The following is a 55,874-nucleotide window of genomic DNA, read 5'->3' as shown; positions in this document are numbered from 1 at the left end:
GGAGGCGCTGAAGCTCCGGCTGCGCCCGAAGGCGCGCAAGGCCCTCTCGCAGGCCGCCGCGGCCACCGCGGAGCGCAGCGGCGGCGAGTCCCTGGAGCGCTCCGGGCTGACGGACTGGACGATCGGCACGCTGACCCGGGTCTTCGAGACCCGCCGGGCCGGTCAGCCGGTGAAGGCGTATCCGGCGCTGGTGGACGACGGGCCCGAGGCGAACACCGTCTCCGTCCGCCTCTTCGACACCGAGGCCGAGCAGGCGCAGGCGATGTGGAAGGGCACCCGTCGGCTGATCCTGCGCAACATCCCGGTCAACCCCGCGAAGTTCGCGTCCGAAAAGCTGACCAACCAGCAGAAGCTGGGCCTGTCCGCGAATCCGCACGGTTCGATCCAGGCGCTGTTCGACGACTGCGCCATGGCGGCGGCGGACAAGCTGATCGCGGACTTCGGCGGCCCGGCGTGGGACGAGGAGTCGTACCGGAAGCTCTACGACAAGGTCCGCGCGGAGATCGTCGACACGACCGTCCGCACGGTGGGCCAGGTGCAGCAGGTGCTGGCGGCCTGGCAGGCCTGCGAGCGCCGCCTGAAGGCCGTGCGCAGCCCCGCCCTGCTGGCGAACCTCCAGGACGTACGGGGGCAGCTGGACGCGCTGGTCAAGCCGGGCTTCGTCACGGAGGCCGGGATCAAGCGACTGCCGGACCTGATGCGCTACCTGGTCGCCGCGGACCGCCGGCTGCAGCAGATGCCGACGGGCGTGCAGCGGGACACGTCCCGCATGGAGAAGGTCCACGAGATGCGGGACGAGTACGCGTGGCTCCTGGAGCAGATGCCGCAGGGCCGCCCGGTGCCGCAGCAGGTCCTGGACATCCGCTGGATGATCGAGGAGTTGCGGGTCAGCTATTTCGCCCACGCGCTGGGCACCGCGTACCCCGTTTCCGACAAGCGGATCGTGAAGGCCATCGACGCCCTCGCGCCATGACGGATACGTGACGACGCTTGCACGGAGGGTGAGTTCGACCAGGCGGCCCACCCTCCTGTAGAGTCTCTTCTCGCAGCGCAACGCACAAGAAGCGCCGCGAAACCTGGTCCTGTGGAGCAGTTTGGAGTGCTCGCCACCCTGTCAAGGTGGAGGCCGCGGGTTCAAATCCCGTCAGGACCGCAGTGAAGAAGCCCCGTACCGAGCGATCGGTGCGGGGCTTCTTCGTTGCCCCGGGCCGGTGTCCGGAACCGCCGGACTCGCCCAGTGGCTCCCAGTGGCCCTCAGCGGCCCTCTCGCGGCCTTGACGGCGTCACTTTCGCTCGGTACTCCAAAGACAGGGCACATCCCCCGTGGGGCCCCTGGAGGTGGCACATGGCGACATCGGTCAGGCACGAGACCGGGGCCCTGCTCCGCGCGCACCTGTCGGCCGCGTCGTCGTACCGTCATGTGACGCGCCACTGTCCGATCTGCCACCGGCTCCTGCGGCTCGCGATGGACTCGCCGGCCCCACAGTCTCCGACGGGCCGTCAAGAGGGCGTCGAGAGCGAGAGCGCGCCCACGGCGTGAACCCCGCGAGCCCCAACGCCCTTGCCCCGCAGACCTCATGGAGGCCAGCCCTCCAATAGCGCACCGACGCCCGGCCCAACAACCACCACGCGGTGTGACGGGAGTCACCGCACGAGTTTTTGAGAACGTGGCACTTACGCCTCTCCTACAACTAATCAATTTAATATGTGCAATTGCACTGCCTCGACGGTGCTCGCACAGCTCATCCGACACCCGTCCCCAGACTTCCACAAGCCCGCTCACAGAACCGTCCACCGGCCCGCCCACCTGACACAGGACCGGACACACGGGCGCGGCAGGGGACCCCGCGGCGCACGCCCGGCCGGGCACAAAAAAATCGCGCTGGACCCGGCGGAGTCCAGCGCGATCAACGACGCACCTCTGTTGGGGCAGGGACGGCGTCGCTTGGAGCTGTGGTCCAGGCGCCGCGACAGGTTGGGGGACCTGCCGTTCTGCCCGGTTATTCAGTTGTTCAGGCCTCGCTGCGCTGCTGCGGAATGCCCGCGAGCAGGGCGCGGACCTCGGCTTCGCGGTAGCGGCGATGCCCGCCGAGCGTGCGGATCGACGTGAGCTTGCCGGCCTTCGCCCAGCGCGTGACCGTCTTCGGGTCGACGCGGAACATGGTGGCGACCTCAGCCGGGGTCAGCAGCGGCTCGGCATCAGGGGTGCGAGCGGTCATGAGCGGCCTCCTCGGGAGAACCGAACCTTCTCGGTTCATTCCTCTAAATTCTGCACCTTGACCCGCGTTGCCCGAAATGGCGGACGCGAGTCGAGTCGGTTATAGGACGAACGGCTTGTCCTCGGCACTACAACTACACCATCTGTCCAGCCGCGTCGGCCAAACCGATGGAATTGCCCTCCCAGGTGTTCATCAGCGACGGAAGCCGATGGACCATGTCATAGCGGACAGTCACGCCACTGTGACGATCAGTCACAGGGGCGATCAGGAGTCACCAGACCCCCCAAAGCGTGCAATGCTGAGATTCCACCCACAGTGCATCACGGCAGGACGGAAGGAGCCCTCCCCGGGCTCCTTGTCCTATTTTGGCATGAGGAGGGGGAAGCGGCGCAAGAGTGATGTACGTGCGGTCCGTCACGCTTGACGCATACGCCCGGATCGGGACCTACGTCCCTTGTCACCAAGAGGTCAGTCCATCCCGAACGGGTGTCGGAGCGGAAGACGAAACCCCACATCGGGCGGTACGTCAAACGTCAGTTCGCGGAGCGCCGGTCCCGGACCGCCCGCCAGCGCTCCACCAGCCGCCCGTACGCCGCCCCAGCGGTCACCCCGTCGCCGTGGCGCAGCGCCTCGATCCCCTCGGCCACGTCCGCCGCGGAGTGGTCCGCCTCCAACTCACCGGCCGGCAGGGTGTGCACCAGTCCGCCGTAGTCCAACTCGACCAGGGAACGCGGGTGGAACTCCTCCAGCCAGCGCCCCACGTCCACCAGACCGTCGATCAGCGGCCCCTCGTCCACGGCCTCCCGCAGCGCCCGCAGCCCCCGGGCCACCCGCCGGCGGGCCTGCACCATCGGGGTGCGGTAGCGCAGCACCGGCGCCGCCGCCCGCTCGCCGTCGCCCCCGTCGTACTCCCGCTCCGCGTCGGAGACCAGCACGAACCAGTTGATCGGCACCTGCCAGGTGGCTGTGCGGATCCACGGACGGGCGTCCGGGTTGCGCTCCAGCCAGCGCTCGTAGTCCTGCGCGCTCTGGCGGCGCACGACCGGTGGGATCAGGGCGTCCAGGACCGGCTCCGGGAAGTCCTCGGCCAGGTCGTCCAGGGCCTGCCAGCCGCGCAGCCGGGTCCGCCAGGGGCAGACGCAGACCACGCCGTCCACCTCGGCCACGAAGGCGTCCGCGCTCTCGTGCACCGGCACCGCGACGGGCGGGGTGGGCAGCAGGTCGGCCAGGGAGCGGCGCAGCTCGTCCTGGTAGGAGGGCCGGTCGGGACGGCGGGCGTAACGGGTCCAGTGGTCGCGTTCCTCGTCGGGGAAAGCCGCCAGCGGCTCGTACACGCGCAGGTACGCCGCGTACGGGACGATCACCGAGGACACCTTGGGCACGCCTGCTCCCTCCCCCGCGCACCGACGCGAAAACCTGCGGAAACCCGTGGAAACGGATCACAAACGCGCGGGAATCTCTGCAAATCGTCGCACGCCCGTACTCCGTGCGGAGGTGATCCTGAGCACTGTGCGGCGGGCCGGTACCCCCAGGCTCTAATCTCGTGCCACAGTCCCCGCCACCTTCACGGGGCCTGCCACCCATCGCCGCACCTACACAGGAGTCACCACCGTGACCGACGTAAACGGCGCACCTGCTGATGTACTGCACACCCTGTTCCACTCGGACCAGGGGGGTCATGAGCAAGTCGTGCTCTGCCAGGACCGTGCCAGCGGTCTCAAGGCCGTCATCGCCCTCCACTCCACCGCGCTGGGCCCCGCGCTCGGCGGTACGCGCTTCTACCCGTACGTGAACGAGGCGGAGGCCGTCGCCGACGCGCTGAACCTCGCGCGCGGGATGTCGTACAAGAACGCCATGGCCGGTCTCGACCACGGCGGCGGCAAGGCCGTGATCATCGGTGATCCGGAGCAGATCAAGAGCGAGGAACTGCTCCTCGCCTACGGCCGGTTCGTCGCCTCGCTCGGCGGCCGCTACGTCACCGCGTGCGACGTCGGCACCTACGTCGCCGACATGGACGTCGTGGCCCGCGAGTGCCGCTGGACGACCGGGCGCTCCCCGGAGCACGGCGGTGCGGGCGACTCCTCCGTGCTCACCTCCTTCGGCGTCTACCAGGGCATGCGGGCCGCCGCCCAGCACCTGTGGGGCGACCCGACGCTGCGCGACCGCACCGTCGGCATCGCGGGCGTCGGCAAGGTCGGCCACCACCTGGTCGAGCACCTGCTCGCCGAGGGCGCGCACGTGGTGGTGACCGACGTGCGCAAGGACGTGGTGCGGGGCATCACCGAGCGGCACCCGTCGGTGGTCGCCGTCGCCGACACGGACGCGCTGATCCGGGTGGAGAACCTGGACATCTACGCGCCCTGCGCGCTCGGCGGCGCGCTCGACGACGACACCGTGCCGGTGCTGACCGCCAAGGTGGTGTGCGGCGCGGCCAACAACCAGCTCGCCCACCCGGGCGTCGAGAAGGACCTCGCCGACCGCGGGATCCTCTACGCGCCGGACTACGTGGTGAACGCCGGCGGCGTCATCCAGGTCGCCGACGAGCTGCACGGCTTCGACTTCGACCGGTGCAAGGCGAAGGCCGCGAAGATCTACGACACCACGCTGGCCATATTCGCACGTGCGAAGGAGGACGGTATTCCGCCGGCCGCGGCGGCCGACCGGATCGCCGAGCAGCGCATGGCGGAGGCCCGTTCCCGGCGATGATCCGACCGTCGTACAGCGGTGGTCCGGCGGGGCCATCGCGGGTTTGACCGGTACCCGTCGGGGGGCAGTTGGAGAGAACTCTCACTTATCCCGGCGGGTCGACCGTCGAAAGGTGGTTAAAATCGCCTTTGACCAGCGAGGACGGGGCGCCTCGAGGGTCCTGGGCAAGGCCACGTGCTGCGGGCGACGTACCGTATGGGCGTGGGCTCAGGTACCGTGGAAGCCCTACGGACCGGTCTCTTCACGGAGAGCCCGTTCCGGACCATGAACGCGTGTCAAGACTCTGGGGCCGTCGAGCCCCGTCGTTGAGGGGGTCGAGCCATGGGGCGCGGCCGGGCCAAGGCCAAGCAGACGAAGGTCGCCCGCCAGCTGAAGTACAACAGCGGTGGGACTGATCTCTCCCGCCTGGCCGAGGAGCTGGGCGCATCGCCGTCGAATGCACAACCGCCTAACGGCGGGCCATTCGAGGACGATGAGCAGGACGACGACGTGTACGCAAAGTACGCCGACCTCTATGAGGACGACGACGAGGACGAGGACGGCCAGTCCCCTTCCCAACAGCGACGCGGCGCTTGACCTTGCACTGAACACCTTCCCGGTCGGTGACCTCTGTCACCGACCGGGTTCTGTGCTACCCGCGGCGCCTGTGGCGTCCGCGGCGGCTCAGACGGCGTAGTCGCCCACCAGCGCCGCGCCCGTCCCGTGCGCGCCGCGGTCGGTGATCTCGCCGGCCACCCAGGCGTCCACGCCGCGGTCGGCGAGGGCCGTCAGGGCGACGTCCGTCGACTCCTCGGGCACGATCGCGATCATGCCCACGCCCATGTTCAGGGTCTTCTCCAGCTCCAGGCGCTCGACCCGGCCGGTCCGGCCGACGAGGTCGAAGATCGCGCCCGGGGTCCAGGTGGAGCGGTCCACCACGGCGTGCAGGCCGTCGGGGATCACACGGGCCAGGTTGGCCGCGAGACCGCCACCGGTGACGTGGCTGAAGGCGTGGACCTCGGCGGTGCGCACGAGGGCCAGGCAGTCCAGGGAGTAGATCTTGGTCGGCTCCAGCAGCTCCTCGCCGAGGGTGCGGCCGAGGCCGTCCAGGTGGGCGTCGAGCGCCAGGCCGCCCTCGTTCAGCAGGACGTGGCGGACCAGCGAGTACCCGTTCGAGTGAAGCCCGGAGGACGCCATGGCGATCACCGCGTCACCCGTTCGGATGCGATCCGGGCCGAGCAGCCGGTCGGCCTCGACGACGCCCGTACCGGCGCCGGCGACGTCGAAGTCGTCCGGGCCCAGCAGACCGGGGTGTTCGGCCGTCTCGCCGCCCACCAGGGCGCACCCGGCCAGCACGCAGCCCTCGGCGATGCCCTTGACGATCGCGGCGACCCGCTCGGGGTGGACCTTGCCGACGCAGATGTAGTCCGTCATGAACAGCGGCTCGGCGCCGCACACGACGATGTCGTCCATGACCATGGCGACCAGGTCGTGGCCGATGGTGTCGTAGACGCCGAGCTGCCGGGCGATGTCGACCTTGGTGCCGACGCCGTCGGTGGCGGAGGCGAGCAGGGGACGCTCGTAGTTCTTGAGGGCGGAGGCGTCGAAGAGGCCGGCGAAGCCGCCCAGGCCGCCGAGGACCTCGGGGCGCCGCGTCTTCTTGACCCATTCCTTCATGAGCTCGACGGCGCGGTCGCCCGCCTCGATGTCGACACCTGCTGATTTGTAAGACGCTGACGCGTTGCTGGCACCAGTTGTGTCAGGCATGACGATGAGAACCTTCGTGTCGTACGGCAGGGAGGCCGGAAAGCCAGGGACCAGGGAAACGGGCGGCTACGGACGACGGATGGCGTCGGCGGCGGCCGTACCGGCGGGCCCGGCGGCCAGCTCGGTCTCCAGGAGCTGCTTGCCGAGCAGCTCGGGGTCGGGGAGTTCCATCGGGTACTCGCCGTCGAAGCAGGCGCGGCACAGGTTCGGCTTGGCGATGGTGGTCGCCTCGATCATGCCGTCGATGGAGATGTACGCCAGGGAGTCGGCGCCCATCGAGGTGCCGATCTCCTCGACGCTCATGCCGTTGGCGATCAGCTCGGCGCGGGTGGCGAAGTCGATGCCGAAGAAGCAGGGCCACTTCACGGGCGGGGACGAGATCCGGATGTGGACCTCGGCGGCGCCGGCCTCGCGGAGCATGCGGACCAGGGCCCGCTGGGTGTTGCCGCGGACGATGGAGTCGTCCACGACGACCAGCCGCTTGCCCTTGATGACTTCCTTGAGGGGGTTCAGCTTCAGGCGGATGCCGAGCTGGCGAATGGTCTGTGAGGGCTGGATGAAGGTCCGGCCGACATAGGCGTTCTTGACCAGGCCGTTGCCGAAGGGGATGCCGGAGGCCTCGGCGTAGCCGATCGCGGCGGGGGTGCCGGATTCCGGGGTCGCTATGACGAGGTCGGCCTCCGCGGGGGCCTCCTTCGCCAGCCGGCGGCCCATCTCGACGCGCGAGAGGTAGACGTTGCGGCCGGCGATGTCGGTGTCCGGGCGGGCCAGGTACACGTACTCGAAGACACAGCCCTTGGGCTTCGCTTCTGCGAATCGCGAGGTGCGCAGGCCGTTCTCGTCGATGGCGACGAACTCGCCCGGCTCGATCTCGCGGACGTAGGAGGCGCCGCAGATGTCGAGGGCGGCGGACTCGGAGGCGACCACCCAGCCGCGCTCCAGGCGGCCGAGGACCAGCGGGCGGATGCCCTGGGGGTCACGGGCCGCGTAGAGGGTGTGCTCGTCCATGAAGACGAGGGAGAAGGCGCCGCGCACCTGGGGCAGCACCTTGCCGGCCGCCTCCTCGACGGTCAGCGGCTTGCCGTCGTCGTCGACCTGGCCCGCGAGCAGGGCCGTGATCAGGTCGGTGTCGTTGGTCGCCGCGACCCGGGTGGAGCGGCCGTCCTGCTTGGGCAGGTCGGCGACCATCCCGGCGAGCTGGGCGGTGTTGACGAGGTTGCCGTTGTGCCCGAGCGCGATGGAGCCCTGCGCGGTGGCACGGAACGTCGGCTGGGCGTTCTCCCACACGGAGGCACCGGTGGTCGAGTAGCGGGCGTGACCGACCGCGATGTGACCCTGGAGCGAACCGAGCGAGGTCTCGTCGAAGACCTGGGACACCAGGCCCATGTCCTTGAAGACGAGGATCTGGGAGCCGTTGCTGACCGCGATTCCCGCGGATTCCTGGCCTCGATGCTGGAGGGCGTAGAGCCCGAAGTAGGAGAGCTTTGCGACCTCTTCGCCCGGAGCCCAGACACCGAAGACGCCGCAGGCGTCCTGGGGGCCCTTCTCACCGGGAAGCAGATCGTGATTGAGTCGACCGTCACCACGTGGCACGCCTTCGAGTGTAGGCGAGATCGACCACTGGTCCGAATTGGGGATACGGGCTCACCAGCGCCTCACCGGTCGGCGACGGCCCGGACCGTGGCACCGTCGTCGCTGGTCAGCGTGAGGGTTTCATGATCGATCCGATAGTCGACCTTGCCGTCGAAGAAGCCCAGCAGCCGCTTCTCGGCGTCCATGAGTGAGCCTTCGCACATCATTCGGGTGGTGGACGGGGTGCCCAGGGTGATACGCCCGTCGCTGACGGTGGCCCCGGCGTTGACGTGGTTGCAGGGAAGCCGTCCGGAGACGGTCTTCGCCTCCTGGTCGAAGGTGAGGCGGGCGCGGCCCTTCCCGTCCTTGTGGCCCGGGACGTCCACGGCCCACTCCGTGCCGTACAGGGACGCGTCCTCGGACCTGCTGAGCCGGACGGTGTCGCCGTCGGCGGTGGTGAGGGTGAGCCGCTCGCCCTCGTTCTTGGTGGTGAGCGAGCCGGTGGTGAGGGCGCGGCCGAGGGACTTCTCGAAGCCGGCGGGGGTCTGGGCGCAGGCCTTCTCGGTGAACATCGCGTCGCTGAGCCGGACGCGTTCGCCGTCGACGTCGGCGCGGGCGCTGAAGCTGTTGCAGCCGGTGCTGCCCGCGGCCTCGCCGCCGTCGTCGATCCGTACGTGTGCCGTGTCCGGCGCGCGATGGGTGGCGCCGTCGACGGTGACGCTGTCGATGCTCCACCGGACGCCGGTGATGCGCTCGCCTCCCGCTCCCACGGAGGCGCTGCCGCCGTCGTCGGCCTTCTCACTGCCGCAGGCCGCGGCGAGCGGGGCCAGCGCGGCGACGGCCGCCACGGTCAGGGTCATGCTGCGCTGCTGCTTCTGCCTGTACATGCCGATTCGACGGAGACCGGGAAGATCCGGTTCCCGCTCCGTCCCCCCGGCTTCCCGTCTCAGCCCAGCAGCGGCAGCAGGGCTGAGAGGTCGGCCCGCTCCCCGCTCGCGCTCACCTTCGCCCCGTCCAGGGCGTCCTTCCAGGTCAGCCGCCCGGTGGCGAGCCGGACCCAGGTCAGCGGTTCGGTCTCGACGACGTTGGGCGGGGTGCCACGGGTGTGCCGGGGACCCTCGACGCACTGCACGACCGCGTACGGCGGGATCCGTACCTCGGTTGAGCCGCCCGGCGCCTTCACGGCGAGCGCGTCGGCCAGCAGCCGGGTCGCGGCGGCGAGTGCCTGCCGGTCGTACGGGACGTCGAGGCCGGGCACCGCGGCGTTGAGGTCGTCGGTGTGCACGACCAGCTCGACGGTCCGGGTGACGACGTAGTCGGCCAGCGGCAGGGCGCCCGCGCTGGTGGGGAGCAGCCTGCTTGCGGGGTGGGTGTCGAGCCGCTCGGTGAAGCGCCGCTCCACCTCGGCGAGGTGGGCGTCCAGGTCGGGGTGCTCGGCGGCGAGCCGCCGGGCCGTCCCGGCGATGGCGTCCGCGTCGGCGGCGATGGCGAACGGCCAGTCGAGCAGCCGGCCGTCCTGCCGCACCGGCTCGGGCTCCCCCAGCAGCCGGTCCACGGCGGTCAGCGCCATCCCGACGTGCGTGACCAGCTCCCGCACGCTCCACTCCCCGAGCCGGGTGGGCAGGGCGAGCTGCTCGGGGGTCAGGCCGCGGACGGCCGCCCGCACGTTGCCGTACTGGGCGAGAACGGCGGCGCGGGTGCGGGCGGGGTCGTAGGCGCGGGGGCGTTTTCTGGCCGGAGGCATGCGGTGAGCCTATGCGGGCGAGCCGGCCGACGAGGGCGTCTCGAAGATCTCGCCGTTGCGCGGGACGCCGATGCCGGTCCAGGTGAAGGGGACGCCCCGCGCACTGTCCGGGTCGGGGCCGTCCATCAGCTGGAAGTGGACGTGCGGCTCGGTGGAGTTGCCGGTGTTGCCGCAGCGGGCGAGCACCTGGCCGGCGCGGACCCGGTCGCCCTCGCGGACGGTGAAGGAGCCCCGCTGCACGTGGGCGTACAGCGCGTGAACGCCGTCGCCGAGGTCGAGGACGAGGTGGTTGCCGACGATGCGGCGGGCGCCGGCCAGCTCGCGTACCGAGCCCTCGACCAGCATCAGGTACAGCAGCGCGGGCAGGGACGTGCGGCTCAGGTGGTCGCGCTGGCCGTCGTCGGCGCGTACGACCGTGCCGTCGGCCACCGCGAGGAGCGGGGCGCCGAACGCCGGGAAGTCGCGGCTGCGCCGGGCGAGCGGCCACAGGGCCCGGAAGCCGGGGCGGGCGCCGGGCTCCGGCTCGGCGACGAGGTCGATGGCGAAGGTCTGCCCGTAGGCGTGGACGCCGTGGCTCGGAGTGCGGTCGGCCGGGCTGTTCAGCGCGGACCAGCGGCCGGTGACGGGCGGGGCGACCTCGACGGGCTCGCGGGACCTGCCGGGCGCGTCCGGGGCGCCGCCGTTCCACCGGTTGACCACGGTGATCAGGACGTAGGCGAGGACCAGCGGCAGGAAGACGCTCCACCACGGATACCCCGGGTCGAAGATGACGCCGACGACCACCAGGGCCAGGAAGGCGAGCTGCAGCACCCGAAAGGCGATCATGGCGAGCTTGCGTGCGGACGGTACGGACATCGTTCCCCCTTGCTCGTGACGGTCCCGCCGGTTGGGGCCCGGGTCAGTTCCGTGCGGTCGACAGCGCCACCAGCAGCGGTACGACCCGCCCCGGCGGCACCTCGTGGCGGCCCCGGCCGGTGGTGTGCAGCCAGCCGGCGCCGGTGAGCTGGCGCAGGTGGTGGTAGATCTGGCCGGTCGTGCCCATCCCGTCCAGCTCCGCCAGCTCGGCGGCGGTGCGCCGCCCCCCGAGCACCTCCCTCAGCAGCCGCAGCCGCACGGGATGCCCCAGCGCGGCGAACACCTCGGCGGACTCGGCCCAGTCGGCGTCCAGCAGCCCTTCGGTCAGCGCGCCGTGCTGCCAGACGTACTGCTCCCCGGCCGGCAGGCGCACCGAGCCGGTGAAGAGGACACCTCCCGCCGCGGCCCCCAGCTCGGCGAGCTGCGCCTTCAGCCCTTCCAGGGCCCAGAGGTCACCCTCCCTGGGACCGGAGGCCGGCCGGTCGGCGGCTTCCAGGGCGGCGAGACGCCGCTCGAGGTCGGCCACACGTTGTTCCAGTTGCTCCATGAGTACGACATTACGTAGCTACGTAAGCCCACGCAAGCGTCACTCGCACGTGTGTCTGGTCGCGAAAGGCGGCCCGGGGGACCCCACCCCCTGGAAACACTGGTCCGCGCCTGGAAGGAGGTGCAACATGACGGTTATGGCCGAGCACACGTCTCAGATGTCGGTGGACGAGTTCGAAACGATCGCTTCCGCCGCTCCCGAGACCGTCACGTTGGAGTTCATTGACGGACGGATCGAGGTCAAGCCGGTGACGGACGGGGACCACAACAGCATCGTGACCTGGCTGGCCAAACGTTGTATGCAGTCGCGGCCGGACCTTGACCTGTACCAGACACAGGGGCTACGGGTCGACGCGTACCGGCAAAGCAGGGCGCGGCCGGACGCCGTGCTCGCTCCCGAGGCCCACTTCGCGGGACACGGCGAATGGGCCGAACCGGACGGAGCCCTCATGGTCGTCGAGGTCACGTCGTACGACTCGGACACGGACCGGCGTGACCGGCACGAGAAGCCTGCCGCGTACGGGCAGGCGGGGATTCCGGTGTACCTGCTGATCGACCGGGACACCTGCACGGTCACGGTCCACAGCCGCCCGAACCGGCGAGTCGGTGGCTATCGCGACATCCGCCTCACGGATTTCGGCGAGGCAGCGGTCCTCCCGGACCCGATCGGCATCGAACTCGACACGGAGATCCTCAAGAACTACGTGCGCTGAGACGACGAGGTCCCGTCCGGAACCAGCCGGACGGGACCTCAGACGCTCAGGGAACTGCGACTACTACGCCAGCAGCCCCGGGATCGTGCCCTCGTGGGTCTCGCGCAGCTCGGTCAGGGAGAGGGTGAACTCGCCCTGGACCTCGACCGCGTCGCCGTCGACCACGCCGATGCGGGTGACGGGCAGGCCGCGGGCGCCGCACATGTCGTTGAAGCGGACCTCCTCCGAGCGCGGGACGGCGACGACCGCACGGCCCGCCGACTCCGAGAACAGGAAGGTGAAGGCGTCGAGCCCGTCCGGTACGACCAGACGCGCGCCCTTGCCGCCCAGCAGCGCCGACTCGACGACCGCCTGGACCAGACCTCCGTCGGACAGGTCGTGCGCGGAGTCGATCATGCCGTCGCGGGAGGCGGAGATCAGGATCTCGCCGAGCAGGCGCTCGCGCTCCAGGTCGACCTTCGGGGGCAGGCCGCCGAGGTGGTCGTGGATCACCTGGGACCATGCCGAGCCGCCGAACTCCTCGCGGGTGTCGCCCAGCAGGTACAGCAGCTGGCCCTCCTCCTGGAAGGCGACCGGCGTGCGGCGGGCCACGTCGTCGATGACGCCCAGCACGGCCACCACCGGGGTGGGGTGGATGGCCGCCTCGCCCGTCTGGTTGTAGAGCGAGACGTTGCCGCCGGTCACCGGGGTGCCGAGCTGCTGACAGCCGTCGGCCAGGCCGCGCACGGCCTCCGCGAACTGCCACATGACCGCCGGGTCCTCCGGGGACCCGAAGTTCAGGCAGTCGGAGACCGCGAGGGGCTTCGCACCGGTGGTCGCCACGTTGCGGTAGGCCTCCGCCAGGGCCAGCTGCGCGCCCGTGTACGGGTCGAGCTTGGCGTAGCGGCCGTTGCCGTCGGTCGCGATGGCGACGCCGAGGCCGGACTCCTCGTCCACGCGGATCATGCCCGAGTCCTCGGGCTGGGCGAGGACGGTGTTGCCCTGCACGAAGTGGTCGTACTGCTGGGTGATCCACTGCTTGGAGGCCTGGTTGGGCGAGCCGACCAGCTTGAGGACCTGGTCCTTCAGCTCGTCGCCCGTGCTGGGCCGGGGCAGCTTGTTCGCGTCGTCGGCCTGGAGGGCGTCCTGCCAGTCCGGGCGGGCATAGGGGCGCTCGTAGACCGGGCCGTCGTGCGCGACGGTGCGCGGGTCGACGTCGACGATCTTGCCTCCGTGCCAGTAGATCTCCAGCCGGTCGCCGTCGGTGACCTCACCGATGACGGTGGCGATGACGTCCCACTTGTCGCAGATCTCCAGGAACCGGTCGACCTTCTCCGGCTCGACCACCGCGCACATGCGTTCCTGCGACTCGCTCATGAGGATTTCCTCGGGCGAGAGGGTCGAGTCGCGCAGGGGGACGTCGTCCAGCGTGACGCGCATGCCGCCGGAGCCGTTCGACGCCAGCTCGCTGGTCGCGCAGGACAGGCCCGCCGCTCCCAGGTCCTGGATGCCGACGACCAGCTTCTCGGCGAAGGCCTCCAGGGTGCATTCGATGAGGAGCTTCTCCTGGAAGGGGTCGCCGACCTGGACGGCGGGGCGCTTGGACGGCTTGGCGTCGTCGAAGGTCTCGGAGGCGAGGATCGACGCGCCGCCGATGCCGTCGCCGCCGGTCCGGGCGCCGTACAGGATGACCTTGTTGCCCGCGCCGGACGCCTTCGCGAGGTGGATGTCCTCGTGCCGCATCACGCCGATGGCCCCGGCGTTGACCAGCGGGTTGCCCTGGTAGCAGGCGTCGAAGACGACCTCGCCGCCGATGTTGGGCAGGCCCAGGCAGTTGCCGTAGCCGCCGATGCCGGCGACGACGCCGGGCAGGACGCGCTTGGTGTCGGGGTGGTCCGCGGCGCCGAAGCGGAGCGGGTCCACGACGGCGACGGGACGCGCGCCCATCGCGATGATGTCGCGCACGATGCCGCCGACGCCCGTGGCCGCGCCCTGGTAGGGCTCGACGTAGGAGGGGTGGTTGTGCGACTCGACCTTGAAGGTGACGGCGTAGCCCTGGCCGACGTCGACGACACCGGCGTTCTCGCCGATGCCGACGAGCATGGCCTCGGACTCGGGGGCCTTCTCGCCGAACTGGCGCAGGTGGACCTTGCTGCTCTTGTACGAGCAGTGCTCGGACCACATGACGGAGTACATGGCGAGTTCCGCGCCGGTGGGGCGGCGGCCGAGGATCTCCACGACCCTCTCGTACTCGTCCTTCTTCAGGCCCAGCTCGGCCCAGGGCAGCTCGACGTCGGGGGTCGCGGTCGCGTGCTCGACCGTGTCCAGAGGCGTCCGGCTCATGCGTTGACCAGCTTCTTGAGGATCGAGGTGAAGAACGGCAGGCCGTCGGTACGGCCCGTACCGATCAGCGACTCGACGGCGTGCTCGGGGTGCGGCATGAGGCCGACGACGTTCCCGGCGGCGTTGGTGATGCCGGCGATGTCGTTGAGCGAGCCGTTGGGGTTCATGTCCAGGTAGCGGAAGGCCACCCGCCCCTCCGCCTCCAGCTCGTCCAGCGTGCGCCGGTCGGCGACGTAGCGGCCGTCCATGTTCTTCAGCGGGATGTGGATCTCCTGGCCGGCGGTGTAGTCGCTGGTCCAGGAGGTGTCCGCGTTCTCCACCCGCAGCTTCTGGTCGCGGCAGATGAAGTGCAGGTGGTCGTTGCCCAGCATGCCGCCCGGCAGCAGGTGGGCCTCGGTGAGGATCTGGAAGCCGTTGCAGATGCCCAGCACCGGCAGACCGGCCTTCGCCTGGTCGATGACGGTGTCCATCACCGGCGAGAAGCGCGCGATGGCGCCGGCGCGCAGATAATCGCCGTACGAGAAACCGCCGCACAGCACCACGGCGTCGACCTGCTTGAGGTCCTTGTCCTTGTGCCAGAGGGCGACGGGTTCGGCACCGGCGACGCGGATCGCGCGCTGCGTGTCCCGGTCGTCGAGGCTGCCGGGGAAAGTGACGACGCCAATACGAGCGGTCACTTCGCCGCCCCCGCGACCACGTCTTCGGACTCGACCTTGACGGTGAAGTCCTCGATCACGGTGTTGGCGAGGAAGGATTCCGCAAGATCATGGATGCGGGCGAGGGCGGCGTCGTCGACCGGCCCGTCCACTTCCAGTTCGAATCGCTTTCCCTGACGGACGTCCGAGATCCCTTCGAAACCCAGCCGCGGCAGTGCGCGCTGCACCGCCTGGCCCTGGGGGTCGAGGATCTCCGGCTTGAGCATGACGTCGACTACGACGCGTGCCACTGGCACTCCCGGTGTGTGGTGCTGAGCAGGTTCCTTCAGACTACCCGTACAAAATTTCTACGCGCGTAGCCTTGGAGGAAACTACGTGAGCCCAGTCACGATTCGGCATCGGGAGGGGGTGCTCACGAAAAGCTTCGGGAAAGATCCGGGATCGAGCGTGGACACCTATTGCCCAGCGGACACGCGGACAGATTTAGTCGGTCTTCCCATTGCAATGCCGGGCACGGTACAAATGAAATGTCATTAGCCGATACTTTGCCCAATTACAGGCGAACAGTCGGCATCATCGCGACGTCTTGGCACGTTCTGGCACGTCATCGCGGAGATGCCGCACGAAGGGACCGATATTCGTGGCGCAGCGTGTCGTGGTCACTCTCTTTGACGACATCGACGGCTCGGAAGCGGCGGAGACGATCGCCTTCGGAGTCGACGGCCGGATGTACGAGATCGACCTGAACGAAGCCAATGCCCGGAAACTGCGCAAGGCGCTCGAGCCGTACGTCTCGGCCGGCCGCAAGCGCTCCCGGTCCGGCAAGGCCTACCGGCAGACGGAGGTCGCCCCCGACCCGGCCGCGGTGCGGGCCTGGGCCCAGGCGAACAAGCTGGACGTGCCCGCGCGGGGCCGGATCCCGAAGAGGGTGTACGAGGCGTTCGCCGAGGCGCAGTGAGCCGTGCTCCGGCACGGGCGGCCGACGGCCGCTCAGTCGCCCCTCGCGGCAACCGACTTGCGCGGCACCCCGGGTGATCAGCTAAAGTCTGGAGCACGCCGAGGGGCGAGGCCGAAAGGCCCAGCTCACGGAACACGCGGGTGTAGTTCAGTAGTAGAACATCCCCCTTCCAGGGGGAAGGCGCAGTGTGCAATTCCTGTCACCCGCTCTGCACCGCCGTACCGATGACCCGTTGGGATCAGGTAGGCTGGTGCTCGCACCGATCGGTGAAGGCCGGTCGGGGGCAATGCGGACGTAGCTCAGTTGGTAGAGCGCAACCTTGCCAAGGTTGAGGTCGCGAGTTCGAGCCTCGTCGTCCGCTCGGGAATCAGACCCCGGTCCTCCAGGACCGGGGTCTTTTCGTGCGTCCGGTGACCGTGCCCACCGCCACCGCTCCGTCCCTGACATTTGTCATGCCCGGTGATGACGGGCCGCACTGTCGTCCCGCCCCGCGCGCCGGAATGCTTGAAACATGCGAACGAACGAGCACGAACACGTGATTGAGGTCACCGACCTGCGGCGTGTGTACGGGGGCGGGTTCGAGGCCGTGCGCGGAATCGACTTCTCCGTGCGCCGCGGCGAGGTCTTCGCCCTGCTCGGCACCAACGGCGCCGGCAAGACGTCGACGGTCGAGCTCCTGGAGGGGCTCGCCGCTCCGGCCGGCGGGCGGGTACGCGTCCTCGGGCACGACCCGTACACCGAGCGGGCCGCCGTACGCCCCCGCACCGGGGTCATGCTCCAGGAGGGCGGCTTCCCCTCCGAGCTGACGGTCGCCGAGACGGCACGGTTGTGGGCGGGGTGCGTGAGCGGCGCCCGGCCGCCGGCCGAGGTGCTGGCGCTGGTCGGTCTGGAGTCCAAGACCGACACCCGCGTGAAGCAGCTGTCCGGCGGCCAGCGGCGCCGTCTGGACCTGGCGCTCGCGCTGCTCGGCGACCCGGAGGTGCTCTTCCTCGACGAGCCCAGCACCGGTCTGGACGCCGAAGGCCGCCGGGACACCTGGGAGTTGGTGAGCGGGCTGCGCGACGCCGGTACGACGGTGCTGCTGACCACACACTACCTGGAGGAGGCCGAGAACCTCGCCGACCGGCTCGCGATCATGCACGAGGGCCGGATCGCCGCGACCGGCACCCCGGCCGAGGTGACCGCCGCACAGCCGTCCCACATCTCCTTCGAACTGCCCGAAGGCTACTTCGTGGGCGACCTGCCGCCGCTGGCCGAAATGGGCGTGGGCGACCACGAGGTCGACGGCCGCATGGTGAAGCTGCGCACCCGGGAACTCCAGCGCGCCGCCACCGGCCTGCTGGTGTGGGCCGGGCAGGCCGGGGTGGAACTGCGCCGCCTGGACGTGCGCTCGGCATCCCTGGAGGAGGCCTTCCTCAGCATCGCCAAGGAGGTGTCCGCGAGGACGTCCCCCACCACGACGACGGAGAAGGAGTACGCGGCATGAGCGCCACCGACGCCACCGGCACCCCGGCCCGCGCCGAGCGCCCCGCCGGGACCGCGACCACCACGCCGACGGGCCGCATGACCGCCCTCGCCCGCGCCGAACTGACCCTGCTGGGGCGGAACAAGGGCACCGTCTTCGCCGCGCTGTTCGTGCCGCTCGTGCTGCCGTTCAGCGTGCGGGCGGGGGCCAAGGAGATGGACCTCGCCGGGGCCGGACTGACCACCGGCACCCTCGTGCTGCCCGCCGCGATCGGCTTCTCCCTGCTGTTCGCCGTCTACTCGGCCCTCGTCGGCGTCTTCGTCGTGCGGCGCGAGGAACTCGTCCTCAAACGGCTGCGCACCGGTGAGCTGCGGGACGTGGAGATCCTCAGCGGCTCGGCGCTGCCGGCCGTCCTCAGCGGGCTGGTGCAGTCCCTGCTGCTCGCGGTGGGCTGCGCGGTGCTGCTCGATCTGTCCGCGCCGTCGGCGGTCCACCTGGCCGTCGTCGGTCTGCTACTGGGCCTGGTGATGTGTGCCGCGCTCGCGGCGGTCACCGCGAGCTTCACCAGGACCGGGGAGAGCGCGCAGGTCACGCCGCTGCCGTTCATGTTCGTCTCCATGCTCGGCTCCGGCCTGTTCTTCCCGCTGGAGATGATGCCCGACCGGCTGGCCTCGGTGTGCGAGCTGCTGCCGCTGACCCCCGTGATCACCCTGGTGCGCGGCGGCTGGACCGGTGACCTGTCGGCCTACGAGGCGCTGGGCGCCGTCCTGACGGCGGTGGCCTGGACCGTGCTCGCGGTGTTTGCTGTACGACGGTGGTTCCGCTGGGAGCCACGGCACTGAGGTACGGGCGAGTGGGAGCGGCGGACGGATGCGCAGGCCGGGCGGATGGTGGCGGATCAAGAGCACACCGCAGAAGGTGGAGACGTACACGCGGTGGTCGTTCCACTTCTTCGGTGCGATCGAGGTCGTGGCCCTCGGGGTGACCGCCTACGGCCGGACCGGCGTCGGGCTCGCCACGGTGCTGTGCCTGCTGGTCACCGTGCATGCGGCCGTCTGCATGCTGGTCTCGTCCCGGACGCTGGACTGGACGCTGGGCCGGAGCCCGCAGCCCGTGCGGCTGATGTGGGTACTCGTCGTCGTCACCGCCGTGATCGCGATCACCGCGGTCGGGATCGCGGAGCGCGGGCCGGACGGCGAGGTGGAGACCGCGGCGGGCTCGGTCTACGGCGGAGTCATGTGCTTCGGCGCCGGTGTCACCACGCTCGGGGTGCGGGGCCGGCGGCGCATGGTCGCCGTCGTCGGGGCCTTCGCGCTCGGCGCGGGACTCATCACGTTTCCGCTGGAGATGCCCGCCGTCGCGTCGGTCGTGCTGGCCGGCCTGGTGATGGTGACCGGTGGGCTCCTCGCCGTCACCTCGATCTTCTCCGTCTGGCTGCTCAACGCGGTCTACGCGCTCGACGACGCAAAGGAGACCCGGGCCAGGCTCGCCGTCGCCGAGGAGCGGCTGCGGTTCGGCCGGGACCTGCACGACGTGATGGGGCGGAACCTGGCGGTGATCGCGCTCAAGAGCGAGCTGGCCGTCCAGCTGTCCCGGCGCGGCAGGCCCGAGGCGGTGGAGCAGATGATCGAGGTGCAGCGCATCGCGCAGGAGTCGCAGCGCGAGGTCCGGGACGTCGTGCGCGGTTACCGGGAGGCCGCCCTGGAGGTGGAACTGGCCGGTGCCCGGGGGGTGCTCTCGGCGGCGGGCATCGTCTCGGAGGTCACCGGCGAGACGGCCGACCTGCCCGCCGAGGTGCAGGCGGCGCTCGGCTGGGTGGTGCGGGAGGCGACCACGAACGTGCTGCGGCACGGGGACGCGAAGAAGGTCGCCGTGACGGTGCGGATGTCGAAGGGGCGGGTAGTGCTGACGGTGGAGAACGACGGCGTGGCGGTGACGGCGGGGGACGGCGCCCCGGCGGGCCCGGGCGGCTCCGGGCTCGCCGGACTGCGGGAAAGGCTCTCCGCGGTGGACGGGACCCTGGAGGCGGGACCGGCCGGCAAGGGCGTGTTCCGGCTGAGGGCCGAGGTGCCGCTGCCGGCCGCCGCGACCGGGGCCGCGCTGGAGGCCGCCTCGTGACGACGACCGTCCGCGTCCTGCTCGCCGACGACGAGCACCTCATCCGCGGGGCGCTCGCGGCCCTGCTGTCCCTGGAGGACGACCTGGTCGTCGTCGCCGAGGCGGCCACCGGACCCGAGGCCCTGGCGATGGCGCGGGCGCACGCCCCGGACGTCGCCGTGCTGGATCTCCAGATGCCCGGCGCCGACGGTGTGAAGGTCGCCACATCGCTGCGGACCGAGCTGCCCGCCTGCAAGGTGCTGATCGTGACCAGTCACGGGCGCCCGGGGCATCTGAAGCGGGCCCTCGCGGCGGGGGTGCGCGGGTTCGTCCCCAAGACGGTCAGCGCCCAGCGGCTCGCCGAACTGATCCGCACGGTGCACGCCGGAAACCGGTACGTCGACCCCGAGTTGGCCGCCGACGCGATCTCCGCCGGGGACTCGCCGCTGACCGCGCGCGAGGCCGAGGTGCTGGAGCACGCCGCCGACGGGGCACCCGTCGCGGAGATCGCCGAGCGCGCCGCGCTCGCCGAGGGCACCGTACGGAACTACCTGTCGTCGGCCGCGAGCAAGCTCGGTGCGGAGAACCGGCACGCGGCGGTGCGTCTCGCACGGGAGCGGGGTTGGGTATAGTGGCTGTCGCGCCACGGCGAAGTCCACGACGAAGCCCGCGCAGTGCGAACGTAGCTCAGTTGGTAGAGCGCAACCTTGCCAAGGTTGAGGTCGCGAGTTCGAACCTCGTCGTTCGCTCCGTGTGAGAAGCCCCCGGCTCCGGCCGGGGGCTTCTTCGTGTCCGCGCCCACAGCGGCTGCGGCGGGCGCGGCGGACTACGACCAGCTCTGGCCGGTCAGCAGCTCGTAGGCCTCCACGTACTTGGCGCGGGTGGCGTCCACGACCCGCTGCGGGAGCGGCGGCGGGGGCTGCTCGCTCCTGCGGTCCCAGCCGGACTCCGCCGAGGTCAGCCAGTCCCGCACGAACTGCTTGTCGTACGACGGCTGCGCGCGGCCCGGCTGCCACTGGTCGGCCGGCCAGAAGCGGGAGGAGTCCGGGGTGAGGACCTCGTCGGCGAGGACCAGGTCGTCCCCGTCGAAGCCGAACTCGAACTTGGTGTCCGCGAGGACGATGCCGCGCTCACGGGCGATGTCCCGGGCGCGGGAGTACACGGCGAGGGTGGCCTGGCGCAGGGCCGCCGCGGTGTCCGCGCCGACCTGGCGGGCGACCTCCTCGTAGGAGACGTTCTCGTCGTGCTCGCCGACCTCGGCCTTGGTGGCCGGGGTGAAGATCGGGGCGGGCAGCTCGGAGCCGTCGACGAGGCCCTCGGGGAGGGCGAGGCCGCAGACGGTGCGGGTCTCGTCGTACTCGGCCAGGCCGGAGCCGGTGAGGTAGCCGCGGGCCACGCACTCCACCGGGACCATCCGCAGCGACTTGCAGACCAGGGCGCGGCCCTCCCAGTCGGCGGGGGCGCCGGGGGGCAGCTCGGTGCTCAGCACGTGGTTCGGGGCCAGGCCGGCGAGCTGCTCGAACCACCACAGGGAGAGCTGGGTGAGGACCCGGCCCTTGTCGGGGATCTCGGTCGGCAGCACCCAGTCGTAGGCGGAGATGCGGTCGCTGGCGACCATCACGAGGTCGCCCGCCTCGTTCCGGTACAGCTCGCGCACCTTGCCGGTGTGCAGGTGCACCAGACCCGGAACCTGGATCGGTTCGGGCTTTTCAACGAATCCGGACACGGTTCCTCCCCGTGGTTCTGTCCAATGGTCCGATTCTCCCGTATGTCGGAGGCGCGGTGGACGGCGGGGCGGTCTCGGGCGCCGTTCTCAGTCCCGTTTGCAGATGCGGTCCAGCAGGTTGGCGGTGGCGCGCTGGACACGCGGGTCGACGTGGCCGGGGCGGTCCAGGGCCGGGGACCAGGCGAACGTGCCGGACGCGAAGACCCAGGCGCCCGACGGGGCCCGGTACAGCGACGTCTCCTGGTGCCGCCGGACGCCGTCCACGTCGGTGTACGGGGAGTGGGCGAGCAGGACCCGCTCGTCGTGCTCGGGGAGCGCGGTGCGCGGGAAGTAGCGGTCGGCCTCGCCCGCCACCAGGTCCTCGATCGCGTCGCCCTCGTGCGCTCCGGTGGCCTCCCAGAGCCAGTGACCGGCGTTGCGGACGATCATCGGGTGCGGTTCGGGGACGCGGCCGGCGTACTGGATGCCGAGCAGCTGCTGCTCGGGGCGGTCGATCTCCCGCCACAGCGCGGGGCGGCCGGGTCCCTTGCGCTTGCGGCAGGTCAGCAGGCGGTCTGGGGTGCCCGACGCGGAGGGGGCCAGCTCGACCTGCCAGTACATGGTGTTGGCGGAGAGGAAGACCAGGGACGTCCCCCGGTCCCGGGCGAGTTCCGCGGTGCGGCGCATGGGGGCGGACCAGTACTCGTCGTGGCCGGGGAAGACCAGGCCCCGGTAGCGGGCCGGGTCGACGCGGCCCGAGTGCAGGTCGCGGGCGTCGGCGTAGGCGAGGTCGTAGCCGTAGCGCTCGGCGAAGCGGATGAAGTCGTAGGCGTGACCGACGTGGAGGGGCAGCCCGGCACCCGCGTAGGGGCGGTCGAAGGAGACGGTCGTCGCGGCGTCCGCCTCGCCGAGCAGCCGGCCCTCCTCGTCCCAGGCGTGGTAGAGGCTGGCACCGGTGCGGCCGTCCTCCGGATAGAGGTTGTACGCCTGCCAGGTGATGTCCGGCAGGAGGAGGAGCAGGTCGGCGGGGTGGTCGTCGCGGACCGTGAAGGGCACGTGGGAGCGGTAGCCGTCGGCGGTGGTGAGGACGGCGACGTACGCGCCCGCGTTCCAGTACGACGGGATCTGCAGCCGCCAGGACAGCCACCAGTGGTGACAGGAGACCGTGCGGTCGGCGGCGAGGGGCGGGGGCTGGACGATGCCGGACAGGCGGGGACTGGTGGTGATCTTGGCCGCGCCGTCACCGCCGTAGTGCCCGATCCGGTAGACGTCGACGCTGAACTCCTGCGGCGGGTCGACGGTGACGTGGAAGTCGATGGCCTCGCCGGGGGCGGCGGCCCCCGTCGCGGTGAAGCCCTTGATCTGGCGGCGGACGTCGTCCGCGGCGCGGGGACCGCCACCGGGGTCGGTGCGGGTGCCGGTGCCGGTGCGGTCCTGGTCCGCGTACCAGGCGATCATCTGGCCGGTGTCGCCGAAGTACGTCTCGCCGCCGCGCAGCCAGGGGACCGGCCCCTGGCCGAAGGGGTCCGTCACGGCGTGTGCGAGTGCTCCCGACTCCCAGCGGCGGATCTGCTCGGGCCCCATGGGACAGTCCCCTCCCTCGTGCCCCCGTGGTCGTGCGTATGACGAACGCCTTTGCCATGTGCGCGATCGGTCCCAGCACATCACATTTCGCACGCGGGCTGTCACTGTTCGTTGCGAAGTGGCCGAAAGTGGAATGAGAGGGTCCGATTCGCCGGAGCCCGGAGTCCGGGGCTCGCAGGGGCCGGGCAGGCGGGGCGGAGGGGCGGGCCGGGCGAACCGGATCGTCTGAGGACGCGCCACGCGTCAGACCAGGCGCACCGGCTTCTCCGGCCGTATGCCCAGCTCGGTCATCCAGGCGCGCAGCGGACCCGGGTCGCCGGACTCCACCAGGCTGAGCACGCCGGGCGCCAGGTCCGCGGCGCGGGCGCCGGCGAACAGGAGCGACGGCCCGTCGAGCCAGTCGAGGGCGGGGGCCGCGCCGGCGGTGTCCATCGCGGCGCAGCACACCATCGCCGTGATGTGCGCGGTGAGGATCTCCCGGCCGGTGCGCGGCGGCTGGAGCGGCAGCAACGGCAGCGCGCGGTCGTCCCAGAGGGCGGCGTCGGGGCCGACTGCCGGTCCCGGCGCGGAGGAGGGTGCCCGGACTCCGGCGGGCCGCGCCTCGGCCTCCTCGCGGGCCAGCTGGGCGCTGAGCCCGGCGGCCAGGGCGGCGCCACGGGCGGTGGTGCCTTCGAGATCGTCGTCGTCGGCAGCGGGGGCGGGGGTGCCGTGGTCGCCGTGGTCGCCGTACGGCGGATGCGGGGCGTCGGAGTGAGCGTCCGGGCCGCTCCCGGTCCCTGCCTCGGCCCCGGCGCCAGGGGCCGCGGTGATCGAGGCGGGCGGGGTCGTGAGGTGGTCCAGGACCCGGGCCAGGGTCGGGCCGTCCGTGCCCGGCGCGGCACCCTCGGCGGCGCGGCGGACCCCCAGGGTGTCCAGCACGCGGTGCAGACGGGCCGCGTCCGTGCGCCAGGTCCGGTCGACGACCTCCTCGGGATACTCCGCCCACCCCACCGGCGACCAGTCCTGACCGGTCTCGGCGGGCCCGCCGTGGAAGAGGCGCGCGGCGAGGAGCGAGACCGCCTCGTCCATCACCCCGGGCTCCTCCAGCAGGTCACAGGCGGGACGCTCCCCCAGGCGGGAGGCGAAGCCCTCGGCCAGGCGGTCCCGGCGCGACAGCTCCGTGAGGGCGGCGACGACCCCGACGTCAAGACGCGAGGGCCAGCGGCCCATCCGCCAGGCGGGCAGCGCCACCCGGGTCAGGAGCCGGTCCCAGCCCGCGTAGGCGAGCCCGACCTGCTCCTGCGCGACGATCCGCAGACCGTAGTCCACAGCCTGTGCACGCTCGGCGGCCGCGGCCGCGACCCCACGCTCCATCTCGGCCGCGTGTCCCCGGCAGCTGCGCAGCAGAAGCCGGGACGCCCAGCCGAGGCCCGCGCACGCCACGCGGGACAGGGGGTCGCGTCGGCCCGCCGAGGCCACCGCCACGGCGGCGTCCAGGCCCCGTATGAAACGCCGGGCCGCGGCTATGTCGGGGTGCGCCGAGGGCCCCGTACCGGCGACGACCGGGGCGAGGACGGCGCGCAGCTCGCCCACCCGCATCCACCACAGGAACGGTGAGCCGATGACCAGGACGGGCGCGGCGGCGCTCCGGCGGTGGGCGGGACCGCCCAGGCCGGTCGGGTCGTCCTCGTGCTTCACCGGGGGCGGCGGGCCGTGGGCCGGGTGGGTGCGGTCCTCCAGCCAGCTGTCGCAGTCCGGGGTGAGCGCTATCGCGGAGGGGGCGGGGACGTCGAGCCGGTCGGCCAGGTCACGCACCATCCGGTAGAGGTCGGGCGCCGACTCCTCGGCGACCGTGACCGTGGGGGTCACGGCGGGCCGGGAGCGGGCCACGACCAGGGCGACTCCGGCGGCGGCCAGCAGGACGATCAGCGCGAGGACGGACACCACCCAGCGCAGGACGTCCCAGCCGGCGCCCGCCAGGCGCCCGGTGGAGCCGCCGACGAGGAGGATCACGGCGGCGGCAGCGGGCAGCAGGGCCACGGCCAGCGCGCGGCTGCGGACCCGCAGCACCGCCAGTGCCCGGGAACGCGCCGCCTGTGCGCCCATCTCCACTCCACCGGTACCGGTCACGGCCGGACCTCACCCCCTCATCCCTGCCCTGTCTGTCCTGGACCGTCCTGCTGCTCTGCTGCGCTTCGGGTCGTGCTCACTCCACCCACTGTGGCACCCGGCACTGACATCGCAATGCCGGTGGGCCAAGTGCCGGAACGCTTGCGCGGCACCATAGTTGGGGCCCTCGCCCTCGTCAGCCGTATGGCCCATCGGTCACTCGATGGAATGGCTTTGGGGAAAGGTGAGGACGGACAGCGAAGGTCAGGCCCCGGCTCCTGAGACGGAGCCGGGGCCTGTCCGGTTCGGTTCGGTTCGCTGAACGGGGGCAACGCAGGGGTTACGCGCCGGCCGCCTTGGCCGCGATGTCGGTGCGGTGCTGCGAGCCGTCGAGGCCGATGCGGGCGACGGCCCGGTAGGCGCGGTCACGGGCCTCGGTGAGGTCGGCGCCGGTGGCCGTGACGGACAGGACGCGGCCGCCGGCGCTGACGACGGCGTCGCCCTCGGCGCGGGTGCCGGCGTGCAGCACGTAGGCGTGCGGGGCGTCCTCGGCGGCCACCGCGTCGAGGCCGGTGATCGGGTCGCCGGTGCGCGGGGTGCCGGGGTAGTTGTGCGAGGCGACGACCACGGTGACGGCCGCCTCGTCGCTCCAGCGCAGGGGTTCGAGATCGGCGAGGTTGCCGGTGGCGGCGGCCATCAGCAGACCGGCGAGCGGGGTCTTCAGGCGGGCCAGCACGACCTGGGTCTCGGGGTCGCCGAAACGGGCGTTGAACTCGATCACGCGCACACCGCGCGAGGTGATCGCGAGCCCGGCGTACAGAAGCCCGGAGAACGGGGTGCCGCGTCGGCGCATCTCGTCGACGGTCGGCTGGAGCACGCTCTGCACGACCTCGTCGACCAGCTTCGGGTCGGCCCAGGGCAGCGGCGAGTAGGCGCCCATGCCGCCGGTGTTCGGACCCTCGTCGCCGTCGAGGGCGCGCTTGAAGTCCTGGGCGGGCTGGAGCGGGCGCACGTTCTCGCCGTCGGTCACGGCGAAGAGGGAGACCTCGGGGCCGTCCAGGAACTCCTCGATGACGACGCGGTCGCAGGCGTTCGCGTGCGCGCGGGCCGCCTCGACGTCGTCGGTGACGACGACGCCCTTGCCCGCGGCCAGCCCGTCGTCCTTGACGACGTAGGGCGCGCCGAAGGCGGTGAGGGCCGCGTCCACCTCGGCGGGGTTGGTGCAGACGTAGGAGCGGGCCGTGGGCACGCCCGCGCCGGCCATCACGTCCTTGGCGAAGGCCTTGGAGCCCTCCAGCCGAGCGGCCTGCGCCGACGGGCCGAAGACCGGGATGCCCGCCTCACGGACGGCATCGGCGACCCCGGCGACCAGCGGCGCCTCAGGGCCGACGACGACCAGCTCGGCGCCGAGCCGGGTGGCCAACGCGGTGACGGCCGCGCCGTCGAGGGCGTCGACCTGGTGCAGTTCGGCGACCTCGGCGATACCGGCGTTGCCGGGTGCGCAGTGCAGCGCGGTGACGTCGGGGTCGAGGGACAGGGAACGGCACAGGGCGTGTTCGCGGGCGCCGCCGCCGATGACAAGGACCTTCACGGGGTGAAGCCTAATGGGAACCGGCCGGTGCGGTTTGTGCGGGCTTCCGAACGGACGGGCCACGGAGGCTTGTGCCTTCCTCCAGGCCCGGCGGGGGGCCGCTGGGCCTACTCGTTCGTGATCTCCTCGACCACCGTGGCGCCCAGTTCGCGGACCAGCAGCTCCTTGCCGGAGAGGGCCGACTCGTCGAGGTCCGGATCGTCGTCCTCGGGGATGTCGTCCTCGGGCGAGACCGGGGGCGGCTCGGGCGCCGAGGGCCGGGCCGCGGGGGCCGGGGCGGGCGCCGGGGCCGGTGCGGATGACTGAGGTGGCGCGGCGGGCGTGGCCGCGGGCGACGACGGCCGCTGGGCGGGCGCGCCACCGCCGAAGCCACCTCCGCCGAGGCCGCCACCGCCTCCTCCGCCACCGCCACCGAAGCCGCCGCCGGATCCGCCGAAGCCGCCGGAGGGACCGGACGGGCCGGCGGCGGGCGGGGGCGCGGAGCCGCCGGAGGGGTCGACGACCGCGTCGATCTTCCACTGCACGTTGAACTGCTCGGCCAGTGCCTGCCGCAGCACGTCCTCGCTGCCGCTGCTCACGAAGTTGTCGCGGGCTCCGGCGTTGACGAAGCCGAGTTGCAGGGAGGTGCCGTCGAAGCCGGTCACCTGGGCGTTCTGGCTGAGCAGGATCCAGGTGAACCGGCGGCGGTTCTTGACCGCTTCCAGGATGTTGGGCCAGAGCGAGCGGGGGTCGACCCCCGACGCGCCGGGCGGCGGCGAGCCGGGCGCGGGTGCGGCCGCCGCGGGAGCCGGGGCCGGGGCAGGAGCCGAAGCCGGGCCGACACCGGGGCCGGAGGGGGCATCGGAGGGGGCCGGTGTCCGGGGCTGTCCGCCGCCCGCCGGGGCGGCCGTGGGCCACCCGCCGGGGCGGCGTCCGCCACCCGCCGGAGCCGCGGTCGGCCAGGCACCGGGTGCGGGCGCCGGGGCGGAAGCGGCGGCGGGCGGGGGTGTCGCGGGTGCGGACGGGGCGGGCGCGGGAGCGGCGTCGACGGAAGGAGACGGGGCCTGGGGACGTCCGCCACCGGCGGAAGGACCACCCGCGTCGGAGGCAGGACCGGTACCGGCATCAGGAGCGGCACCGGCGGCGGCAGCCGCAGCCGCGTCGGTGGACGGGCCACCGCCCGGCGCGCCCGCCGGAGCACCGGCGCCCGGCCCCCGCACCGCCGCACGGGCCGCGGCAGGCCCGCCGCCCGGCGGAACCGGAGCCGCGGCGGGCGCCGTACTCCCCACACCGGCGTGCGCCTCGGGCCCGGGCACGTACCCCATGGCGGGAGCGCCCGCACCGGCCGAGAACTGCGCCCCGCGCTCGATCCGGTCCAGCCGGGCCAGCACCGACCGCTCGTCGCCGTACGCGGCGGGCAGCAGCACGCGCGCGCAGATCAGCTCCAGCTGGAGACGCGGCGAGTGGGCGCCGCGCATCTCGGTGAGCCCCTCGTTGACGATGTCGGCGGCGCGGCTCAGCTCGGCGGCGCCGAAGGACCGGGCCTGCTCCTGCATCCGCTCGACCACGTCGGCGGGGGCGTCGATGAGCCCCTTCTCCGCGGCGTCGGGCACGGCGGCGAGGATCACCAGGTCACGGAGGCGCTCCAGCAGGTCGGTGACGAAGCGCCGCGGGTCGTGGCCCCCCTCGATCACGTGGTCCACGACCCCGAAGGCGGCGGAACCGTCCCCGGAGACGAAGGACTCGACGACGGAGTCGAGCAGCGAGCCGTCCGTGTAGCCGAGCAGGGCGGTGGTCATGTCGTACGTCACGCCGTCGGCACCGGCGCCCGCGAGCAGCTGGTCCATGACGGACATGGAGTCACGCACGGACCCCGCGCCGGCCCGCACCACGAGCGGGAGCACCCCCTCCTCGACCGCGATCCCCTCCCGGCCGCACACCTCGGCGAGGTAGTCGCGCAGGGTGCCGGGCGGCACGAGGCGGAAGGGATAGTGGTGGGTCCGCGACCGGATGGTCCCGATGACCTTCTCGGGCTCGGTGGTCGCGAAGATGAACTTCAGGTGCTCAGGTGGCTCCTCGACGACCTTCAGCAGGGCGTTGAAGCCCTGCGGGGAGACCATGTGGGCCTCGTCGATGATGTAGATCTTGTACCGGCTGGAGGCGGGCCCGAAGAAGGCCTTCTCGCGCAGGTCGCGTGCGTCGTCCACACCACCGTGCGAGGCGGCGTCGATCTCGATGACGTCGATGGAACCCGGCCCGTTCCTCGCGAGGTCGCGGCAGGACTGGCACTCGCCGCACGGGGTCGGTGTGGGGCCCTGCTCGCAGTTCAGACAGCGCGCCAGGATCCGGGCGCTGGTCGTCTTGCCGCAGCCGCGCGGACCGCTGAACAGGTACGCGTGATTGACCCGGTTGTTCCGCAGCGCCTGCTGCAGCGGGTCGGTGACATGCCCCTGCCCGATGACCTCGGCGAAGGACTCCGGGCGGTAACGGCGGTAGAGCGCGAGAGACGACACGCATACGAGGTTATAGGCGCCCACCGACAACCGGACCGCCCGCAAAGGAGACGCCCCCCACGCACCCGCCAGAGCCGACCTACCCTTGCTGCCTTCCGGCCCTGGGGGAGTTCAGTCAGATAGCGCCGCGTGAGGGGCTGGGCCACACGTTACCCGATGTGGGGCCCCCGGAACGAGTTCGCAAGCACTCCCCGGCGTCATGTAATGTTCTCGGCGGAGGATTCGCCTAGAGGCCTAGGGCGCACGCTTGGAAAGCGTGTTGGGGGCAACCCCTCACGAGTTCGAATCTCGTATCCTCCGCCAGTGCCTCACCGGGCACGATGTCGAAGGGCCCCCTGGAAACAGGGGGCCCTTCGTCGTTGTCCCTACGCCTCGTTGTCCTGATCTTTGTCCACAGCGAGGTTTTCGGGCGCTCCCCAGATGGCGCGCTCGATCTTCCGGGCCGCCTCTTTGAGCATGGGATCGGTCACGTGCAGGTACCGCGCCCGCATCCGGGCGGCGCCGCCGGGCTCCCAACCCATGATCTGGTCGATGACCCGATCCGGGACCCCGAGGAGCATCAGCACGGTCCCCGCGGTGTGCCGGGCGTCGTGCAGCCGCCCGTCCCGGACGCCGGCGTCTTCCAGCAGCCGCTTCCAGTCGTGGTAGTCCGTGTTCGGGCTGAGGGGACCGCCCAACGGCTTGGTGAACACGTACTCGGACTCGGTCCACAGGTTCCGGGCCGCCGCGCGCTCCCGGGCCTGCGCCTCCCGGTGGGAGCGGAGCATCACGACCAGCGGCCCCGGGAGGGGCACCGCGCGGCGCCCGGCGCGTGACTTCGTGTTCTTCGTCTCGCGCCGCACCTGCACCCGGGTCGGGCAGTAGCCGGCCTTCCGGCCGCACGGCGCCGCCTCGCCACACCCGTGCTCGTACTTCGGCCGCAACCGGTTCCGGCGGAGCTTCAGGTACTCGTTGGCCAAGTCCACGTCAGACCACCGCAGGCCGAGCGTCTCCCCCTGCCGCAACCCGAGCGCCAGAGCCAGCATCCAGCGGGCACTGTTCCGGCGCTTGTTCACTTCGAGCAGGAGACTCTGCACCTCGTCGACCGAGTAGGGCTCCACCTCGTTCTCGTCTTCTTCCATCCGGGGAGGCTTCGCCAGAGCGGCAGCGTTCTTCGCCGCGTGGCCGCGTCGCACCGCCTCCCCCAGTGCCGTACGGGCAGTCCTGTGAGCCTGATGAGCGGTGCCCGGCTTGCTGCCAGAGCTCTGCATCCGGCGGTACAGGCTCTCCAGGTGCTCCGGCTCCAGGCGGTCGATGCGGTGTCGGCCGATGCCCGGCACCAGGTGCACCCGGACTGCCACCTCGTATCCGGCGTACGTGTTCTCGCTCACGACGGGCTTGGCGATGTTCTCGACCCAGTGCTCAAGCCACTTCGCGACTGTCCACGGCTTACCGGGCTGGCGTGCGGACCCCTCGTCGCGCTGCTTTTCCAGGCGTCGGACCTCGTCGACCAGTTCCTTGCGCGTGGGGCGTGTCAGATGTCGGCGGTAGGACGTTCCATCGTCCTTGTAGCCCATGGGTACACGGGCGTGCCAGCGTTCGTCTTTGCCCAGGTAGATGGCCGATTCACCGTTGGCTCGACGAGTGCGCTTTTTCTCCTCTGCCACTGACAGTTCCTCCGGTCGGTGCAAGGCAGGTAGGCACGGAGCGCCACCCAATACCTGGGCGGCGCTCCGAACGGGGATCAGGCGGCGCGCTGCTCAGCGCGTCGGCGGGCCACATACGCGGCGGGGGCATCGGCAGGAACGCGGCGCAGGCTGCCGACCGGGATGGATTCCAGCTCTCCTGACCGGATGAGCTGATAGCAGGTGGTGCGGCCGATGCAGAGGCGGCGAGCGGCCTCCTCAACGGTCAGAAGAACGAGGTTGGAGTCCGCGGCTTCAGGGAGCTGGGACGTGTCCATGGATGGGGCACTCCTTGTCTGACTGTGATGCCGGATGGATTGGGCGATGCCTCGCTGTCTCTTCTGGGGGATCCGCCACGTCCGCCACGCCGCCACACCGCAGGTCAGAGCCTTGATCGTGTGGCGGATAGCGGTTTTGTGGCGGATAGGTGCCGCCACACCCCGCAGGGTGCGGCGGCATCGGGCGTCTGCTCCGGTCAGTGAGCGAGGGTGGGCTGTGTGGCGGCTTCCGCGGACATGTGGCGGATGGCTGTGGCGGTATCCGCCACGGATGCACCCCTGTTGACCTGCGGTGTGGCGGACGTGGCGGATTCCTCGGGGGAGGGAGGGCAGTACCGCGTCCAGGCGTCCGTGAGGTCTTCCGCGTAGTAGCCCTTGGGGAAGCCCGAGGGGGTGCGGATGCCGCGCGGTTTGATCGGCTTGTTGGCCGGGGTGACGTACTGGCCGAGCAGCCGGGCGAGGGTCCGGGAGTTGATCGGCTTGTCGTCCAGGTCGCCCCATGGGGCGTCGTCCATGCGCAGCAGGCATTCGATGATGGCGGCCGTCGGCATCCGGTCGGCGCCGCAGAACACCTTGTCGCGCAGGTCGGTCAGCAGCCGTACTCCGAGGGAGGCTTCGTCGTTGTCGTGGGCGGCGCTGATCAGTTCCAGGCAGGCGGCGCGAGCCCGGCCGGGCCAGTCGCCTCCGATCGCGTCCGCGACGGCGAGCAGGGGTTCCCACACGTCGGCGGGCCGGTCGGAGACTCCGTCGGGCATGGCCGGCCAGGCTTGGGCGACCTGGTCACGGACGGTGTCGGCCCATTTGGCGAGCCGGTCGCGCAGGGCGTGGCCCTGCTTCTCGTGGATGCGCTGGCGGTAGGGCTCGACCTTCTCGTTCGGGGCGCGCTTGCGCATGCGGACGATGACCGAGCGGGTCAGGACGGTGTCGGGCAGTGAGCCGAGTCCGGCCATGGCGACCGCGCAGTAGGAGTTGAAGACCTGCGCGTTCTGGTTGGAGCCTTCCCCGACGCAGCGCAGGGCGCCGCCGATGCGCCGGTATCCGGCGTTCAGGAAGCCGCGCAGTGCCTCGTCGGCGCCGGCCTTGGGGCCGAAGATGGTGTCTACCTCGTCGAACAGCACTGTGGGCAGGCCCTCGGCGGAGTCGACCAGCCGGTAGAGGGCGTTGGCGGATGCGGACACCGTGGCGACCGGGCGGGGCGTGAGCAGTTCCACGATCTCCAGTGCTCGGGACTTACCCGATCCCGGCTCCGGGGACAGGAACGCGATCCGCGGGGTGGTCTCGAAGCAGTCGATGAGGTGGGCGTGTGCGTCCCACAGGGCGACGGCGACGTAGGCGGCTTCGGTGGGGAAGACGTTGAAGCGGCGGTGGAAGGCTTCCACCTCATCGAGCAGCGCGGCGCCGTCAATGGCGTGCGGGGCGGTCATGCGGCATCCCTCCCTTCGCCGGGCGCGGTGGGCGCCCCGGGGCAAGCGGACTGGTGGGCGTCGTACTCGGCCAATAGCGCGGCCACCTTCTCCGGGCCGGCGGCGGTGCCGGTCTGCCCGCAGCGGCAGGTGTAGGCGGCGGTGGGCAGCGCTCCGGGCCGGGTGGACCAACGGGCGCCGTCGTAGTGGTGCCGGTAGACCGGCGGGGCGAAGATCCGGATACCGGGCGCGTCCGAGGTCGGATCGGCACCGGGCCGGATTTGGGATCGGTTCGGGAAAAGGGCAGTTACGACGCCCTTGCGGGCGACACCTTTCGGCTCGCCCACCCCCGCCGCGTCCACAGGCTGTGGAGCGGCGCCCGGCCGGCCGGTGGTCCGGCTGGTGGGGCAATCCAGGTGGGGGGAGTTGGGGCCGGTCATGAGGCTGCCCGCCGTGGGGTGGCGTGGGTGATGACCCAGTCCATGGCGCTGCGGATGGTCGTGCGGCACTCGGCCGGCGGCAGGCCCGTGGACTCCCCCGCCCCCTGGATTGCCTGCTCTGCCACGTCCCGGGGAAGGTCGCCCCACGCGACGAACCGTGCGACCTTGCAGGCGCTGCGGTGCAGGGCATTGTTGCGCCCGCCGTCGGTCGTGGCAGCGATGACCGCGCACTCCCGCTCCAGCGCCGTCTGGGCAGCCCGAGTCCCGTCCCGCACCGGGGCCAGATCAACGACGGCGGGCCGGTCCGGCTCGGTGAGCCGTTCGGCCAGCCATCCCGGCAACGGCGCGACCGGGGCGTCGTCGGTCGCCTCGTAGGCGCCGTCGGGGGTGGTGCTGCCGGGGGCGACGACGTAGCCGCCCCACGCGCGGGTGTCGATGTGCGGCCCGAGACGGTTCGCGCTGCACTTCAGCCGCACCCCGGCCGGGGCGGCGAAGTACAGGTGCTCCCCGCCGCGCGCGGTCCGCACCCGGTAGGTCGTGGGGAGGACCTGGGCGGCGCGCTCGCAGAGCGCTTGCAACGAAGTGGCGCCGTCAGGCGCTCCTTCTGGTTCTTCGGGCTTGCACACGTCCAGGTCGACCACCAGCAGCCCGGCCGGGCCAGTCGCGATCCCCACGTTGTACGGATGGGCCGCCCATGTCGCGTGGATCAACTCGGGGTTGGTGGTGGCGCGTTGTTCGGGCTTGCGGTGCCCGTCCGCACACCGGCCGGCGCGCGGGCAGTCCCGTTCGGCGTGCCCGGCGGGCCGCTTGGCGCGTGGGTGCAGGGGGATGACGGGCCAGCCGCGCTCTGCCGCGGTGAGCGCGGAAGCGAGTAACGGACGGCAGTCCGGTGCGGCGGTGACGATGCCGGGAGGTTCGGGCATGCTGGAGGTCTCCAGTCCTTTGACGGTGCTGGGTGACAAGGGCGGCCCCGCGACTTTGGCGAGACGAGGGGGCCGCCCTTGGCGTAGCTAGTGGTCGGTGGTGCGGTGCCAGGGCTCGCGCTGGCTCGACCCTTGGGCGAGTCCGGCGGCGTGCAGGGCTTCCGCGCTCAGACCCGTGCAAAGGCGCTGCTGCTGTCCGCCGTCGGGCAGGAACCACAGGACCTTGCCGTTGCCGTCGCAGCCGGGGCAGTCCTGGTGCGGGCTGCGGTGGTCGGCGGTGATGTACAGGCGGGTCCGGGCCTGGTCGCGGGTGGGGTAGCGGCGTACGGATACGGCGTCGACGGAGCCGAGGACGGCTTGGGCGATGTGGGGCACGTCCGGGGTGTCGCAGATGATGCGGATCTCGAACACGGTGCGTCCCTTTCGCTAGGACTTGGTGCGGGCGAGCTTGAGGGTGATGCCGCCGATGCCGACGGGGCCGGCGGCGCCGGCGATGACGGTGGCGGTGTGGGCGGCGGCGTCGAGCAGGAGGCACAGGCAGGCGACCAGTCCCCAGCCGCCGGCGACGACCGCCCCGGCGATCGCGAACGGGATCAGGGCCCGGCGCCAGGGGATGCCCGTCGGGTGGGTGTCGTTGAGGACGATGACGACGGGCTGTCCGGTGGCCTGCGCGCGGCGGTAGGCGTCGGCGGGTATGTGCGGGGCGATGTTCCCCGGCGGGGTGCGGTGGTCCATGGCGGGGCTCCTCGGGTGAGCCGCGGGCCCGCACCGGTGACTGGTGCGGGCCCGCTCGGATGGGTGGTGGTGCTTGTCGCGTGGCTTGTCGTCTTCCTTGTCGCGCGCTTGTCGTGTGGCTTGTCGCTTGTCTTGTCTTGTCGCTTGTCGCCTTGCAGGTCACAAGCCGTTTCCGTGCCCCTGAGACCCGGTGGGCGGCATGTGTTCTGATGGAGCGACAAGCGACAAGTGATCAGCCCTCGGGGGGCTGTTCGGGGGCGTGCTGACGGTGGACGTAGCGGGCTTTGGTGCCGTCCCCCACGCGGACGGCGGTTCCGTCCTTGACCCAGTCCCGTAGCCAGCCGACGACCGTCTGACGGGACGTACCGTGCTCCTCGGAGAGCGCGCGGGCGATCGCGGACGCCCCGGTGCCCTCACGGCCGGCGGCGAGCAGCAGCGCCAGCGCCGCCTGCTGCGCGGGGCTGTCCTGCTCGCCCCGCAGCGCCGACAAGTTCAGCCCGCCCGCGGCCGGCGGCCCGTCACTCCGCTCGGGGCCCTGCGGCTCCGGGGCGGTGCCGAACTGAGCGTCGATCTGCTCCCGGAACTGACGCAGCATCTCGTCTTCCGGCGACACGGGCGCCTGCTCCGGCTGGTTGAACGCGGACAGCTTCAGGCCCGAGTCGCCCGTGCCGAAGGTGCCGGCGACGTCGGTGGTGGCCTGCTCGCGCATCCACGCGGTGCGCTCGCTGTCCCAGCGGCGGGCGTAGGCGGGCCCGGCGGCCTTGGCGGACACCGGGTCCAGGGTGGGGTGCCGCTCGGAGGTGGCGGCGATGATCTCCCGGATCTGGTTCGGGAGGATCCGCCACGCCTTGAACAGGGCGGCCGGGGACTCGGGGGTGCCCATGAATCCGGCGCCCTTGTGCGGGGCCTGCTCGACGCGGAGCCCGCGGGAGCCGGGGAACATCTTGGATAGGTCCATGCCCTCTTTCTCGCCGCCGGTGAGGGCGACGCGGACCTTGGCTTCCCGGCGGATCATGAGGTTGCTCAGCACGCTCCCGGTCGCTCCGAGGGCAGTGAGGACGGTGCGGATGCCCATGGCGCGGGCGATCCGGATCACTTCCAGGATCTTGTCCCCGAGCTTGCGCACGTGCCGGTCGGGGCTGGCCAGGATCTCGGCGCCCTCGTCGATGACCAGCATGATCTGCGGGATCTTCGCGCTGATGGGCAGCAGGTCCGTGTTGGCGCGGGAGAGCATGTCCTGGTAGCCCATCTTGCGCTGCTTGGCGACGCGCACGGCTACATCGAGCATGGTCATGGCCTCGTCGTACGTCCCGGCCAGCCAGTCGATACCGGGCCGCACCGGCGAGCCGTCCTCCGCCTTGATCTCACCGTTGAGCGCGGGCAGCACCCAGGGCAGGCCCGCGGATCCGGCGTTGAGGTCGATCACCCAGGTCAGGATGTCGTCGGCGCGGGCGAACCCGGCGAGGATCGAGTGGACCATGTTGGTCTTGCCCGATCCGGTCGGCCCGACGATGAGCGCGCACTGCTCGCGCAGGTAGGCGAGGATCTGCTCCGCGTTGGTCCGGTAGCCCCAGGGGATGCCGGTGTGGACGGACAGCGGCCCGTAGTCGGACGGGTAGGTGCGCTCCTGCTCCAGCACGTTGACCGTGGTCACGTCGATGATGACGCGGCCCTGGTGGATGCCGGGCGATGCGGTGGCGGTGCAGCCGTGCGGCAGGCGCGCGTCCGCGGACAGGCGCGCGGACTCGGCAGCAATCTTGTTCCAGGTGGCGCCGCCGGCCGGGAGTTCCGCGTCGATGGAGTAGCCGGCGCCGGTCTCCCACTGCTCGACACCGACCACGCGCACGGTGATCGAGCAGACCCGCTGGATGCGGTCGACCCATTCCGCGGCGATGGCCCGCCGGTCCGCGGACAGCTCGGCGGCGACCTGGCGCATCTCGGCTGCGATGGCTTCCTCCTCGCGGGCCTCCTCGAACAGGGCGGCCGATCGGGCGGCGGCGCCGATGCCGACGCCCATGGTGGCCAGCGAGCCGAGGGCGGCCCAGGTGAGGGGGCCGTGGGTCATGGCCCAGGTGGTCCAGCCGGCGCCGACCAGCCAGGAGGCGGCGCGGGTGGCCAGGGTGCGGCCGGCGTTGCGTACGCGCAGGCCGACGATAGTGTGGCCGAGGGCGCCGGCCGCACCCACGGCCAGGGCCCAGCCGGGGGGCATGGCGGTGGCGGCGCCGGTGGTGGCGACGGCGAAGGCTCCGGTGGTAGCGGACAGGGCGCCGGTCACGGGTCCGTGACCGGCCGCCCAGTCCAGCACCGGGCCACTGCTCGCCTGCTGCTTCTTGGTGGCGGTGGCGGTGCTGCTCATCTCAGACGTTCCAGCCCTTCTCGGCCTCGGTGCCGTTGCGGGGGTCCTCGTGCCGGGCGATGTCCTGCTCGTGGGCCTGGCGGAACAGCGGCCCCATGTCCTCCGCGACCGCCACGGCGCTCATGACGGCGCCGAAGATGTCGTTGAAGCCGTCCGCGACTTCCTTCTCCAGCGGGAACTCCGAGTCGGACCGCTCGGCGAGGATCTTCATCACGTTTGCCACCGAGGTGAGGGCGGCGGGCAGTCCCTCGACCATGGCCAGGATCTCCATGGCGTTCTCGGGGTCGTAGGAGTTGGCGGCCTGCTCCATCTCGGCAGCGGCCTCTTCGAACCGGAAACCGGACACGTGCTCTCCCTCGGATGTCGGGGTGTTCGTGCTGGTGGGAACGGTGGACTCGGGACGCTCGACGCTGTCGGTGATGCCTTCCGCGCCATCCTTGGCGGCGTCCGCGTCGGCGGCGGCTTCCTGCTCGGCCTGCTCCTGGCGGATCGCTTCATCCCGTCCGGCCCGCTGCTCGGCAGCAGCACCGGCCAGACGGCGGTAGAGGCGGCGTCCGGGGTGGATGAGCCAGGGCAGTCCGAGCTTGCGGCCGATCGGGCTGGTGACCAGACCGAGCAGACCGACCGGGAGGGCAAGCAGGGCGGCGAACAGGCGCCGGCCGTGGAACCGGGCAGCCGACCGACGCAACGCCTGCCGCGCCGCCCGCCGCGCCGGCGCCTTACGCACCGCAGCCCGCTTCGCAGCGACCGCGCCGGCGGTCTTCGCGTCGTGCTGGGCACGGTTCTTGCTGACCGCCGCATCCCGCGCGGCACGGGCCTTACGGGCGGCACCGCTCAGCATCCGACCACCCAGACCGCCGCGGCGGCCAGCGCGGGAGGTGAGCCCGGCACCGCTGGCGGTGCGGACCTTGGCGTTGCGGCGTGCGTCCGCGACCGCGCGGCGCGCCGCCGTGGTCTGCGCCCGCTGCCCGGCCCGGGAACCGGGCGCGGCCTGCTGCGCGGACCGGCGCAGGGCCTTGACCTGCCCCACCTTGCCCGCAGCCTTCCCGACGGTGCCGACTGCGTGCTTGGCCGTGCCCTTGCCGGTGCTGCTGCGGGGCTTCCCGGCCGTGCCGGTTGCCGTGCTGCCGTGGCGGGCGGTCGTGCCTGCTCCGCGGCGGTGCTGGCCGGGCCCCTTGCCCGACTTGCCACCGGCGCGACCGGACCGGGCGCCTGCCGTACGGCTACTGCCGGCGGTGCCTGCTCCGCCGTGGCGCAAGCTCGCGCTGCGGGCGGCGGACCGGCCGGCGGTACGGGCGGCGGTGCGGCGAGCTTCCTTGCGGGGGTTGGTCTTGCGGCTGCGGGTGCCGGCCACGGTGCCGAGGACGACGGCGCCGGTCGCGGCCACCATGGCGGCGATCGGACCGCCGGCCAGGGCGGCGGTGGCGACCATGCCCACGGTGCTGTTCGCCCCGGCCAGGGCGAGCGGGACGACCGGCCAGCCGCCGGGCGTGTGCTCGGGCCCCGCGTCGGCCGGCGCCTGCTCGGTCGGCGCGGGTGCGGGCGGCGGGGGCGGTGCGGGGGCCGGGATGGCTACCGGCTCGGTGCTGACTTCCGTCATGCTGAGAGCACTCCTTCGTGGGAGTAGGGCCCGGCCGGTGCTGTAGGAGGCGTATGGCCGGGCCTGCCGAATCAGAGAAAGGCGCAGCTCAGTGGCTGCGGTGCGGGTGACGCGCGGCGATCTCCTGCGAACGCCTGTTCTCGGCGGCATCGGCGCGGGTGAGGCTGACGCGGAAGTCGCAGCCGGGCCGCGTGCAGCGGTGCGTGGTCGTCGACCAGGCACTGACCAGGCGGAACAGCAGGCTGGAGAAGGTGGCCACGCAGGACAGGCAGCAGGCCAGCAGCAGCGTGACGGGTACGCCGTAGCCGGACAGCTGGACGCCGATCAGAACGGCCAGGGCCGTACTGACGGCGACGGCGCCCGTCATCAGGGCGCGGTGACGTGTCTCGTTCACTCGAACTCCCGTGGCCAGGAGGGGCGTTCAGGCGGCGCGCTGTTCCTCGGGGAAGGCACACGGGCTGCACATGCCGAGCGTCGGCGGGATCACGTATCCGGCATCCCGCCGGCACTCGGGGCAGACACGGCGGGCGGCGTTCGCCTTGGCCAGCGCCGCCCACTTCGCGGGCGTCATCGGCCGGACAGGCTTGGCCTGCTCGACGCGGTAGAGGTAGGCGACCAGCGGTTCACGCCGGCGGCGCGGGCGCTCGACCTGCGCGGCCACGTCCTGCCCGCCGGGACGTAGCCCCAGCGCGCGCAGCTGGCGACGCGTGGCCAACCCGTCCGGGGCCAGCCGCCACCGGTAGACGGGGACGGTGCCCATCACTGGCTCGCGATCGCCAGCGACGCACCGTCCGCGCTCGGGTCGCGGTGCTCGGCGTAGCGGGTGGACACCCACCCGACCGACCAGCCGCACAGCTCCGCAGCGGAGCGCACGGACAGCCCGGCACTGAACGCGGCGGCCACGATCTGGCGGGCGTCCTCCTCGGGAAGCTTGCCGTTGGCCGGGCCGCGGGCCAACAGGGCAGCACGTTCACGCTCGGCCCGCTCCTCGCGCTCCTGGTGTTCACGGCGTTCACGCGCCTCGCGCTCGGCGCGCTCTCGGGCAAGGCGTGCGGTGGCTTCCCGCTCAGCCCGTTCACGCTCCTGTTCACGCTGTTCACGCTCGCGTTCACGGCGTTCACGCTCGGCCCGCGCAGCAGCCTCCGCACGCTCCCGAGCCTCCCGCTCCTCACGGCGCTGCCGCTCCTCCCGCTCAGCCTGCTCACGGGCAAGAGCTGCCTCGTGCTCACGCTGTTCACGGGCCAACTGAGCGGCGTGCTCGCGCTCCTCCCGGGCCTCCGCGCGGGCCTGTGCGGCACGCTCGCGGGCCGCCTGCTCGCGCCGCTCCCGCTCGGCTCGCTCCTGCTCCCCCTGCGCCGCTACGGCGGCGGCGATGGCCCGCCGGTAGGCGAGGCTGGTCTCCGCGGTGACGATGAGCAGCAGTGGCGCCACGGAGTGGACGGCTACGCCGACCAGGTCTTTCTTCAGTGCGGAGTCGGCGGTGTTGAGGGCGAGTGTCATCAGCCCGGTCATCCATCGCAGCACGATCGGCCAGCGTCCGCCGTGCCCGCCCAGGCGGGCGAGCACGTCATCGAGCTTGACCACGATGACCACCGCGGCGTCCACCACCAAGGGCAGGATCGGCGCCGTCCAGTCCCACTCCTCGGCCGTGTGTGCCGCCATGAGCGGCGTGACGGTGAGGATGGAGTAGAGCATCGCCCCGCACACGATCAGCCAGGTGCCGCCGGACAGGGCGCGCTCTGCTGAACGGGTCTGAACACTGTTCACGCCGCACCCCCCACCGGCTCCGGAGAGGGCATGAACGCGCGCCGGTAGCCCTTGCAGCCGGCGTCGTAGATGAACGCTGCGACGCACCACGTGGACGCGGACGCCGGGCGTTCACCGCAGGGCACCCACGCGGTGCCGGCCGGCACTCCGTGCGCGGCCGTGTCCGCCAACGCGTCCTCGCGGGTGGCGTAGACGGTGTGCGGCTCGCCGTAGTGCATCAGCACCGTCAGCGACCGCCCCACCAACACCCCCGACTCCAGCACCTCACGCAACCGGCGAATCTCGATGTCCTTGCGCAGCAGCTCCTGCTGCGCCTCAGACAGCTCCGCCAGCGCCCCGGACAGCAGGACACCCACCTCGGAGGTGGTGGCCTCTGCCCGCTCCGCGCGGTCGGTGACGGCGTACAGCTCCCGCACGTGGCTTCCCCATGCAGCATCCGCCTGCGCCTGCACGTCTCGCGCACGGTCGCGGGCGTGGTCGGTCTCCTGCTCCAGCCGGGCCAGTCGGCCGGCGGTGACGATGCGGATCACGCCGCCTCCCCGCAGCCGGCACGGTTGGCCAGCGCGACGCGCGTGGCCAGGGCCTTGCGGCGGGCCCGTCGGGTACGGCGGGCGTCCAGCTCGGCCGGCCGGGTCTCCAGCGCGGCAATCTCCGCGTCGACCTGGTCGACGTCCGCGAGGATCGCGGGCATCTCCAACTCGATCGCGGCCAGCTCCGCGTCCGTCGGCTCCATCCACGGAGCGAACGCGGTAACAGCTTCTTGAACAGTGACGATGTGGTCCATGGGTCGTGGTCTCCCTAGCAGGTGAAACGGCCCGAACAGCGCCCCCGGAGTTGCCTCTCCGGGGGCGCGCGCCGTTGAAGTCGGTAGGTCCGGCTCCCCTCAGCGCTGCACGTACGAGACGTGCAGCGGAGGCAACCGGCCGCAGCAGACGAGCTGCGGAGAGGTCGAACGCGGCATTGCCACGTGGTCCGTCTTTTCGACTCGGGGAGACGGGGCCCACCTATGCAGTTCTCAAGAGCGCCCCGAAAGGGCACCGCGATCACTCCTCGGTCAGTGCGGTAACCCCTGTTCAGGGCTCCCGTCCTCACGGGACTCACCGAGAGCTGCGCAGGCGGAACCAACTCAAGGGCATTGCTCCGCTTGCTCAACTTGTTGGTACAAGCTGATGCAGTGATGCTGCACCCACGGACAGTGAGTCGTCAAGGGATTGGAGCCCACATGTACCAACAAGTTGAGCGAGTGAGTCATGATGGGGGCATGAGCAAGCAGCCGAAGTACCAGCAGGTGGCCGATGCCCTGCGCCGAGAGATCGACAGCGGCAAGTACGCGTCGGACCCTCGGCTGCCGTCAGAGAGCGACCTGATGAAGCGCTTTGACGCTTCGAGGAACACCGTGCGGAGCGGGCTAAGTCTCCTGGTCAGCCAGGGTCTCGTCTCGTCTAGCCAAGGGTTGGGCTACGAGGTCCGATCGCACGAGGTGTTCAAGCTCAACGCGTCTCGGTTCGAGAACCTGAGCTTCCCCCAGAACGGCGACGCGTACCGCACGGACGTGACGAATGCCGGCCGCCGACCGCATCAGACGTTCCGAGTCGAGATGACTACGGCGGCTGCGGATGTCGCGGAACGGTTGAAGGTCGACGTGGGGTCAACCACGGTCCTGCGGTTCTGTCACCGGTACGTCGATGACGTGCCGTGGTCGACGCAGGCGACCTGGTACCCGGGATGGCTCACAGAGCTGTCCCCGCGCCTCGCTGAGCCGGGGGACATCGAAGAAGGGACCACCCGGTATCTCGCTTCCCACGGGATCGAGCAGGTGGGCTACTTCGACGAGATCGCGACCCGCATGCCGACTCCCGAAGAGGCACGCCTCTTGGAGATCGGTGCCGGGGTGCCCGTGCTGCTTTGGACGCGTACCGGCTACTCGGAAGATCGGCCGATCCGCTGCACAGTTACTACCTTCCGGGGCGACCTGAACCAGATGAACTACGAGATCGGCACCCTGTCCGGCCGGGAAGAGAACGAGCCTCAGTGAGAATCTGCTCAGCGCAACCGCACGACCTGGCCAAGCTGCTCGCCTTCCGGCAGGAGGCGGCAGCTTGGCTGTCTCGTCTCGGCACCGACCAGTGGCAGCGCCCCTATCCGGCTGACAAGCTGCTCGCCACCATTGAGGCGGGGGAAGTCTTCATGGTTCGCGACGGTGACGCTACGGCGGCCACGATCACGTTGACCCAAAATGCGGAAGAGGGACTGTGGACCGTCGGTGAACTACTGGAGCCATCGCTGTTCATCAACAAGTTGACCGTAGCGCGGACACATGCCGGCCAGAACCTTGGTGGTCGACTACTCGATTGGGCCGGTGACCGCGGGCATCGTGCGGGTGCCCAGTGGCTTCGCCTGGACGCCTGGACGACGAACACGAGCTTGCAAGCGTACTACTTGCGCCATGGATTCCAGCACGTACGGACAGTTCAGCAGGGTGTCGCCGTGAACGGCGGACCGAGGGTGTCAGGGTGGCTCGCACAGCGGGCAACGCGTCCCGTAGCGCACGGGTTTGTGGACGAAACCCCTACTCCGGAGCGAGTGGCTTGACATACCTTGGTGCCACGTCATCCTGGCGGAGGGTTCCGCACGCGATCTGACGCACAGCACCCGACCATGAGTTAGAGGTGATCAGTGTCTCCTATCGAACCGAGCCTTGCCGTCCAGACGGTGGAGATAGCACTCCGTGAGCTAATTCGCGAAGTATTCGGGCATGACTGGGCAAAGAAGCGCGGAGCGCCCGATCTCGAACCCCTGAAGGAGAAAAGGGAGGAGGATCGAAAGCGGCGAGACGGGGCAATCGTAAGTGATGACGTCCTGGCGTACACCGAGCTTCACCATCTAACTCGGCTTATCGAAAAGAACTGGGATAGCTTTAAACCTGCGTTGGATGATTTGGCACGAACCAAGGTTTTTCTTGGTATCTTGCTGGACTTCCGTAATCCGGTTGCACACAGCCGCCAGCTTCTTCCTTTCGAACGGGAGCTGCTAAGCGGCGCCGCAGGACAGCTACGCAATCAGGTTTCGATCTTCCTTTCTCGTAACGATGGTCCACATCGGCACTACCCCTCGATCGAATCCGTCACAGACAGCTTCGGTCATACTGCAGGAAGCTTTTATGATGCGGATCGGTATCACACCGGAACAAGGCTCAACGTCGGAGACAGGTTGACATTTCACTGCATGGCGACCGATCCACGAGGGCGCGAAGTAATCTGGCGGCTCGGAATTGGCTCTAGCGCTCATCAAGAGGAAGTAGCAGTGGCCAGCGGAGTCCCTGCGGAACTGATTTGGGAAGTCGACGAGCGACACATAGGTGAGAAGCAATGGGTGCGAGTCTCAGTCACCCATTCCGGGCGCTATCACCGGCAAGGTGATTTCGACGATGAGCGTTTCCTCACTTACAACGTGAATCCTCCACCTGGCGAATAAAGGCTGCTCAGCCTGCGCCTTTGTCTCCGCCGCGCTCCAGCTCGGCCGGCGTCTGTGCAGCTCGCACGAACAAACAGCGTCCTGGAGTAGGAGGTCACGTCTTCCCTTGGGTGCTGTTAAGGAAGGGAGCGGCTGCTTGCAGTAGAGTCGCAAGATTCTGAGCTTTGCGATCCTCGATCGGTGGCGTCTCTCGGCTCGTGCACCGCGAACCAACCTCCCTGAGAATTAGATGGCGAAGCAGCGACCTCAAGATGGCAAACGGAACTGGTGCGCTAGCTCTGTATCCATCGTAGGCGCCAACAGCTTGATTGATCGAGTCGACTTTCCTTTCGCCCGAGTGTACGAAACCTGAGCGCACGGCGTATGACCGTTTTAGAGCCTTCTTGAGGTCACTGATATTCGAGTTGGTCTCTCCTATTCGTGGACCCGTACTCCACGATCCGCCCGTTATGCTGCCCTTAGCCCAATCGATGTTCGGCACCCAAGTGGATAGTTCCTGTTCGAAGAACGCGTCGCTTACTCCTCTTATGGCGTACTCGGCGAATCTTTCACCAAGTCTCATATGCGCGTTCTTTTCCAGCAACTTTGACCTAAGAGCCTCGGCCTGCTTTTCTGTTAGCGCTTGCGCCTTGATGAATTTATCCCAGCTTCCCGCCTGATCCCACACTTCCCAGCTCGGGTCGAAGTCGTGAAATTCACCAGCTAGCGTTTCGATCCCTGCTACGACTAGCGTGTAAGCTGCCGCAAGATCTGTCGCAAACAGGAGACAGGCGCCATAATGAAGCCTTACGGCTGAATTAATGACATCCGCCTCGCGAGTTTCGAGCGAACGAATCCCACCCAAGAGATCGCGAAAGTCGCTATCTAGGTCCAAATTCCCGTCGATAGGTCCCATAAGTCGGCGGTCAGCAAGGTCCGACATGGACACGAAGACCTTGCGATTGGGTTCTCCTTCCATGGTGAGTGGTTGCGCGGGGACTACTTCTATTCTTCGATCCGCTACTAGAGTCAGTGCCGCGCCAATGTCATCCGTCAGTTCGAGATGATCTCCGTCGACGTCGAGCCACCCCACCACATGAAGGTGTTGATATGTAGAGCCTGGGATGTAAATGTCGCCTGCTGGCTCTATTCGCAGCAATCCCTCCGACTCGACTCGGCTGGGGCCAGGTATGAGTATTTGCCTGAACGTTTCGTAGAACCTGCGTTCCTTCCTGGCTATGGAGCTGTCGAGACGATTCATCCACCGGGACAGATTCTGCATGAACAAGAGTATGCATGCACAACGTGTGTCATAGCCGTGATTTACAGCAACGACCCGTCTGTACCCCCGGGGTCGCCCCCCGGCAAGGCATGAACCGAACAGGGTCGGTCACGCCACTTCACTGGCAGCGCGGCCAACCTCTGGCCAACCTGGCGTAGATGGCACCCGTTGATGGGGCGCTCGCGCAGGTCAAGCCGCATTAGGGCGAGCAGGTCCGGTCGGTCTTGAAAACCACTGCGGCGATGTCAGTACTACATGCCAGGCTGTGGCCATGATCGGTGAAGTGCCCAACATGGAAGCAGGTCAAGGGTTCAGCACGCGCAGGCTGGCCCATGAGGCTGGCGTGCATCGGCCTCTGCAAGCAGGCATCTGCGGGACCAAGAAGACCGGCGCAGAGTCCATCGTCGTCTCTGGTGGCTACAAGGACGATGAGGACTACGGCGACGTCATCGTCTACACCGGCCATGGTGGCCAAGACGGCGCCGGCAACCAGGTGAACGACCAGTCCCTCGAAGACTCTGGCAACGCGGCGCTAGTGACCAGCTACCTGGAGGGTCTACCCGTCCGCGTCCTGCGCGGCTACCAGGCCGACACTCCCTACGCGCCCGCGACCGGATACCGGTACGACGGTCTCTACCGAGTCACGAGCTACGGCAGCAAGCTCGGCATCGACGGCTTCCTCATTTGGCAGTTCCGGCTCGAAGCCTATGACGGCACCCCCTCGCCACAGACGACGCAACAGGCGGAGCTCCCAGGCGCAGGCACGGAGTCAGATTCGACCGCCACCACGGGAAACGAATCCCCGGAGCGCATCACCTCGACTGTGCAGCGCATCGTCCGAAGCAGCGCCGTAAAACGCCAGGTCAAGTCATGGCACGACAACCAATGCCAGATCTGCAACGTGCGAATCGAGGTCCCCGGCGGTAGCTACAGCGAAGGCGCTCACATTCGGGCTCTCGGGTCCCCCCACAACGGCCCGGACACCACTAACAACGTGCTCTGCCTGTGCCCGAACTGCCACGTGATGCTCGACGCCGGCGCCATCGTTATCGAAGACGACCTCACGGTGATCCGCGGCGGCCAACCTGCCGGCGCCCTGCGGACCCACCCTCAGCACGCCATCGACCTGGAATGCGTTCGCCATCACCGCGAACGCTGGCGCCAGTAGGCCACGGCACCTGACGTTCGCGCCCACCGCCATCACTCCCGAGGGCACCGCTCGTTGTCCTGGTCCTTGTCCAGTTCGCTGGAGGTCACCTCAGTTCACCGCCGTACGCGCACTACACCTGACCTGCACCGCGAACGTCTCCGAACGACACTGGACGGCCACGCGCACAGTTGGAAAGCGTGTTGGGGGCAACCCCTCACGAGTTCGAATCTCGTATCCTCCGCCAGTGCCTCACCGGGCACGAAGTCGAAGGGCCCCGCTGCTTGCAGCGGGGCCCTTCGACGTTGCCCGTACCGAGCGCGCATCCGCGCCGCTCCCCCAGGTTTCCAACCCGTGACCGCCGGACGGAGGCGGGTCGGCAAGTCCAGCCTCGTCGAGGGGTTCATCCGGCGGACCGGGACGCCGCACCTCTTCTGCACCGCGGCGGGCGGCACGGCGGAGGACGACCTGACGGAGCTGCTCGACGCCGTCGCCAGGTCCACCCTGTGGATGCGAGGCGATCTCACGCCGAGCCGGATCAGGGAGCGGTGGACGAGCCGGCGGGGCCGCGCGATCGAGCCCCTGGTCCGGGAACCCCTCGGCCGCCTACTGAGCGGGGCATGGGTGCCCCTGATCTCAGCCTCACCGGACTGACGGCTGCTGCGCGGTGTTGCTCCACAGCGTTGCTCCATAGAGGGGGAATCTCGTGCGCCATCCGGTGCAGTCACCCTGTTGAGCGTCCGGGCGGCCATTTTCCGGGTATGGGCGGATTGGTCTGTTCCGTTCCAACGAAGGAGGGCCGGTGGCCGAACGCATTGTTCATCGACGCGGTTATCGAAAGGGCCTCGGCGGTGAGATGTGCGCCGAGTTCCTCGGGACGTTCGTCCTGATCCTGTTCGGCGTCGGCTCGGTGGCCGTCGCGGTCGCCGGGCTGCCGGGATCGGGACGCCAGACGGCGGACTTCGGGCCCGCCAACTGGCTCATCATCTCGTGGGGATGGGGCCTTGCCGTCGTGTTCGGCGTCTACGTGGCCGGCGGCATCAGCGGAGCGCACCTCAACCCGGCGGTGACCCTCGGGTTCGCGGTCCGGCGGGACTTCCCGTGGCGGAAGGTCCTGCCCTACTGGCTCGCGCAGGTCGTGGGCGCCTTCGTCGCCGCCGCGCTCGTGTACGCCTGCTACCGGTGGGCGATCGACGCGGCCATCGCCAAGGCGGGCGAGACGCGGGAGACGTCACTGAACACGTACTCGATCTTCGCCACGTTCCCCGCCGAGTACTTCGGGGACTCCTGGTGGGGCCCGCTGCTCGACCAGATCGTGGGCACCGGGATCCTGCTCCTGTTGATCTGCGCGCTCATCGACACCCGCAACACGGCTCCGATGTCCAACCTCCACCCGTTCCTCATCGGGCTCGTCGTCGTGGCCATCGGTCTCACCTTCGGCACCAACGCCGGGTACGCGATCAATCCGGCCCGCGACTTCGGCCCCCGCCTGTTCACCTTCTTCGAAGGGTGGGGCGACATCGCCCTGCCCGGCACCTTCCAATGGTTCAGCGGCTACTGGTGGATCCCCATCGTCGGCCCGCTCATCGGCGGGGTCGTCGGGGTCCTCGTGTACGACCTGCTCATCAGCCCGGTGCTCAAGGCCAGGCTGACCGAGCGCGAGGAGGGACCGGCCACCGAGGAACCCTCCTGACGATCACGGAGAGGAGCAGCCGCCTGCCGTACGGCTCCGGGTGCCGCCCTTTGACCGGGGTTACCGCTCCACCCGTATCCGTCGGGTCTCGCTCACCTGGTCGGTCTCCGACACCCGGACGGTCGCCTTCATCGTCCAGGTGCCCGGGAGGGGCAGGGTGACGGTGTTGGCGCTCCAGTACCCGCCGCGGTCGACCAGGCCCGCCTCGATGGGGCCGACGTCCTTGTCGGGGAGGGTGAAGGAGAGGCGCAGTTCGGGTACGGCGGCCAGGCTGCCGTCGGGGCCGAAGACGACGGCCTGGACGGCGTTGTCGCCGGTGCGGCCGGGGTCCAGGGTGATCTGGACCGTGCCGCTGCCGGTCGTGCCGATCTCGAACGGGATCGTGGTGACGGACGCCGGCAGCACACCGCCCGCCGGTACGGCCGTCCGCGCAGCCTCCTCCGCCGCCCGGCCGGGCAGGGTGGCGGTCAGCACGGTCGTGACCGCCAGGACGACCGCGGCGACGGCGGCCTCGGCGAGGACCGAGCGGCGCAGGCCGCGGCGGAGGACGGCCTCGGTGTCCGCGTCCTCCCTCGGTTCCGGTCCCGGGTCCGGTCCCGGGTCCGGTCCCGGGTCCAGCTCCGATCCCGGGTCCAGCTCCGATCCCGAGTGCGGCTCCGATCCCGGGTCCAGCTCCGATCCCGAGTGCGGCTCCGATCCCGAGTGCGGCTCCGATCCCGGGTCCAGCTCCGATCCCGAGTGCGGCTCCGGTTCCGGGTCCAGCTCCGATCTCGAGTGCGGCTCCGGTTCCGGCTGCCGCTCCGGTGGGCCGCCCGCCGGTTGGGGGACCCGCTCGCGCACCCGGCCGGGCTCACGCACGGCGAGCGCCGCCGTCGCCAGTGTCGTCGTCCATCTCCGGGACACCGCCGCCGCGGCCAGCAGCACGGCCACCAGGACCACCTTGGCCAGCAGCAGCCTGCCGTACCTCGTCCCGGTGAGCGCCTGCCAGGAGCCGAGGCCGCGCCAGGACTGGTAGACGCCCGTGGTCACCAGGACGGTCACGGAGGCGAGGGCGACGCGGGAGAAGCGGGCGACGGTGGCGGCGTCCGCGGTGGAGCGCACGGTGAGGACCAGGGCGGTGAGGCCGCCCAGCCAGACCGCGGTGGCGAGCAGGTGCAGGGTGGCGGACGTCATCGCGAGGGGCACCTGGACACCGGCGGAGGCGTGCTCCGCGGCGGCCCAGGTCAGGGCGAGGCCGACCGCCAGCGCACCGCCCACCGCCCCGACCAGGAGGCGGTGCCGCCGGTGCCGTTCCGCACGGGACACGTGGGGCACGGGGGACAGGCGGACGAGGAACAGCGCGACCGGGGCCAGCAGGGCCAGCCTGGTCAGCAGCAGCACGCCGGGGCGCGCGGTGAGGGTGTCGGCGAGCGCGTCGGCGTCCAGGGCCGACGACGGGCCCGTGCCCGCCTCGTACGGGGCGCGCAGCACCAGGAGGGCGACGGTGGCCGCCAGCAGGGTCCAGCAGCCCGCCACCAGAGGGCGGCGCAGCGGGGCCGGGTCCGGCGGGCGGCAGAGGGCGACGAAGGCGGCGGTGCCGATGAGCAGGGCGGCGGCGAGGTAGGAGAGGTAGCGGGCGAGCTTGTGGAGGGTCGCGGTCAGCGGGTCCTCGGTGGGGCCGGTGTCCACGCGTGCGGTCGTCTGCGACGGCTTGCCGACGGAGAAGGTGAAGGCGCCCGAGACCGGGTGGCTGTCGGCGGACACCACCCGCCAGGCCACGGTGTACGTGCCCTCCCCCAGCTCGCCCGGCAGCGCGGCCCGGGCCGTGTCGGCACGTCCGTCCGCGTGCCCGGCCGCCCCGGTGCGGACGCGGTGACCGCCCGGGTCCAGGACGCGGAAGGAGTCGTCGCGCAGGCCGACGGACTCGCTGAAGGTCAGGGTGACGTGACCGGGGGGCCGCTGGAGGACGGCTCCGTCCCCGGGGTCGGTGGAGCCGAGCGCGGCGTGGGCGGACGCCGGTCCCGCGCCGCCGAGGAGGAGCAGTCCCAGCACGGCGCCCAACAGCACCAGCCGCCGGATTCCCCGGCGGGTCCGGGCGGCCCGGCGGGCCCGGGCAGCCCTGCGCTCGCGGCCGGCCTGGCCGGCCTGGGGGTCCCGGCGGTCCCGGAGGCCGGTGTCCCGGTGGTCCCTGCAGTCCCGGCGGTTCTGTCCGTTCCGGTGGTCCCCGGGGACTCGGTGGCCCCAGCCGTCCCGGCGGGCCCGGCGGGCCTGAGGGTCCCGGCAGTCCCGGAGGTTCTGCCGGTCCCGGTGGCCCCCGTGGACCCGGTGGACGCGACCGGCCCGGCGGACCCGGTAGACCCGGGGAGCGTTTCCGTCCTCTCGGCGCGGGGGGTCCCACCGAGGCCGGTCCTGGCCTCCCCTTCGTCCCCGGCGTCCAGCGTGTGCACCGTCACCACAGCTCACGTCGTATCTCCGTCGTCGGGGCCCACTGCCTCGGGGATACGTACGGACGCGGAGGCCGTCGCGCTCAGCGGCTCGCCCCGCGGGTCCTCACCAGGACGGGCGTGCCGTCACCCCGCCGTCCACCACCAGGTCGTGGCCGGTCACCCAGGACGCCAGCCGCGAGGCGAGGAACACGCACGCGTCGCCCACGTCCTCCGGGCGCCCGAGCCGTCCCGTCGGCGCCGCCCGCCGCCACCGCCGTACGCCCTCCGGCCAGGACTCGGCGAGTCCCGCACGGTCGACGAGGCCGGGTGAGACGGAGTTGACCCGCACGCCCCACGGGCCGTACTCCAGCGCCGCCGACCGGGCGTGCATCACCACCGCCGCCTTCGAGGCGCTGTAGTGCGCGTGCGCGGGAGCGGGGGCGCCCGCCTCGATGGAGGCGACGTGGGTGACCGTGCCGCCGCCGTCCTGGGCCCGCATGACCTCGGCCGCGGCCTGCGTGCACGCGAAGACGGAGGTGAGGTTGGTGTCCACCACCGCCCGCCACTCGGCCGCCGTCATGCCGGGCAGTTCCCGCAGCGGCTGCACGCCCGCGTTGTTGACCAGCGCGGTGAGCCGTCCGCCGCCCCAGTAGGCGGCTTCCCCGACCAGGCGCCGGCAGGCGTCCTCGTCGGTGAGGTCGGCGCGCAGCACGATGGCGCGTCCGCCTCGTTCGCGGACACCCTCCGCCACCTCCCGCGCCGCCGCCACCGCCGTTCGGCAGTGCACCGCCACCGCGGCGCCCTCCTCGGCGAGGCGCAGCGCGATCCCCCGCCCGATGCCGCCGCCCGCGCCGGTGACCAGGGCGACCTGACCGTCGAGGAGATGCGTGGCGGGATGCGGGATCATGGGCGGCACAGTGCCACGATCCGCGCGGCCTCGGCCGGGTAGCGCGCCGTGAGGTCGGCGGCGTCGCCGTGCTCGTAGTCCCCGTAGGTGAACCCGGGCGCCATCGTGCAGCCGAAGAACGACCACCCGCCGCCCGCCGCCACCCTGCCGCCCATCCAGGTTCCGGCCGGGACCGTGAACTGGACGTGCTGGCCGCCGAGGACGTCCGGTCCCAGTACGGCCGTACGGGCGCTGCCGTCCGGGGCGAGGAGCAGCAACTCCAGCGGGTCGCCGAGGTAGAAGTGCCAGACCTCGTCGGCGGGCAGGCGGTGCAGGGCGGAGAAGTCACCCGGCCGGGCGGTGAGCAGCGCGACGATGGCGGACCCGGCGGGGCGTCCGTCCGGGCGCTCGGGTCCCGCCCAGGTGCGCCGGAACAGGCCGCCCTCGCGTGGGACGGGCTCCAGGGCGTAGTGCGCGATCAGGTCCTCGGCGGTCGGCGCGGAAGTCACCCGGCGAACGCTACCTCCCGGCGCAGGAACGCGAGTTGCGCCTTCTTCTCGGGCAGGTACACGTCCGGCAGGTCCACCTCCGGCAGGACCACCGCGGGACCGGCGGTGAAACCCTGCTTGAGGAAGCGGGCGATCGCCTTCTCGTTGTCCACGTCCGGGTCCACCACGATCCGCTTCCGGTCCAGGCCCAGCAGGACGTACGCCATGAGGGCGCCCGACAGGGCGGCGGTCCAGCCGGGGCGCGCTCCCCCGGTTCCGGGGGGCGCGAGGAGCAGGTGGACGCCGATGTCGCCGGGCTCGGTGTCGTAGCACTCGCTCACCCGGTCGGCCTCGGGGTCGTAGGTCTGGAACAGGGCGACCGGTTCGCCGTCCTTGACGACCAGGAAGGCGTGGTGGGTGTCGAGCGTGGCCATGTGCGCGTATACGGCGGCGACCTGATCGCGCGTCAGGCCGTTCATGCCCCAGAAGGCGGCCCGCTCCCCCTGGACCCAGCCGTGGAGCACCCCGGCGTCCGCGGCGGGGTCCAGGGGGAGGACGCGGACGGTGCCGAAGCCGTCCAGGTGCTGTTCGTGAACGGGGGTGCGGGAGGCGTACGGGTCAGTCATCGGATTCCTTCGTGAGCCGGTCGAAGTCGGTGACCACCGGGGCGAGTTCCCCGTCGAGCCACAGTCGCTGCTGGTCGCGGTGGTGGGGTGAGCCCGGGACGCCCGAGGCGCCGTGCGGCACCACCCAGCGGCTGTTCGCACGGTCGGCCAGGTCCCAGACGTACCGGGCGGCCGGGCCGCGTGCCGCGCGGTCGGTGAGGCCGGGCACGGGGGAGGTGCACAGCACGCAGTCGTGGTCGCCGGAGAGGCCGGGTTCGTCCACCTGGGCGGCGTCCGGCAGCGCCCGCCAGGGGGCCAGGCGGTGGGTGTCGCCCCAGGTGCCGGCGGGCGGCCGCGCGGCGACCTCCTCCAGCGCCGCGCGTACGATCGCCGCGCGGTCGATGCCGTACAGGCCGTCCGCGCGCAGGAGGTGTTCGAGGGCGTACGCGACGCGCGGCACCAGCGCGAGCCACGGCTGCAGCACCTCGGGGTACGCGGGCGCGACCGACACGGACGTCAGGGCCGGGTGCGCCGCCAGGCCCCGTACGACCGCCGCGCGCACCGCCGCGTACGCCGCCGCGTCGGCGCTGTCGGCGTCCATGCGCCGGTCCCAGGCGAGGAGGCGGTCGCGGAGGGCGGCGGCCTCGGGGCTCAGGGCGGTCAGGGCCGTGAGGCGGTTCAGGAGGGGAGCCGCCGAGGCCAGGTGGGTGTCCGTGTGGATCACGGGCATGTCGGCCGCCGACCAGCGCTCCTTGCCCGCGAGCAGGGCGGCGATGCGGTCGGCGCGGTGCGGGGCGGCGAACTCGACGCCCAGCGGGGTGGACGGGCCGCGCTGGTTGGCCATCACGGCGACGCCGTCGGTGAGTCCGGCGCGGGGCGGGGTGTGCCAGCCGGTCCACTCGTGGCCCGGTTCCCAGGCGGGCACCGGGCGCAGGCCGTTCGCGGCGGGGCGCACCGGGACCCGGCCCGCGACCCGGTGCAGCAGGCCGCCCTCCGTGTCGGCGGCCTGCACCACGTTGACCGGCTCGGTCCAGGCGTCCAGGGCGCGGTCCACATCGGCGACCCGGCGGGCCCGCAGCAGCGGCAGCAGGGCGCCGAAGCCGAGGTCGGCGGTGACGCGGGGCGGGTAGCGCAGGCTGAGGGCGGCCGGGGTGCCGTCGTCGAGGCCCTCGGGGCCGCCGGCGATCACCGGACCGCGGTCGGTCTCGATGATCTCGACCTCGACGGTCTCCTCCCCGGCGACGTCGATGCGTTCCGTGTGCCGGGCGGCGCGGTGCCAGGTGCCGTCCGGGCCGAGCGCCTCGACGCCGGCGCCGGTGCGCCGCAGGCGTTCGCGGTACAGGTCCTGGTAGTCGGCCATCGCGTTGGTGATGGCCCAGGCGACGGTGCCGGTGTGGCCGAAGTGGGCGATGCCGGGGAGGCCTGGCACGGCGAGGCCGACGACGTCGAACTCCGGGCAGGACAGGTGGATCTGCTGGTAGACGCCGGGGTCCTCGATGAAGCGGTGCGGGTCGCCCGCGATGAGCGCGTGCCCGGTGGTGGTCCGCCCGCCGCTCACCAGCCAGCCGTTGCTGCCCGCGGTGCCGGGGCCGTCGGCGGCGAACAGGGCGACGGCCTCCGGGCCGAGGTGGGTGGAGACGTGCTCGCGCCAGAGCTTGGCGGGGAAGCCCGCGAAGAGGATGTGCGTGGCGAGCCAGACGCCCAGCGGGGTCCAGGGGGACCAGTGGCCGGGGGTGAGGCCGGTGCGGGCGAACTCGGGGGCGGGGTGCTCGGGCTCGGGCTCGGGCTTGGTCTCGGTGAGGCCCTCGTTCACGCCGTCGACGTACGCCCGTATCCACGCCGCCGTCTCCGGGTCCTTCTGCTCCAGGGCGGTGAAGCAGCGGCGGGCGGTGTCCGCGAGCCGGGCGCGGCGGGCGAGGCGGTCCCAGGAGAGGGCCTCGGGTCCGAGGAAGGCCGCGGAGGTGCCCTGGGCGCGGTGCCGCTCGACCTCCAGTTGCCAGGCGCGGTCGCGGGCGGTCACCCGGCCCTGGGCGCGGGCGAGTTCGAGCGGGGAGTCCGCGCGCAGGTGCGGGATTCCCCAGGCGTCGCGGTAGGTCTCGGCGCTCACCCCTGTGCCTCTACTTTCCTTTAGGTTAGGCTCGCCTAAGTTTTGCGGTCGTGGCCGAATAGTACGTGAAAGGTGAAGGAAACATGGGGCAGGGGCGGGGCTGGGAGGGCGCGGTCCTCAAGCTGATGCGCGCGAAGGACTTCGTGTTCACCGTGACCGGCGTCGAGGACGTGACCCCGCACTACCGGCGGTTGCGGCTGAGCGACGGCGGCATGCTGGCGGTGACCGGGGTGCACCCCACGATGTGGGTGCGGCTGTGGTTCGACAACGCGGGCAAGCCGCACCAGCGGGGGTACACGCTGGTGGACCCGGACCCGGCGGCCGGGACCTTCGCCATGGAGTTCGCCCTGCACGAGGGGTGCGCGAGCGACTGGGCGCGGGCGGCGGAGCCCGGTGACACGATCGAGGCGACGGTCCAGGGCACCGGGTTCGAGCTGCCGACGCCCCTTCCGTCCCAGGTCTTCGCCGTCGCGGATCCGGCGTCCCTGCCCGCGCTCAACTCCCTGCTCGACGCGTTCGGGCCGGTGCCGGCGACCGTCTGGTTCGAGGGCGGCACGGACGACGGCCTGCCCTTCCGCACCGAGCCCGGGCGGCACGAGGTCCGGGCGGTCGCCCGCCGGGACGCGGGGGCGGGGCTGGTGGCGCGGGTGAAGGAGGAGCTGCCGGAGCTGCTGGGGGCCGCCTCGGAGCCGTTCGTCTGGATCGCCTGCGACACGGCGACGACGCGGGCGCTCTCGTCGTACGTCCGCAAGGAGCTGGGGGTACCGAAGCAGCGGGTGAACGCGCTGGGGTACTGGCGCGCGACCTGAGCCGGTACGCGCGATCATCGGGACCATGGACGTCACACTTCACCTCGCCCAGGACCCCGAGGCCGACGAACTCCTCGGGCGCAGTCCGCTCGCCGCGCTGGTCGGCATGCTGCTCGACCAGCAAGTGCCCATGGAGTGGGCGTTCAAGGGTCCGTCGACCATCGCGCGGCGCATGGGGGCGGAGGACCTGGACGCGCACGACATCGCCGCGTACGACCCCGAGGAGTTCGCCGCGCTGCTCTCCGAGAAGCCGGCCGTCCATCGGTATCCCGGCTCGATGGCCGGGCGGGTGCAGCAGCTGTGCCGGTACCTCGTCGAGACGTACGACGGTGACGCCGAGGCCGTCTGGCGGGGGGTGGCCACCGGGAAGGAGCTGCTGAAGCGGCTCCAGGAGCTGCCGGGGTTCGGCAGGCAGAAGGCCCAGATCTTCCTCGCGCTGCTCGGCAAGCAGCTCGGGGTCCGTCCGGAGGGGTGGCGCGAGGCGGCGGGGGCGTACGGGGAGCCCGACTCGTTCCGGTCGGTCGCGGACATCAAGGGGCCGGAGTCCCTGAGCAAGGTGCGGGCGCACAAGCAGGAGATGAAGGCTGCGGCCAAGGCGGCGAAGGCCTCCGGCAAGTAGGTGCCTGCGGCGGGCTGTGCGGCTTGGGGTGCGGGGTGCCTGCGGCGCCTGTGCGGGTTCGGGTGCGGGGTGCCTGCGGCGCCTGTGCGGGTTCGGGTGCGGGGTGCCTGCGGCGCCTGTGCGGGTTCGGGTGCGGGGTGCCTGCGGCGCCTGTG

At 71.2% G+C, this 55,874-nt stretch carries 54 protein-coding genes, 5 tRNA genes and 1 other RNA gene (1 of these 60 running past the window's edge); 23 read left to right on the top strand and 37 right to left on the bottom strand.

The window, feature by feature from the left end; all coding sequences use genetic code 11:
• The 3 genes from hrpA to ACZ6IM_RS36965 all read left to right on the top strand — a co-directional run.
• Positions 1-973: the end of an ATP-dependent RNA helicase HrpA gene (hrpA, locus tag ACZ6IM_RS36975; RefSeq protein ID WP_469562960.1), read on the top strand. It extends 3,011 nt beyond the left edge of the window; the window shows 973 of its 3,984 coding nt (coding positions 3,012-3,984); its start codon lies off the left edge, out of view; it ends in the stop codon at positions 971-973.
• 105 nt (positions 974-1,078) lie between these two features.
• Positions 1,079-1,153 (top strand) — tRNA-Asp (locus tag ACZ6IM_RS36970).
• 192 nt (positions 1,154-1,345) lie between these two features.
• Positions 1,346-1,540, top strand: coding sequence for a DUF6274 family protein (locus ACZ6IM_RS36965; protein ID WP_052843055.1), 195 nt, complete (start codon positions 1,346-1,348; stop codon positions 1,538-1,540).
• 472 nt (positions 1,541-2,012) lie between these two features.
• On the opposite strand, the gene bldC is transcribed toward ACZ6IM_RS36965, so the two are convergent.
• Both bldC and ACZ6IM_RS36955 read right to left on the bottom strand, forming a co-directional pair.
• Positions 2,013-2,219, bottom strand: coding sequence for a developmental transcriptional regulator BldC (gene bldC, locus ACZ6IM_RS36960; RefSeq protein ID WP_003949541.1), 207 nt, complete (start codon positions 2,217-2,219; stop codon positions 2,013-2,015).
• Positions 2,220-2,752: 533 nt separating this feature from the next.
• Positions 2,753-3,601 (bottom strand): DUF8083 family protein, encoded by an 849-nt coding sequence (locus ACZ6IM_RS36955; RefSeq protein ID WP_052843056.1) that lies wholly within the window; start codon positions 3,599-3,601, stop codon positions 2,753-2,755.
• 229 nt (positions 3,602-3,830) lie between these two features.
• Here ACZ6IM_RS36955 and ACZ6IM_RS36950 point away from each other — a divergent pair, with 229 nt between their 5' ends.
• A complete protein-coding gene (locus ACZ6IM_RS36950) occupies positions 3,831-4,925 on the top strand; it encodes a Leu/Phe/Val dehydrogenase (protein WP_469562957.1) in 1,095 nt (364 codons plus the stop codon).
• 321 nt (positions 4,926-5,246) lie between these two features.
• Positions 5,247-5,501 carry a DUF3073 domain-containing protein gene (locus ACZ6IM_RS36945; RefSeq protein WP_052843058.1) on the top strand — a complete coding sequence of 85 codons (255 nt, stop codon included), beginning with the start codon at positions 5,247-5,249 and terminating at the stop codon, positions 5,499-5,501.
• An 87-nt stretch (positions 5,502-5,588) separates the two neighbouring features.
• Here the strand turns inward: ACZ6IM_RS36945 and purM are convergent, their stop codons facing one another.
• From purM to ACZ6IM_RS36915, 6 genes are all read right to left on the bottom strand, one after another.
• On the bottom strand, positions 5,589-6,671 hold the full coding sequence (purM, locus tag ACZ6IM_RS36940; protein ID WP_052843059.1) for a phosphoribosylformylglycinamidine cyclo-ligase: 1,083 nt from the start codon (positions 6,669-6,671) through the stop codon (positions 5,589-5,591).
• 66 nt (positions 6,672-6,737) lie between these two features.
• Positions 6,738-8,264 (bottom strand): amidophosphoribosyltransferase, encoded by a 1,527-nt coding sequence (gene purF, locus ACZ6IM_RS36935; RefSeq protein WP_052843060.1) that lies wholly within the window; start codon positions 8,262-8,264, stop codon positions 6,738-6,740.
• A gap of 62 nt (positions 8,265-8,326) precedes the next feature.
• On the bottom strand, positions 8,327-9,130 hold the full coding sequence (locus ACZ6IM_RS36930; protein WP_052843061.1) for an META domain-containing protein: 804 nt from the start codon (positions 9,128-9,130) through the stop codon (positions 8,327-8,329).
• A 59-nt stretch (positions 9,131-9,189) separates the two neighbouring features.
• The gene (locus ACZ6IM_RS36925; RefSeq protein WP_469562952.1) at positions 9,190-9,987 is read right to left on the bottom strand and encodes a maleylpyruvate isomerase family mycothiol-dependent enzyme; all 798 of its coding nucleotides are present in this window, start codon (positions 9,985-9,987) and stop codon (positions 9,190-9,192) included.
• Between the two features lie 9 nt (positions 9,988-9,996).
• Positions 9,997-10,842, bottom strand: coding sequence for a M23 family metallopeptidase (locus ACZ6IM_RS36920; protein WP_052843063.1), 846 nt, complete (start codon positions 10,840-10,842; stop codon positions 9,997-9,999).
• Between the two features lie 43 nt (positions 10,843-10,885).
• Positions 10,886-11,389 carry an ArsR/SmtB family transcription factor gene (locus ACZ6IM_RS36915; protein WP_469562948.1) on the bottom strand — a complete coding sequence of 168 codons (504 nt, stop codon included), beginning with the start codon at positions 11,387-11,389 and terminating at the stop codon, positions 10,886-10,888.
• A 127-nt stretch (positions 11,390-11,516) separates the two neighbouring features.
• Between ACZ6IM_RS36915 and ACZ6IM_RS36910 the strand changes: the two genes are divergently transcribed.
• Complete coding sequence (locus ACZ6IM_RS36910; protein WP_469562946.1) at positions 11,517-12,101, top strand: Uma2 family endonuclease; 585 nt, start codon at positions 11,517-11,519, stop codon at positions 12,099-12,101.
• Positions 12,102-12,164: 63 nt separating this feature from the next.
• On the opposite strand, the gene purL is transcribed toward ACZ6IM_RS36910, so the two are convergent.
• Genes purL through purS form a run of 3 tightly spaced genes read right to left on the bottom strand, consistent with a single transcriptional unit; the run spans position 12,165 to position 15,369 of the window.
• Positions 12,165-14,423, bottom strand: a complete 2,259-nt coding sequence (gene purL, locus ACZ6IM_RS36905; RefSeq protein WP_469562943.1) for a phosphoribosylformylglycinamidine synthase subunit PurL — start codon at positions 14,421-14,423, stop codon at positions 12,165-12,167.
• Positions 14,420-15,100, bottom strand: coding sequence for a phosphoribosylformylglycinamidine synthase subunit PurQ (gene purQ / locus ACZ6IM_RS36900; protein WP_003974894.1), 681 nt, complete (start codon positions 15,098-15,100; stop codon positions 14,420-14,422). The genes purL and purQ overlap by 4 nt, the downstream gene beginning before the upstream one ends.
• Positions 15,097-15,369, bottom strand: a complete 273-nt coding sequence (gene purS / locus ACZ6IM_RS36895) for a phosphoribosylformylglycinamidine synthase subunit PurS (RefSeq protein WP_003974895.1) — start codon at positions 15,367-15,369, stop codon at positions 15,097-15,099. Before purS ends, purQ begins: the two co-directional genes overlap by 4 nt.
• 350 nt (positions 15,370-15,719) lie before the next feature.
• Here purS and ACZ6IM_RS36890 point away from each other — a divergent pair, with 350 nt between their 5' ends.
• The 8 genes from ACZ6IM_RS36890 to ACZ6IM_RS36855 all read left to right on the top strand — a co-directional run bounded on the left by ACZ6IM_RS36890 (position 15,720) and on the right by ACZ6IM_RS36855 (position 20,348).
• The gene (locus ACZ6IM_RS36890) at positions 15,720-16,037 is read left to right on the top strand and encodes a histone-like nucleoid-structuring protein Lsr2 (RefSeq protein ID WP_052843067.1); all 318 of its coding nucleotides are present in this window, start codon (positions 15,720-15,722) and stop codon (positions 16,035-16,037) included.
• Positions 16,038-16,173: 136 nt separating this feature from the next.
• Positions 16,174-16,245 (top strand) — tRNA-Gly (locus tag ACZ6IM_RS36885).
• 80 nt (positions 16,246-16,325) lie between these two features.
• Positions 16,326-16,398, top strand: a tRNA-Gly gene (locus ACZ6IM_RS36880).
• Positions 16,399-16,548: 150 nt separating this feature from the next.
• Positions 16,549-17,523: an ABC transporter ATP-binding protein gene (locus ACZ6IM_RS36875; protein ID WP_469562936.1), complete on the top strand. Its 975-nt coding sequence runs from the start codon at positions 16,549-16,551 to the stop codon at positions 17,521-17,523.
• A complete protein-coding gene (locus ACZ6IM_RS36870) occupies positions 17,520-18,344 on the top strand; it encodes an ABC transporter permease (RefSeq protein WP_052843069.1) in 825 nt (274 codons plus the stop codon). Before ACZ6IM_RS36875 ends, ACZ6IM_RS36870 begins: the two co-directional genes overlap by 4 nt.
• A 28-nt stretch (positions 18,345-18,372) precedes the next feature.
• A complete protein-coding gene (locus tag ACZ6IM_RS36865; protein WP_469562933.1) occupies positions 18,373-19,620 on the top strand; it encodes a sensor histidine kinase in 1,248 nt (415 codons plus the stop codon).
• Positions 19,617-20,231, top strand: coding sequence for a response regulator (locus tag ACZ6IM_RS36860; protein ID WP_052843072.1), 615 nt, complete (start codon positions 19,617-19,619; stop codon positions 20,229-20,231). The genes ACZ6IM_RS36865 and ACZ6IM_RS36860 overlap by 4 nt, the downstream gene beginning before the upstream one ends.
• A 44-nt stretch (positions 20,232-20,275) precedes the next feature.
• A tRNA-Gly gene (locus ACZ6IM_RS36855) sits at positions 20,276-20,348 on the top strand.
• A 77-nt stretch (positions 20,349-20,425) separates the two neighbouring features.
• Here the strand turns inward: ACZ6IM_RS36855 and ACZ6IM_RS36850 are convergent.
• The 6 genes from ACZ6IM_RS36850 to ffs all read right to left on the bottom strand — a co-directional run bounded on the left by ACZ6IM_RS36850 (position 20,426) and on the right by ffs (position 29,200).
• Positions 20,426-21,325, bottom strand: coding sequence for a phosphoribosylaminoimidazolesuccinocarboxamide synthase (locus ACZ6IM_RS36850; protein ID WP_052843074.1), 900 nt, complete (start codon positions 21,323-21,325; stop codon positions 20,426-20,428).
• Between the two features lie 87 nt (positions 21,326-21,412).
• Complete coding sequence (locus ACZ6IM_RS36845) at positions 21,413-22,888, bottom strand: N,N-dimethylformamidase beta subunit family domain-containing protein (RefSeq protein WP_052843075.1); 1,476 nt, start codon at positions 22,886-22,888, stop codon at positions 21,413-21,415.
• 243 nt (positions 22,889-23,131) lie between these two features.
• On the bottom strand, positions 23,132-24,997 hold the full coding sequence (locus ACZ6IM_RS36840) for a M48 family metalloprotease (RefSeq protein ID WP_052843077.1): 1,866 nt from the start codon (positions 24,995-24,997) through the stop codon (positions 23,132-23,134).
• Between the two features lie 319 nt (positions 24,998-25,316).
• Positions 25,317-26,567: a phosphoribosylamine--glycine ligase gene (purD, locus tag ACZ6IM_RS36835; RefSeq protein WP_469562928.1), complete on the bottom strand. Its 1,251-nt coding sequence runs from the start codon at positions 26,565-26,567 to the stop codon at positions 25,317-25,319.
• Positions 26,568-26,674: 107 nt separating this feature from the next.
• Complete coding sequence (locus ACZ6IM_RS36830; protein ID WP_469562925.1) at positions 26,675-29,059, bottom strand: DNA polymerase III subunit gamma and tau; 2,385 nt, start codon at positions 29,057-29,059, stop codon at positions 26,675-26,677.
• A gap of 46 nt (positions 29,060-29,105) precedes the next feature.
• Positions 29,106-29,200: signal recognition particle sRNA small type (gene ffs / locus ACZ6IM_RS36825), an RNA gene on the bottom strand.
• 74 nt (positions 29,201-29,274) lie between these two features.
• Between ffs and ACZ6IM_RS36820 the strand changes: the two genes are divergently transcribed.
• Positions 29,275-29,362, top strand: a tRNA-Ser gene (locus ACZ6IM_RS36820).
• Positions 29,363-29,424: 62 nt separating this feature from the next.
• Here the strand turns inward: ACZ6IM_RS36820 and ACZ6IM_RS36815 are convergent.
• The 14 genes from ACZ6IM_RS36815 to ACZ6IM_RS36750 form a co-directional block, all read right to left on the bottom strand.
• Positions 29,425-30,705 (bottom strand): tyrosine-type recombinase/integrase, encoded by a 1,281-nt coding sequence (locus ACZ6IM_RS36815; RefSeq protein WP_469562987.1) that lies wholly within the window; start codon positions 30,703-30,705, stop codon positions 29,425-29,427.
• Positions 30,706-30,782: 77 nt separating this feature from the next.
• Positions 30,783-31,001, bottom strand: a complete 219-nt coding sequence (locus tag ACZ6IM_RS36810; RefSeq protein ID WP_469562922.1) for an excisionase family DNA-binding protein — start codon at positions 30,999-31,001, stop codon at positions 30,783-30,785.
• A gap of 197 nt (positions 31,002-31,198) precedes the next feature.
• Positions 31,199-32,425, bottom strand: a complete 1,227-nt coding sequence (locus ACZ6IM_RS36805) for a DUF3631 domain-containing protein (RefSeq protein WP_469562919.1) — start codon at positions 32,423-32,425, stop codon at positions 31,199-31,201.
• A complete protein-coding gene (locus tag ACZ6IM_RS36800; RefSeq protein ID WP_469562916.1) occupies positions 32,422-32,751 on the bottom strand; it encodes a hypothetical protein in 330 nt (109 codons plus the stop codon). The genes ACZ6IM_RS36805 and ACZ6IM_RS36800 overlap by 4 nt, the downstream gene beginning before the upstream one ends.
• Before the next feature lie 89 nt (positions 32,752-32,840).
• The gene (locus tag ACZ6IM_RS36795) at positions 32,841-33,767 is read right to left on the bottom strand and encodes a bifunctional DNA primase/polymerase (protein ID WP_469562913.1); all 927 of its coding nucleotides are present in this window, start codon (positions 33,765-33,767) and stop codon (positions 32,841-32,843) included.
• A gap of 87 nt (positions 33,768-33,854) precedes the next feature.
• Complete coding sequence (locus tag ACZ6IM_RS36790; RefSeq protein WP_469562910.1) at positions 33,855-34,178, bottom strand: hypothetical protein; 324 nt, start codon at positions 34,176-34,178, stop codon at positions 33,855-33,857.
• 15 nt (positions 34,179-34,193) lie between these two features.
• Entirely contained in the window at positions 34,194-34,502 is a 309-nt protein-coding gene (locus ACZ6IM_RS36785) for a hypothetical protein (RefSeq protein WP_469562907.1), read from the bottom strand.
• Positions 34,503-34,734: 232 nt separating this feature from the next.
• Positions 34,735-36,858, bottom strand: a complete 2,124-nt coding sequence (locus ACZ6IM_RS36780) for a hypothetical protein (RefSeq protein ID WP_469562904.1) — start codon at positions 36,856-36,858, stop codon at positions 34,735-34,737.
• Between the two features lies 1 nt (position 36,859).
• On the bottom strand, positions 36,860-38,458 hold the full coding sequence (locus ACZ6IM_RS36775; RefSeq protein WP_469562901.1) for a hypothetical protein: 1,599 nt from the start codon (positions 38,456-38,458) through the stop codon (positions 36,860-36,862).
• An 88-nt stretch (positions 38,459-38,546) separates the two neighbouring features.
• On the bottom strand, positions 38,547-38,852 hold the full coding sequence (locus tag ACZ6IM_RS36770; protein WP_469562898.1) for a hypothetical protein: 306 nt from the start codon (positions 38,850-38,852) through the stop codon (positions 38,547-38,549).
• Positions 38,853-38,879: 27 nt separating this feature from the next.
• Complete coding sequence (locus ACZ6IM_RS36765) at positions 38,880-39,218, bottom strand: RRQRL motif-containing zinc-binding protein (protein ID WP_469562894.1); 339 nt, start codon at positions 39,216-39,218, stop codon at positions 38,880-38,882.
• A complete protein-coding gene (locus tag ACZ6IM_RS36760; RefSeq protein ID WP_469562891.1) occupies positions 39,218-40,225 on the bottom strand; it encodes a DUF2637 domain-containing protein in 1,008 nt (335 codons plus the stop codon). The genes ACZ6IM_RS36765 and ACZ6IM_RS36760 overlap by 1 nt, the downstream gene beginning before the upstream one ends.
• The gene (locus ACZ6IM_RS36755; RefSeq protein ID WP_469562888.1) at positions 40,222-40,755 is read right to left on the bottom strand and encodes a hypothetical protein; all 534 of its coding nucleotides are present in this window, start codon (positions 40,753-40,755) and stop codon (positions 40,222-40,224) included. The genes ACZ6IM_RS36760 and ACZ6IM_RS36755 overlap by 4 nt, the downstream gene beginning before the upstream one ends.
• Positions 40,752-41,009: a DUF6284 family protein gene (locus tag ACZ6IM_RS36750; RefSeq protein WP_469562886.1), complete on the bottom strand. Its 258-nt coding sequence runs from the start codon at positions 41,007-41,009 to the stop codon at positions 40,752-40,754. Before ACZ6IM_RS36750 ends, ACZ6IM_RS36755 begins: the two co-directional genes overlap by 4 nt.
• Before the next feature lie 477 nt (positions 41,010-41,486).
• On the opposite strand from ACZ6IM_RS36750, the gene ACZ6IM_RS36745 reads away from it, so the two are divergent.
• From ACZ6IM_RS36745 to ACZ6IM_RS36735, 3 genes are all read left to right on the top strand, one after another.
• Positions 41,487-42,260, top strand: a complete 774-nt coding sequence (locus ACZ6IM_RS36745) for a GntR family transcriptional regulator (protein ID WP_469562883.1) — start codon at positions 41,487-41,489, stop codon at positions 42,258-42,260.
• Positions 42,257-42,817, top strand: coding sequence for a GNAT family N-acetyltransferase (locus tag ACZ6IM_RS36740; protein WP_469562880.1), 561 nt, complete (start codon positions 42,257-42,259; stop codon positions 42,815-42,817). Before ACZ6IM_RS36745 ends, ACZ6IM_RS36740 begins: the two co-directional genes overlap by 4 nt.
• Before the next feature lie 120 nt (positions 42,818-42,937).
• Positions 42,938-43,699: a hypothetical protein gene (locus ACZ6IM_RS36735; protein WP_469562877.1), complete on the top strand. Its 762-nt coding sequence runs from the start codon at positions 42,938-42,940 to the stop codon at positions 43,697-43,699.
• A gap of 94 nt (positions 43,700-43,793) precedes the next feature.
• Here ACZ6IM_RS36735 and ACZ6IM_RS36730 read toward each other — a convergent pair whose 3' ends face one another.
• The gene (locus ACZ6IM_RS36730) at positions 43,794-44,960 is read right to left on the bottom strand and encodes a hypothetical protein (RefSeq protein WP_469562875.1); all 1,167 of its coding nucleotides are present in this window, start codon (positions 44,958-44,960) and stop codon (positions 43,794-43,796) included.
• A gap of 271 nt (positions 44,961-45,231) precedes the next feature.
• On the opposite strand from ACZ6IM_RS36730, the gene ACZ6IM_RS36725 reads away from it, so the two are divergent.
• From ACZ6IM_RS36725 to ACZ6IM_RS36715, 3 genes are all read left to right on the top strand, one after another.
• Entirely contained in the window at positions 45,232-46,128 is an 897-nt protein-coding gene (locus tag ACZ6IM_RS36725) for a YDG/SRA domain-containing protein (protein WP_469562873.1), read from the top strand.
• A gap of 333 nt (positions 46,129-46,461) precedes the next feature.
• Complete coding sequence (locus ACZ6IM_RS36720) at positions 46,462-46,761, top strand: hypothetical protein (RefSeq protein WP_052843113.1); 300 nt, start codon at positions 46,462-46,464, stop codon at positions 46,759-46,761.
• 202 nt (positions 46,762-46,963) lie between these two features.
• Positions 46,964-47,800: an MIP/aquaporin family protein gene (locus tag ACZ6IM_RS36715; protein ID WP_469562984.1), complete on the top strand. Its 837-nt coding sequence runs from the start codon at positions 46,964-46,966 to the stop codon at positions 47,798-47,800.
• Between the two features lie 60 nt (positions 47,801-47,860).
• Here the strand turns inward: ACZ6IM_RS36715 and ACZ6IM_RS36710 are convergent, their stop codons facing one another.
• The 5 genes from ACZ6IM_RS36710 to ACZ6IM_RS36690 all read right to left on the bottom strand — a co-directional run bounded on the left by ACZ6IM_RS36710 (position 47,861) and on the right by ACZ6IM_RS36690 (position 54,291).
• Positions 47,861-49,846, bottom strand: a complete 1,986-nt coding sequence (locus ACZ6IM_RS36710; protein ID WP_469562869.1) for a copper resistance CopC/CopD family protein — start codon at positions 49,844-49,846, stop codon at positions 47,861-47,863.
• A gap of 483 nt (positions 49,847-50,329) precedes the next feature.
• The gene (locus ACZ6IM_RS36705) at positions 50,330-51,112 is read right to left on the bottom strand and encodes an SDR family NAD(P)-dependent oxidoreductase (RefSeq protein WP_469562866.1); all 783 of its coding nucleotides are present in this window, start codon (positions 51,110-51,112) and stop codon (positions 50,330-50,332) included.
• Complete coding sequence (locus ACZ6IM_RS36700; protein ID WP_469562863.1) at positions 51,109-51,600, bottom strand: cupin domain-containing protein; 492 nt, start codon at positions 51,598-51,600, stop codon at positions 51,109-51,111. The genes ACZ6IM_RS36705 and ACZ6IM_RS36700 overlap by 4 nt, the downstream gene beginning before the upstream one ends.
• Positions 51,597-52,205 carry a GNAT family N-acetyltransferase gene (locus ACZ6IM_RS36695; RefSeq protein ID WP_469562860.1) on the bottom strand — a complete coding sequence of 203 codons (609 nt, stop codon included), beginning with the start codon at positions 52,203-52,205 and terminating at the stop codon, positions 51,597-51,599. The genes ACZ6IM_RS36700 and ACZ6IM_RS36695 overlap by 4 nt, the downstream gene beginning before the upstream one ends.
• Positions 52,198-54,291, bottom strand: coding sequence for a penicillin acylase family protein (locus ACZ6IM_RS36690; protein WP_469562857.1), 2,094 nt, complete (start codon positions 54,289-54,291; stop codon positions 52,198-52,200). Before ACZ6IM_RS36690 ends, ACZ6IM_RS36695 begins: the two co-directional genes overlap by 8 nt.
• An 83-nt stretch (positions 54,292-54,374) precedes the next feature.
• Between ACZ6IM_RS36690 and ACZ6IM_RS36685 the strand changes: the two genes are divergently transcribed.
• Entirely contained in the window at positions 54,375-55,100 is a 726-nt protein-coding gene (locus ACZ6IM_RS36685) for a siderophore-interacting protein (RefSeq protein ID WP_469562853.1), read from the top strand.
• Positions 55,101-55,125: 25 nt separating this feature from the next.
• The gene (locus ACZ6IM_RS36680) at positions 55,126-55,719 is read left to right on the top strand and encodes an HhH-GPD-type base excision DNA repair protein (RefSeq protein WP_469562850.1); all 594 of its coding nucleotides are present in this window, start codon (positions 55,126-55,128) and stop codon (positions 55,717-55,719) included.
• The last annotated feature ends 155 nt before the right edge of the window (positions 55,720-55,874 follow it).

The organism is Streptomyces sp. NPDC042336, assembly GCF_055581985.1.
This window is presented reverse-complemented; position numbering and strand designations above follow the sequence as displayed.

Coding starts and splice junctions, on each gene's coding strand:
- ACZ6IM_RS36965 (WP_052843055.1), top strand. CDS start 1,346: ATGGCGACATCGGTCAGGCACGAGACCGGGGCCCTGCTCCGCGCGCAC.
- bldC (WP_003949541.1), bottom strand. CDS start 2,219: ATGACCGCTCGCACCCCTGATGCCGAGCCGCTGCTGACCCCGGCTGAG.
- ACZ6IM_RS36945 (WP_052843058.1), top strand. CDS start 5,247: ATGGGGCGCGGCCGGGCCAAGGCCAAGCAGACGAAGGTCGCCCGCCAG.
- purM (WP_052843059.1), bottom strand. CDS start 6,671: ATGCCTGACACAACTGGTGCCAGCAACGCGTCAGCGTCTTACAAATCA.
- ACZ6IM_RS36930 (WP_052843061.1), bottom strand. CDS start 9,130: ATGTACAGGCAGAAGCAGCAGCGCAGCATGACCCTGACCGTGGCGGCC.
- ACZ6IM_RS36925 (WP_469562952.1), bottom strand. CDS start 9,987: ATGCCTCCGGCCAGAAAACGCCCCCGCGCCTACGACCCCGCCCGCACC.
- ACZ6IM_RS36920 (WP_052843063.1), bottom strand. CDS start 10,842: ATGTCCGTACCGTCCGCACGCAAGCTCGCCATGATCGCCTTTCGGGTG.
- ACZ6IM_RS36915 (WP_469562948.1), bottom strand. CDS start 11,389: ATGGAGCAACTGGAACAACGTGTGGCCGACCTCGAGCGGCGTCTCGCC.
- ACZ6IM_RS36910 (WP_469562946.1), top strand. CDS start 11,517: ATGACGGTTATGGCCGAGCACACGTCTCAGATGTCGGTGGACGAGTTC.
- purL (WP_469562943.1), bottom strand. CDS start 14,423: ATGAGCCGGACGCCTCTGGACACGGTCGAGCACGCGACCGCGACCCCC.
- ACZ6IM_RS36875 (WP_469562936.1), top strand. CDS start 16,549: ATGCGAACGAACGAGCACGAACACGTGATTGAGGTCACCGACCTGCGG.
- ACZ6IM_RS36870 (WP_052843069.1), top strand. CDS start 17,520: ATGAGCGCCACCGACGCCACCGGCACCCCGGCCCGCGCCGAGCGCCCC.
- ACZ6IM_RS36865 (WP_469562933.1), top strand. CDS start 18,373: ATGCGCAGGCCGGGCGGATGGTGGCGGATCAAGAGCACACCGCAGAAG.
- ACZ6IM_RS36845 (WP_052843075.1), bottom strand. CDS start 22,888: ATGGGGCCCGAGCAGATCCGCCGCTGGGAGTCGGGAGCACTCGCACAC.
- ACZ6IM_RS36810 (WP_469562922.1), bottom strand. CDS start 31,001: ATGGACACGTCCCAGCTCCCTGAAGCCGCGGACTCCAACCTCGTTCTT.
- ACZ6IM_RS36805 (WP_469562919.1), bottom strand. CDS start 32,425: ATGACCGCCCCGCACGCCATTGACGGCGCCGCGCTGCTCGATGAGGTG.
- ACZ6IM_RS36795 (WP_469562913.1), bottom strand. CDS start 33,767: ATGCCCGAACCTCCCGGCATCGTCACCGCCGCACCGGACTGCCGTCCG.
- ACZ6IM_RS36785 (WP_469562907.1), bottom strand. CDS start 34,502: ATGGACCACCGCACCCCGCCGGGGAACATCGCCCCGCACATACCCGCC.
- ACZ6IM_RS36780 (WP_469562904.1), bottom strand. CDS start 36,858: ATGAGCAGCACCGCCACCGCCACCAAGAAGCAGCAGGCGAGCAGTGGC.
- ACZ6IM_RS36775 (WP_469562901.1), bottom strand. CDS start 38,458: ATGACGGAAGTCAGCACCGAGCCGGTAGCCATCCCGGCCCCCGCACCG.
- ACZ6IM_RS36765 (WP_469562894.1), bottom strand. CDS start 39,218: ATGGGCACCGTCCCCGTCTACCGGTGGCGGCTGGCCCCGGACGGGTTG.
- ACZ6IM_RS36750 (WP_469562886.1), bottom strand. CDS start 41,009: ATGGACCACATCGTCACTGTTCAAGAAGCTGTTACCGCGTTCGCTCCG.
- ACZ6IM_RS36745 (WP_469562883.1), top strand. CDS start 41,487: ATGAGCAAGCAGCCGAAGTACCAGCAGGTGGCCGATGCCCTGCGCCGA.
- ACZ6IM_RS36730 (WP_469562875.1), bottom strand. CDS start 44,960: ATGCAGAATCTGTCCCGGTGGATGAATCGTCTCGACAGCTCCATAGCC.
- ACZ6IM_RS36725 (WP_469562873.1), top strand. CDS start 45,232: ATGATCGGTGAAGTGCCCAACATGGAAGCAGGTCAAGGGTTCAGCACG.
- ACZ6IM_RS36715 (WP_469562984.1), top strand. CDS start 46,964: ATGTGCGCCGAGTTCCTCGGGACGTTCGTCCTGATCCTGTTCGGCGTC.
- ACZ6IM_RS36705 (WP_469562866.1), bottom strand. CDS start 51,112: ATGATCCCGCATCCCGCCACGCATCTCCTCGACGGTCAGGTCGCCCTG.
- ACZ6IM_RS36695 (WP_469562860.1), bottom strand. CDS start 52,205: ATGACTGACCCGTACGCCTCCCGCACCCCCGTTCACGAACAGCACCTG.
- ACZ6IM_RS36685 (WP_469562853.1), top strand. CDS start 54,375: ATGGGGCAGGGGCGGGGCTGGGAGGGCGCGGTCCTCAAGCTGATGCGC.
- ACZ6IM_RS36680 (WP_469562850.1), top strand. CDS start 55,126: ATGGACGTCACACTTCACCTCGCCCAGGACCCCGAGGCCGACGAACTC.